Annotated in this window: 55 protein-coding genes (1 of these 55 only partly in view); 40 read left to right on the plus strand and 15 right to left on the minus strand. The window is 71.7% G+C overall.

The window, feature by feature from the left end; genetic code table 11:
- Positions 1–157: 157 nt before the first annotated feature.
- From rpsM to glmM, 10 genes are all read left to right on the plus strand, one after another.
- Complete coding sequence (gene rpsM, locus ACIPUC_RS26855) at positions 158–538, plus strand: 30S ribosomal protein S13 (RefSeq protein WP_007265919.1); 381 nt, start codon at positions 158–160, stop codon at positions 536–538.
- Between the two features lie 54 nt (positions 539–592).
- Positions 593–997 (plus strand): 30S ribosomal protein S11, encoded by a 405-nt coding sequence (gene rpsK / locus ACIPUC_RS26860; protein WP_003956432.1) that lies wholly within the window; start codon positions 593–595, stop codon positions 995–997.
- 150 nt (positions 998–1,147) lie between these two features.
- Entirely contained in the window at positions 1,148–2,170 is a 1,023-nt protein-coding gene (locus ACIPUC_RS26865) for a DNA-directed RNA polymerase subunit alpha (protein WP_008739666.1), read from the plus strand.
- Positions 2,171–2,262: 92 nt separating this feature from the next.
- Positions 2,263–2,736, plus strand: coding sequence for a 50S ribosomal protein L17 (gene rplQ / locus ACIPUC_RS26870; RefSeq protein ID WP_319733898.1), 474 nt, complete (start codon positions 2,263–2,265; stop codon positions 2,734–2,736).
- 112 nt (positions 2,737–2,848) lie between these two features.
- Positions 2,849–3,700, plus strand: a complete 852-nt coding sequence (gene truA, locus ACIPUC_RS26875) for a tRNA pseudouridine(38-40) synthase TruA (RefSeq protein WP_446592729.1) — start codon at positions 2,849–2,851, stop codon at positions 3,698–3,700.
- 55 nt (positions 3,701–3,755) lie between these two features.
- Positions 3,756–5,375, plus strand: coding sequence for an ATP-binding cassette domain-containing protein (locus tag ACIPUC_RS26880; RefSeq protein ID WP_446592731.1), 1,620 nt, complete (start codon positions 3,756–3,758; stop codon positions 5,373–5,375).
- A gap of 212 nt (positions 5,376–5,587) precedes the next feature.
- Positions 5,588–6,868: a glycosyltransferase family 87 protein gene (locus ACIPUC_RS26885; RefSeq protein ID WP_446592732.1), complete on the plus strand. Its 1,281-nt coding sequence runs from the start codon at positions 5,588–5,590 to the stop codon at positions 6,866–6,868.
- Positions 6,869–7,098: 230 nt separating this feature from the next.
- Positions 7,099–7,542, plus strand: a complete 444-nt coding sequence (rplM, locus tag ACIPUC_RS26890) for a 50S ribosomal protein L13 (RefSeq protein WP_069921533.1) — start codon at positions 7,099–7,101, stop codon at positions 7,540–7,542.
- Positions 7,543–7,584: 42 nt separating this feature from the next.
- A complete protein-coding gene (rpsI, locus tag ACIPUC_RS26895) occupies positions 7,585–8,106 on the plus strand; it encodes a 30S ribosomal protein S9 (protein ID WP_215143970.1) in 522 nt (173 codons plus the stop codon).
- Positions 8,107–8,242: 136 nt separating this feature from the next.
- Positions 8,243–9,601 (plus strand): phosphoglucosamine mutase, encoded by a 1,359-nt coding sequence (gene glmM / locus ACIPUC_RS26900; protein ID WP_446592733.1) that lies wholly within the window; start codon positions 8,243–8,245, stop codon positions 9,599–9,601.
- Here the strand turns inward: glmM and ACIPUC_RS26905 are convergent.
- Both ACIPUC_RS26905 and coaA read right to left on the minus strand, forming a co-directional pair.
- Positions 9,598–10,560 (minus strand): DUF389 domain-containing protein, encoded by a 963-nt coding sequence (locus ACIPUC_RS26905; protein WP_446592735.1) that lies wholly within the window; start codon positions 10,558–10,560, stop codon positions 9,598–9,600. The two genes, glmM and ACIPUC_RS26905, sit on opposite strands and share 4 nt — an antisense overlap.
- Positions 10,561–10,598: 38 nt before the next feature.
- Positions 10,599–11,648 carry a type I pantothenate kinase gene (gene coaA, locus ACIPUC_RS26910; protein WP_446592737.1) on the minus strand — a complete coding sequence of 350 codons (1,050 nt, stop codon included), beginning with the start codon at positions 11,646–11,648 and terminating at the stop codon, positions 10,599–10,601.
- Between the two features lie 213 nt (positions 11,649–11,861).
- Here coaA and ACIPUC_RS26915 point away from each other — a divergent pair, with 213 nt between their 5' ends.
- From ACIPUC_RS26915 to ACIPUC_RS26950, 8 genes are all read left to right on the plus strand, one after another.
- Positions 11,862–12,632 (plus strand): hypothetical protein, encoded by a 771-nt coding sequence (locus tag ACIPUC_RS26915; protein ID WP_446592738.1) that lies wholly within the window; start codon positions 11,862–11,864, stop codon positions 12,630–12,632.
- Positions 12,633–12,743: 111 nt separating this feature from the next.
- A complete protein-coding gene (gene glmS / locus ACIPUC_RS26920) occupies positions 12,744–14,591 on the plus strand; it encodes a glutamine--fructose-6-phosphate transaminase (isomerizing) (RefSeq protein WP_446592739.1) in 1,848 nt (615 codons plus the stop codon).
- 28 nt (positions 14,592–14,619) lie between these two features.
- On the plus strand, positions 14,620–15,030 hold the full coding sequence (locus tag ACIPUC_RS26925) for a holo-ACP synthase (RefSeq protein ID WP_446592740.1): 411 nt from the start codon (positions 14,620–14,622) through the stop codon (positions 15,028–15,030).
- Positions 15,031–15,066: 36 nt separating this feature from the next.
- The gene (locus tag ACIPUC_RS26930) at positions 15,067–16,461 is read left to right on the plus strand and encodes an NAD(P)H-hydrate epimerase (protein ID WP_446592741.1); all 1,395 of its coding nucleotides are present in this window, start codon (positions 15,067–15,069) and stop codon (positions 16,459–16,461) included.
- A gap of 75 nt (positions 16,462–16,536) precedes the next feature.
- The gene (gene alr / locus ACIPUC_RS26935) at positions 16,537–17,673 is read left to right on the plus strand and encodes an alanine racemase (protein ID WP_446592742.1); all 1,137 of its coding nucleotides are present in this window, start codon (positions 16,537–16,539) and stop codon (positions 17,671–17,673) included.
- A 19-nt stretch (positions 17,674–17,692) separates the two neighbouring features.
- A complete protein-coding gene (locus ACIPUC_RS26940; RefSeq protein WP_446592743.1) occupies positions 17,693–18,883 on the plus strand; it encodes an alpha/beta fold hydrolase in 1,191 nt (396 codons plus the stop codon).
- Positions 18,834–19,400, plus strand: a complete 567-nt coding sequence (tsaE, locus tag ACIPUC_RS26945; RefSeq protein WP_446592744.1) for a tRNA (adenosine(37)-N6)-threonylcarbamoyltransferase complex ATPase subunit type 1 TsaE — start codon at positions 18,834–18,836, stop codon at positions 19,398–19,400. Before ACIPUC_RS26940 ends, tsaE begins: the two co-directional genes overlap by 50 nt.
- Positions 19,401–19,540: 140 nt before the next feature.
- Positions 19,541–19,726, plus strand: coding sequence for a hypothetical protein (locus ACIPUC_RS26950; protein WP_446592745.1), 186 nt, complete (start codon positions 19,541–19,543; stop codon positions 19,724–19,726).
- Between the two features lie 63 nt (positions 19,727–19,789).
- Here the strand turns inward: ACIPUC_RS26950 and ACIPUC_RS26955 are convergent, their stop codons facing one another.
- Complete coding sequence (locus ACIPUC_RS26955; RefSeq protein WP_446592746.1) at positions 19,790–20,347, minus strand: hypothetical protein; 558 nt, start codon at positions 20,345–20,347, stop codon at positions 19,790–19,792.
- 107 nt (positions 20,348–20,454) lie between these two features.
- Between ACIPUC_RS26955 and tsaB the strand changes: the two genes are divergently transcribed.
- The 5 genes from tsaB to ACIPUC_RS26980 are packed head-to-tail and all read left to right on the plus strand — an operon-like array spanning position 20,455 to position 23,721.
- The gene (gene tsaB, locus ACIPUC_RS26960; RefSeq protein ID WP_446592748.1) at positions 20,455–21,132 is read left to right on the plus strand and encodes a tRNA (adenosine(37)-N6)-threonylcarbamoyltransferase complex dimerization subunit type 1 TsaB; all 678 of its coding nucleotides are present in this window, start codon (positions 20,455–20,457) and stop codon (positions 21,130–21,132) included.
- Between the two features lie 20 nt (positions 21,133–21,152).
- Positions 21,153–21,632 (plus strand): ribosomal protein S18-alanine N-acetyltransferase, encoded by a 480-nt coding sequence (gene rimI, locus ACIPUC_RS26965; RefSeq protein WP_384228701.1) that lies wholly within the window; start codon positions 21,153–21,155, stop codon positions 21,630–21,632.
- Positions 21,625–22,770: a tRNA (adenosine(37)-N6)-threonylcarbamoyltransferase complex transferase subunit TsaD gene (gene tsaD, locus ACIPUC_RS26970; RefSeq protein ID WP_446592749.1), complete on the plus strand. Its 1,146-nt coding sequence runs from the start codon at positions 21,625–21,627 to the stop codon at positions 22,768–22,770. The genes rimI and tsaD overlap by 8 nt, the downstream gene beginning before the upstream one ends.
- Entirely contained in the window at positions 22,767–23,033 is a 267-nt protein-coding gene (locus tag ACIPUC_RS26975; protein ID WP_446592750.1) for a hypothetical protein, read from the plus strand. Before tsaD ends, ACIPUC_RS26975 begins: the two co-directional genes overlap by 4 nt.
- Before the next feature lie 43 nt (positions 23,034–23,076).
- Positions 23,077–23,721, plus strand: coding sequence for a hypothetical protein (locus ACIPUC_RS26980; protein WP_446592751.1), 645 nt, complete (start codon positions 23,077–23,079; stop codon positions 23,719–23,721).
- A gap of 38 nt (positions 23,722–23,759) precedes the next feature.
- Here ACIPUC_RS26980 and ACIPUC_RS26985 read toward each other — a convergent pair whose 3' ends face one another.
- A complete protein-coding gene (locus tag ACIPUC_RS26985) occupies positions 23,760–24,956 on the minus strand; it encodes a class I SAM-dependent methyltransferase (protein WP_446592752.1) in 1,197 nt (398 codons plus the stop codon).
- 120 nt (positions 24,957–25,076) lie between these two features.
- Here ACIPUC_RS26985 and ACIPUC_RS26990 point away from each other — a divergent pair, with 120 nt between their 5' ends.
- Positions 25,077–26,027, plus strand: a complete 951-nt coding sequence (locus tag ACIPUC_RS26990; protein ID WP_446592753.1) for a polysaccharide deacetylase family protein — start codon at positions 25,077–25,079, stop codon at positions 26,025–26,027.
- Complete coding sequence (locus ACIPUC_RS26995) at positions 26,024–26,887, plus strand: polysaccharide deacetylase family protein (protein WP_446592755.1); 864 nt, start codon at positions 26,024–26,026, stop codon at positions 26,885–26,887. The genes ACIPUC_RS26990 and ACIPUC_RS26995 overlap by 4 nt, the downstream gene beginning before the upstream one ends.
- Before the next feature lie 6 nt (positions 26,888–26,893).
- On the opposite strand, the gene ACIPUC_RS27000 is transcribed toward ACIPUC_RS26995, so the two are convergent.
- Positions 26,894–27,454 carry a TetR/AcrR family transcriptional regulator gene (locus ACIPUC_RS27000; protein ID WP_446592757.1) on the minus strand — a complete coding sequence of 187 codons (561 nt, stop codon included), beginning with the start codon at positions 27,452–27,454 and terminating at the stop codon, positions 26,894–26,896.
- 97 nt (positions 27,455–27,551) lie between these two features.
- Between ACIPUC_RS27000 and ACIPUC_RS27005 the strand changes: the two genes are divergently transcribed.
- The gene (locus ACIPUC_RS27005; RefSeq protein ID WP_446593048.1) at positions 27,552–28,148 is read left to right on the plus strand and encodes a DUF2867 domain-containing protein; all 597 of its coding nucleotides are present in this window, start codon (positions 27,552–27,554) and stop codon (positions 28,146–28,148) included.
- 1 nt (position 28,149) lies between these two features.
- Here ACIPUC_RS27005 and ACIPUC_RS27010 read toward each other — a convergent pair whose 3' ends face one another.
- Together ACIPUC_RS27010 and ACIPUC_RS27015 are read right to left on the minus strand one after the other, a co-directional pair.
- The gene (locus tag ACIPUC_RS27010) at positions 28,150–28,386 is read right to left on the minus strand and encodes a hypothetical protein (RefSeq protein WP_446592758.1); all 237 of its coding nucleotides are present in this window, start codon (positions 28,384–28,386) and stop codon (positions 28,150–28,152) included.
- Positions 28,379–28,543 (minus strand): hypothetical protein, encoded by a 165-nt coding sequence (locus tag ACIPUC_RS27015; RefSeq protein WP_446592760.1) that lies wholly within the window; start codon positions 28,541–28,543, stop codon positions 28,379–28,381. Before ACIPUC_RS27015 ends, ACIPUC_RS27010 begins: the two co-directional genes overlap by 8 nt.
- Before the next feature lie 201 nt (positions 28,544–28,744).
- Between ACIPUC_RS27015 and ACIPUC_RS27020 the strand changes: the two genes are divergently transcribed.
- Positions 28,745–29,503, plus strand: a complete 759-nt coding sequence (locus ACIPUC_RS27020) for a GntR family transcriptional regulator (protein WP_446592761.1) — start codon at positions 28,745–28,747, stop codon at positions 29,501–29,503.
- Positions 29,504–29,889: 386 nt separating this feature from the next.
- Here ACIPUC_RS27020 and ACIPUC_RS27025 read toward each other — a convergent pair whose 3' ends face one another.
- Both ACIPUC_RS27025 and ACIPUC_RS27030 read right to left on the minus strand, forming a co-directional pair.
- Entirely contained in the window at positions 29,890–31,302 is a 1,413-nt protein-coding gene (locus tag ACIPUC_RS27025; RefSeq protein ID WP_446592762.1) for an FtsW/RodA/SpoVE family cell cycle protein, read from the minus strand.
- Positions 31,290–31,913 carry a hypothetical protein gene (locus ACIPUC_RS27030; protein WP_446592763.1) on the minus strand — a complete coding sequence of 208 codons (624 nt, stop codon included), beginning with the start codon at positions 31,911–31,913 and terminating at the stop codon, positions 31,290–31,292. Before ACIPUC_RS27030 ends, ACIPUC_RS27025 begins: the two co-directional genes overlap by 13 nt.
- Before the next feature lie 257 nt (positions 31,914–32,170).
- On the opposite strand from ACIPUC_RS27030, the gene groES reads away from it, so the two are divergent.
- Positions 32,171–32,479, plus strand: coding sequence for a co-chaperone GroES (groES, locus tag ACIPUC_RS27035; RefSeq protein ID WP_007265952.1), 309 nt, complete (start codon positions 32,171–32,173; stop codon positions 32,477–32,479).
- Positions 32,480–32,615: 136 nt separating this feature from the next.
- Positions 32,616–34,244 carry a chaperonin GroEL gene (groL, locus tag ACIPUC_RS27040; RefSeq protein ID WP_446592764.1) on the plus strand — a complete coding sequence of 543 codons (1,629 nt, stop codon included), beginning with the start codon at positions 32,616–32,618 and terminating at the stop codon, positions 34,242–34,244.
- A gap of 78 nt (positions 34,245–34,322) precedes the next feature.
- Here groL and ACIPUC_RS27045 read toward each other — a convergent pair whose 3' ends face one another.
- The 3 genes from ACIPUC_RS27045 to ACIPUC_RS27055 form a co-directional block, all read right to left on the minus strand.
- On the minus strand, positions 34,323–35,030 hold the full coding sequence (locus tag ACIPUC_RS27045) for an ester cyclase (RefSeq protein WP_446592765.1): 708 nt from the start codon (positions 35,028–35,030) through the stop codon (positions 34,323–34,325).
- Between the two features lie 72 nt (positions 35,031–35,102).
- Positions 35,103–35,876 (minus strand): SDR family NAD(P)-dependent oxidoreductase, encoded by a 774-nt coding sequence (locus ACIPUC_RS27050; RefSeq protein WP_446592766.1) that lies wholly within the window; start codon positions 35,874–35,876, stop codon positions 35,103–35,105.
- Positions 35,877–35,907: 31 nt separating this feature from the next.
- Positions 35,908–36,594, minus strand: a complete 687-nt coding sequence (locus ACIPUC_RS27055) for an MOSC domain-containing protein (protein ID WP_446593049.1) — start codon at positions 36,592–36,594, stop codon at positions 35,908–35,910.
- A 90-nt stretch (positions 36,595–36,684) separates the two neighbouring features.
- Between ACIPUC_RS27055 and ACIPUC_RS27060 the strand changes: the two genes are divergently transcribed.
- Positions 36,685–37,584, plus strand: a complete 900-nt coding sequence (locus ACIPUC_RS27060; protein ID WP_446592767.1) for a LysR family transcriptional regulator — start codon at positions 36,685–36,687, stop codon at positions 37,582–37,584.
- A gap of 136 nt (positions 37,585–37,720) precedes the next feature.
- Here ACIPUC_RS27060 and ACIPUC_RS27065 read toward each other — a convergent pair whose 3' ends face one another.
- A complete protein-coding gene (locus ACIPUC_RS27065; protein ID WP_446592769.1) occupies positions 37,721–38,047 on the minus strand; it encodes a WhiB family transcriptional regulator in 327 nt (108 codons plus the stop codon).
- Between the two features lie 379 nt (positions 38,048–38,426).
- Between ACIPUC_RS27065 and ACIPUC_RS27070 the strand changes: the two genes are divergently transcribed.
- From ACIPUC_RS27070 to ACIPUC_RS27085, 4 genes are all read left to right on the plus strand, one after another.
- Entirely contained in the window at positions 38,427–39,038 is a 612-nt protein-coding gene (locus ACIPUC_RS27070) for a response regulator transcription factor (protein ID WP_003948568.1), read from the plus strand.
- 287 nt (positions 39,039–39,325) lie between these two features.
- Positions 39,326–39,955 (plus strand): sigma-70 family RNA polymerase sigma factor, encoded by a 630-nt coding sequence (locus ACIPUC_RS27075; RefSeq protein WP_030389108.1) that lies wholly within the window; start codon positions 39,326–39,328, stop codon positions 39,953–39,955.
- Positions 39,956–40,082: 127 nt separating this feature from the next.
- On the plus strand, positions 40,083–41,591 hold the full coding sequence (guaB, locus tag ACIPUC_RS27080; protein ID WP_446592771.1) for an IMP dehydrogenase: 1,509 nt from the start codon (positions 40,083–40,085) through the stop codon (positions 41,589–41,591).
- 154 nt (positions 41,592–41,745) lie between these two features.
- Positions 41,746–42,870, plus strand: coding sequence for a GuaB3 family IMP dehydrogenase-related protein (locus ACIPUC_RS27085; protein WP_446592773.1), 1,125 nt, complete (start codon positions 41,746–41,748; stop codon positions 42,868–42,870).
- A gap of 88 nt (positions 42,871–42,958) precedes the next feature.
- On the opposite strand, the gene ACIPUC_RS27090 is transcribed toward ACIPUC_RS27085, so the two are convergent.
- Together ACIPUC_RS27090 and ACIPUC_RS27095 are read right to left on the minus strand one after the other, a co-directional pair.
- On the minus strand, positions 42,959–43,435 hold the full coding sequence (locus ACIPUC_RS27090; protein ID WP_446592774.1) for a hypothetical protein: 477 nt from the start codon (positions 43,433–43,435) through the stop codon (positions 42,959–42,961).
- A 116-nt stretch (positions 43,436–43,551) separates the two neighbouring features.
- Positions 43,552–44,781, minus strand: a complete 1,230-nt coding sequence (locus ACIPUC_RS27095; protein WP_446592775.1) for a nucleotide sugar dehydrogenase — start codon at positions 44,779–44,781, stop codon at positions 43,552–43,554.
- 256 nt (positions 44,782–45,037) lie between these two features.
- Between ACIPUC_RS27095 and ACIPUC_RS27100 the strand changes: the two genes are divergently transcribed.
- From ACIPUC_RS27100 to ACIPUC_RS27125, 6 genes are all read left to right on the plus strand, one after another.
- Positions 45,038–46,744 carry a glycerol-3-phosphate dehydrogenase/oxidase gene (locus ACIPUC_RS27100; protein ID WP_446592776.1) on the plus strand — a complete coding sequence of 569 codons (1,707 nt, stop codon included), beginning with the start codon at positions 45,038–45,040 and terminating at the stop codon, positions 46,742–46,744.
- Between the two features lie 176 nt (positions 46,745–46,920).
- Entirely contained in the window at positions 46,921–49,254 is a 2,334-nt protein-coding gene (locus ACIPUC_RS27105; RefSeq protein WP_446592777.1) for a serine/threonine-protein kinase, read from the plus strand.
- A gap of 79 nt (positions 49,255–49,333) precedes the next feature.
- On the plus strand, positions 49,334–51,829 hold the full coding sequence (locus tag ACIPUC_RS27110) for a serine/threonine protein kinase (RefSeq protein WP_446592779.1): 2,496 nt from the start codon (positions 49,334–49,336) through the stop codon (positions 51,827–51,829).
- A gap of 125 nt (positions 51,830–51,954) precedes the next feature.
- Entirely contained in the window at positions 51,955–53,574 is a 1,620-nt protein-coding gene (locus ACIPUC_RS27115; protein WP_446592780.1) for a serine/threonine-protein kinase, read from the plus strand.
- Between the two features lie 93 nt (positions 53,575–53,667).
- On the plus strand, positions 53,668–55,296 hold the full coding sequence (locus ACIPUC_RS27120) for a succinic semialdehyde dehydrogenase (RefSeq protein ID WP_446592781.1): 1,629 nt from the start codon (positions 53,668–53,670) through the stop codon (positions 55,294–55,296).
- Between the two features lie 10 nt (positions 55,297–55,306).
- Positions 55,307–56,124, plus strand: partial view of a GMC oxidoreductase gene (locus ACIPUC_RS27125; RefSeq protein ID WP_446592783.1) — the start only. The gene runs 997 nt beyond the window's last position; the window shows 818 of its 1,815 coding nt (coding positions 1–818); it begins with the start codon at positions 55,307–55,309; the stop codon falls past the right edge of the window.

The following is a 56,124-nucleotide window of genomic DNA, read 5'->3' on the forward strand; positions in this document are numbered from 1 at the left end:
GTAAGAAAACGTACATACGCAGAACCCGCCCAGCCCTGAGAGGGGCCGGCGGTACCTCCGGCGGGGGCCGGGGACCCGGACGTACCATCACCCACTTCGGGTGGTCGGCGGTCGGGAGTGGTTCTGCGGAAGACCCCCGAACACACAGGAGCCATTTGTGGCACGCGTTTCCGGTGTTGACATCCCGCGCGAAAAGCGTGTGGAGATCGCACTCACCTACGTCTTCGGTATCGGGCGCACCCGGTCCAAGGAGATCCTCGCCTCCACCGGCGTGAACCCGAACACCCGCGTTCGTGACCTGGCCGAAGAGGACCTCGTCAAGATCCGCGAGTACGTGGACGCCAACCTCCGTACCGAGGGTGACCTCCGCCGCGAGATCCAGGGCGACATTCGCCGCAAGATCGAGATCCAGTGCTACCAGGGCATCCGCCACCGTCGTGGCCTGCCGGTGCACGGTCAGCGCACCAGCACGAACGCGCGTACCCGCAAGGGCCCGCGTCGCGCGATCGCCGGTAAGAAGAAGCCGGGCAAGAAGTAGTCCTGTTCAGCGGTCTTGCGCTGTAGGACCGACCACCTCCCGTAGGAGATTTAGATGCCCCCCAAGGGTCGTCAGGGCGCTGCCAAGAAGGTGCGCCGCAAGGAAAAGAAGAACGTCGCTCACGGGCACGCCCACATCAAGAGCACGTTCAACAACACCATCGTTTCGATCACGGACCCCTCGGGCAACGTGATCTCCTGGGCCTCCGCCGGCCACGTCGGCTTCAAGGGCTCGCGCAAGTCCACCCCCTTCGCCGCGCAGATGGCCGCCGAGTCGGCCGCCCGCCGCGCGCAGGAGCACGGCATGCGCAAGGTTGACGTCTTCGTCAAGGGTCCGGGCTCCGGCCGCGAGACCGCGATCCGCTCCCTCCAGGCCACCGGCCTCGAGGTCGGCTCGATCCAGGACGTCACCCCCACCCCGCACAACGGCTGCCGCCCGCCGAAGCGCCGCCGCGTCTGACGCAGCGGACGCACCTGTGCGTTCTTGAGTGTCCGGGCGGTACGACCCCTTCGGGGGCCGTACCGCCCGTACCCTTGCAGTAGCCGTACTCCGGTACGGCGTCCCGTCGGGCGTCAAATAGTGGGCGTCCACGAATGAAGGAACACAGACATGCTTATCGCTCAGCGTCCTTCGCTGACCGAAGAGGTCGTCGACGAGTACCGCTCGCGGTTCGTGATCGAGCCGCTGGAGCCGGGCTTCGGCTACACCCTCGGTAACTCCCTGCGCCGTACGCTCCTGTCCTCGATCCCGGGTGCCGCTGTCACCAGCATCCGCGTGGACGGCGTCCTGCACGAGTTCACCACCGTGCCGGGTGTCAAGGAAGACGTCACCGACATCATCCTCAACATCAAGCAGCTGGTCGTCTCCTCGGAGCACGACGAGCCGGTCGTGATGTACCTGCGCAAGCAGGGTCCCGGCCTGGTCACCGCTGCCGACATCGCGCCTCCGGCCGGTGTCGAGGTGCACAACCCGGACCTGGTCCTCGCCACGCTCAACGGCAAGGGCAAGCTGGAGATGGAGCTGACCGTCGAGCGCGGTCGCGGCTACGTCTCCGCCGTCCAGAACAAGCAGCTGGGCCAGGAGATCGGTCGCATCCCGATCGACTCCATCTACAGCCCGGTCCTCAAGGTCACCTACAAGGTCGAGGCGACCCGAGTCGAGCAGCGCACCGACTTCGACAAGCTGATCGTCGACGTCGAGACCAAGCAGGCCATGCGCCCGCGCGACGCCATGGCGTCCGCCGGCAAGACCCTGGTCGAGCTGTTCGGCCTGGCGCGCGAGCTCAACATCGACGCCGAGGGCATCGACATGGGCCCGTCCCCGACGGACGCCGCCCTGGCCGCCGACCTGGCGCTGCCGATCGAGGAGCTCGAGCTCACCGTTCGGTCGTACAACTGCCTCAAGCGCGAGGGCATCCACTCCGTGGGTGAGCTCGTCGCCCGCTCCGAGGCCGACCTGCTCGACATCCGCAACTTCGGTGCGAAGTCGATCGACGAGGTCAAGGCGAAGCTGGCCGGCATGGGCCTGGCCCTCAAGGACAGCCCGCCCGGATTCGACCCGACCGCCGCCGCCGACGCCTTCGGCGCCGACGACGACGCGGACGCCGGTTTCGTCGAGACCGAGCAGTACTAAGCAGCACCCGTAGATCTTTCCCGCGGCATCCGCCTCGGGGGAACTGACACCGGTACCTGACACGGCCGGTGCAGATATGAAGGAGTAACACCATGCCGCGTCCCGCAAAGGGTGCCCGTCTGGGCGGTTCCGCCGCGCACGAGAAGCACCTCCTCGCGAACCTCGCGAAGGCGCTCTTCGAGCACGGCCGCATCACCACCACCGAGGCCAAGGCCCGTCGCCTGCGTCCCTACGCCGAGCGTCTGGTCACCAAGGCCAAGAAGGGCGACATCCACAACCGTCGCCTGGTGCTGCAGACGATCACGGACAAGAGCATCGTGCACACGCTGTTCACCGAGATCGCCCCGCGCTACGAGAACCGCCCCGGTGGTTACACGCGCATCACCAAGATCGGCAACCGTCGTGGCGACAACGCCCCGATGGCGGTCATCGAGCTGGTCGAGGCCCTGACGGTCGCCCAGCAGGCCACTGGTGAGGCCGAGGCCGCCACCAAGCGCGCGGTGAAGGAGGCGGAGGCCAAGGCCGAGGCCACCGAGACCCCCGCCGAGGAGACCAAGGAGGCCTGATCCCGCTCCGGGATCGAGCTTGCTTGATCGGCTTTGAACGGGCCCGCCCCTTCCGGGGGCGGGCCCGTTCTGTGTTTTCCGACGTTGTGCAGCTTCTGAGAGGATCGGTCACGTGAGTGACGAGGTGGAGCCCGGGCACGTCCGGGTGCGGCTGGACCTGAGCTACGACGGCAAGGACTTCTCCGGCTGGGCGAAGCAGCGCGTGCTGCGGACCGTGCAGGGCGAGCTGGAATCCGCCCTGCGGACCGTGATGCGGCTGAAGGAGCCCGTCGAGCTGACCGTCGCCGGGCGTACCGACGCGGGCGTGCACGCCCGCGGCCAGGTCGCGCAGTTCGACCTGGCCGAAGAGGTGTGGGCCGAGCACCACGACAAGCTCCTGCGCCGCCTCGCGGGCCGGCTGCCGCACGACGTGCGGGTGTGGAAGGTCGCCGAGGCCCCCGCGGGCTTCAACGCGCGCTTCTCGGCCATCTGGCGCCGCTACGCCTACCGCGTGGGCGACCACCAGGGCGGGGTCGACCCGCTGCGCCGCGGCCACGTCCTGTGGCACCAGTGGCCCCTCGACGTCGACGCCATGAACGAGGCCTCCGCCCCGCTGCTCGGCGAGCACGACTTCGCCGCCTACTGCAGGAAGCGCGAGGGGGCCACGACCATCCGCACCCTCCAGCAGCTCGGCTGGGAGCGCGGCGAGGACGGGGTCATCACCGCGACGGTGCGGGCCGACGCCTTCTGCCACAACATGGTCCGCTCGCTGGTCGGCGCGCTGCTGCACGTCGGCGACGGGCACCGGCCCACCGACTGGCCCGGCAAGGTGCTGGCGGCGGCCGTCCGGGACTCCTCGGTGCACGTGGTCAAGCCGCACGGGCTCACCCTGGAGGAGGTCGGCTACCCGGCCGACGAGCTGCTGGCCGCCCGCAGCAAGGAAGCGCGGAACCTGCGGACCCTCCCGGGCGCCGGCTGCTGCTGAAGCCGGGGCGTAACTCGTTTGGGCGGATCGCGCCCGGACCGGGACAATGCGCGGCATGGGACATCTCGAAGCCAGCCACCTGGAGTACTACCTTCCCGACGGGCGGGTCCTGCTCCCCGACGTCTCCTTCCGCGTGGGGGAGGGCTCGGTGGTCGCCCTGGTCGGGGCGAACGGGGCCGGCAAGACCACCCTGCTGAAGCTGGTCTCCGGCGAGCTCCAGCCGCACGGCGGCGGGGTCACCGTGAGCGGCGGGCTCGGCGTGATGTCGCAGTTCGTGGGCTCCGTACGGGACGAAACGACCGTACGGGACCTGCTGGTCTCGGTCTCCCAGCCGCGGATCCGGGAGGCCGCCAAGGCCGTGGACCGGGCCGAGCAGCTGATCCTGACCGTGGACGACGAGGCCGCCCAGATGGCCTACGCGCAGGCGCTCAGCGACTGGGCGGACGTCCAGGGCTACGAGGCGGAGACGCTGTGGGACGTCTGCACCATGGCCGCGCTGGCCATCCCGTACGACAGCGCGCAGTTCCGCGAGGTGCGCACGCTCTCGGGCGGTGAGCAGAAGCGACTCGTGCTGGAGGCGCTGCTGCGCGGTCCGGACGAGGTCCTGCTGCTCGACGAGCCGGACAACTACCTGGACGTCCCGGGCAAGCGGTGGCTGGAGGAGCAGCTGAAGGCCACCCGCAAGACGGTGCTGTTCGTCTCCCACGACCGGGAGCTGCTCACCCAGGCCGCTGAGAAGATCATCAGCCTGGAGGCGAGCCCGATGGGCAGCGACGTGTGGGTGCACGGCGGGGGCTTCGGCACGTACCACGACGCCCGCAAGGAGCGCTTCGCGCGCTTCGAGGAGCTCAAGCGGCGCTGGGACGAGGAGCACGCCCGCCTGAGGGCCCTGGTGCTGCGGCTGCGCAACCAGGCCGCGAGCAGCCCCGACATGGCCTCGCGCTACCGGGCGATGCAGACCCGCTTCCAGAAGTTCGAGGAGGCCGGCCCGCCGCCGGAGCCGCCGCGGGAGCAGGACATCCGGATGCGGCTCAAGGGCGGGCGTACGGGAGTACGCGCGCTGACCGTGGAGAACCTGGAGCTCACGGGGCTGATGAAGCCCTTCTCGCTGGAGGTCTTCTACGGCGAGCGGGTCGCGGTGCTGGGTTCCAACGGCTCCGGAAAGTCGCACTTCCTGCGGCTGCTGGCGGGCGAGGACGTCAAGCACACGGGCGCGTGGAAGCTGGGCGCCCGGGTGGTTCCCGGCCATTTCGCGCAGACCCACGCCCACCCGGAGCTCTTCGGCCGCACCCTCGTCGACATCCTGTGGACGGAGGCCGCCAAGCCCCTGGGCGCGGCGATGGGCGTGCTGCGCCGCTACGAGCTGGAGCGCCAGGGCGACCAGGCCTTCGAGAAGCTCTCGGGCGGCCAGCAGGCGCGCTTCCAGATCCTGCTGCTGGAGCTGGCCGGGACGACGGCCCTGCTCCTGGACGAGCCGACGGACAACCTGGACCTGGAGTCCGCGGAGGCCCTGCAGGACGGCCTGGAGTCGTACGACGGCACTGTGCTGTGCGTCACGCACGACCGCTGGTTCGCCCGCACGTTTGACCGCTACCTGGTCTTCGGTTCGGACGGTGTGGTGCGGGAGACTCGGGAGCCCGTGTGGGACGAACGTCGCGTGGAGCGCCGGCGCTGAGGTCTGGCCGCCGCGTTCGACGGACGGAGTCCGGCGCAGCCGGCCGAAGCCCCTGAGGCCCCCTGGGGCCGAAGGGTGCGAGGGCGGCGGTGGGGACGGTGTCTCGGGAGCCCGTGTGGGACGAACGTAGAGTCGAACGCAAGCGCTAGGGGGAGACCCCCCGGCCGGAGTGGGGGAGGGGCGTAGTGGGCCTGCGGCCTAGCATCTGGCTCATGAAGTGGGAGAACCACAGCTCCGGAAACCGGCTGATCGACTGGCTGCTGCGGCCGGCCTCCAGGCCCTGGCAGCTCGTCTCCCTCGCGGTGGTCCTGGGGATCTGCGTCTCCACGAGCCTGCGGGAGAACTGGGGCTCCGACAACGCCTTCGTGGTCAAGGCGGCCGAGACGCTGCTGGCGGGCGGGTCCCCGTACGAGGACAAGCGCTTCCTGTACCTGCCGAGCGCCGTGCTCATGGCGGTTCCGGAGGCGCTGCTGCCGACGACGGTGCTGCGCTGGTGCCTGCCCGTCGCGATGTCCGGGCTGCTGGGCATCGGCTGGCTGGCCGCGCTGCGGATGTTCTCGGTGCCGCTGCGCTCGCGCTTCGCGGTCGTCGGGTTCCCGGTGCTGGCCCTGGCCTACAAGCCGTACGTGAACCTCGTGCTGATCGGCAACTGGACGGCGATCTCGGCCGCCGCGCTGCCGGTGGCGCTGCTGCTCGCGCACCGGCGGCACTGGGGGGCGGCCGGACTGGTGATCGGGCTGGCCATCGCCTGCAAGCCGATGCTGGTGCCGGTCGGGCTGCTCTTCGTGTTCGCCCGGCGGTGGCGGGGGCTGGCCGCGGCCGTGCTCGTGCCGCTGGGGCTCTCGCTGGCGGGCGCGCTGCTGATGCCGAGCCCGTCGCTGTTCTTCACCAAGACCCTGCCGTTCCTGCTCCAGGGGCAGGACGCGTACGCGCTGCCGTGGGACGCCTCGCCGATCGCGGTGCTGCCGCGGCTGGGGGTGCCGGAGCCGCTGGCGGTGGCGGTGGCCTTCGCGGGGGCCGGGGCGGGGCTGTGGGCGGCCTGGACGCGGTGGCGCCGGCCCGAGTCCGCCGGAGGCGGCGGGGGGCGCGACGAGACGGACGGGGAAGAGTTGCGGCTCGCGGAGACGGCCTGCATGGTGATGCTCGCCGCGTTCCTGGTCTCGCGGCCCTCCTTCGACCACTACCTGCTGGTGGTGCTGCCGCTGCTGCTGGCCTCGGGGGTGCGGCCCGGCTCGATGCCCCGCTCGCCCTGGTTCTGGCTGGCCCTGACGCCCCAGGTGGCCCTGGTCCCGTGGCCCTCGGAGCTGGCCCACAAGCGGCGCGCCTTCAAGGACTGCGCCACCCTGTGCGGGCTCGCGATTCTGCTGGCGCGTCGTGCACTGCGCTCGGGTCGGGTTACTCTAGAGCCCGTAACAACTGCGGGGTCCCCACCCAGGACCGAACCGGAGTGCGCCGCGACGCCAGCAGAATCGGCATCGCGGACCGCGTTTTGACCCGTACGGGTCTGCTTGGGTATCCTGCTGGTTTGTTATGCGTATTGGCTTTCTCATTCTCACGTGAAAGGCCTTGCGCCGGTCCACCGGACCGATGACCAGCAGTTCACGCGGGTTGCGTCCCCGATGTGAACGAGGGCTGTCGTGATCGTCCGTGGTGACCCTGTCAGGACCTTCCCGTGGGGCTTGCGCCCTTGGGATACCACCACTGAAGAAGCGAAGGCATACGCGTGCGTACGTTCAGCCCCAAGCCCGGCGACATCTCGCGCCAGTGGCTCGTCATCGACGCCCAGGACGTTGTCCTCGGCCGTCTGGCGACCCAGGCCGCTGCCCTCCTGCGGGGCAAGCACAAGCCGACTTACGCCCCCCACATGGACATGGGCGACTTCGTCATCATCGTCAACGCCGACAAGGTTCACCTGTCCGGCAACAAGGCGACCCAGAAGATGGCGTACCGCCACTCCGGCTTCCCGGGTGGTCTGCGCTCCGTGCGTTACGACGACCTCCTGGCGAACAACCCGGAGAAGGCCGTCGAGAAGGCCGTCAAGGGCATGCTCCCCAAGAACACCCTGGGCCGTCAGATGCTCTCGAAGCTGAAGGTCTACTCGGGCGACCAGCACCCCCACGCTGCCCAGCAGCCGGTGCCGTTCGAGATCACCCAGGTCGCGCAGTAGTTCCGGCCACCCCCTAAGACGTAGAAAATTCTGAGGAGCATCGTGGCCGAGACCACCGCCGAGACGACCCCCGTCGACGAGTTCGAGGGCAACGTCGAGGAGTACACCAGCGAGTCCGAGGTCGTCGTCGAGGGCGACTACACCTCCGAGTCCCTTGCCGGTCGCTTCGGCGACCCCCAGCCGGCCGCCGGCCTGGGCCGTCGCAAGAACGCCATCGCCCGCGTCCGGATCGTTCCGGGCACCGGCAAGTGGAAGATCAACGGTCGCACCCTTGAGGACTACTTCCCCAACAAGGTGCACCAGCAGGAAGTCAACGAGCCGTTCAAGCTCCTCGAGCTGGACAACCGCTACGACATCATCGCCCGCATCGCGGGTGGCGGCGTCTCCGGCCAGGCCGGCGCCCTGCGCCTCGGTGTGGCCCGTGCGCTGAACGAGGCGGACGTGGACAACAACCGCCCGGCGCTGAAGAAGGCCGGCTTCCTCTCCCGCGACGACCGTGCGGTCGAGCGCAAGAAGGCCGGTCTCAAGAAGGCCCGTAAGGCTCCGCAGTACAGCAAGCGTTAATCTGCGCCTGCTGTTCTGCAACGAAACCGCCCCGGCAGCACTCTCCGTGCTGTCGGGGCGGTTCGTTTACCGCCACAAGCGGCAAATACCTGTCACATGCGGTCACAAAGCGATGCAGAAACTCGGGAGGACAACAGTGGGACGACTCTTCGGGACGGACGGTGTACGCGGCGTTGCCAACGCGGATCTGACGGCGGAGCTCGCGCTCGGCCTCTCCGTGGCGGCTGCCCACGTACTGGGCGAGGCGGGTACCTTCGCGGGCCACCGGCCGACGGCCGTGGTCGGCCGGGACCCCCGGGCCTCCGGCGAATTCCTCGAGGCGGCGGTCGTGGCCGGCCTCGCGAGCGCGGGCGTGGACGTCCTGCGCGTCGGTGTGCTGCCCACCCCGGCGGTGGCGTATCTCACCGGTGCGCTGGGTGCCGACCTCGGCGTGATGCTCTCGGCCAGCCACAACGCCATGCCCGACAACGGCATCAAGTTCTTCGCGCGCGGCGGCCACAAGCTCGCCGACGAGCTGGAGGACCGCATCGAGTCCGTCTACGAGGAGCACCGCACGGGCGCCCCCTGGGACCGGCCGACCGGCTCCGGCGTCGGCCGCATCTCCGACTACACCGAGGGCTTCGAGAAGTACGTCGCCCACCTGATCGGTGTCCTCCCCAACCGCCTCGACGGCCTGAAGGTCGTCCTGGACGAGGCGCACGGCGCGGCCGCGTACGTGTCGCCCGAGGCCTTCGCCCGGGCCGGCGCCGAGATCGTCACGATCGGCGCCGAGCCCGACGGCCTGAACATCAACGACGGCTGCGGCTCCACCCACCTCGGCCTGCTCAAGGCGGCCGTCATCGAGCACGGCGCCGACTTCGGCATCGCGCACGACGGTGACGCCGACCGCTGCCTGGCCGTGGACGGCACCGGCGCGGAGGTCGACGGCGACCAGATCCTCGCCGTGCTGGCGCTGGCCATGCGCGAGGCGGGGCAGCTGCGCGGCGACACCGTGGTCGGCACCGTGATGTCCAACCTGGGCTTCAAGCTGGCCATGGAGGGCGAGGGCATCCAGGTCGTGCAGACCGGGGTCGGCGACCGGTACGTCCTGGAGTCGATGAAGGAGCACGGCTACGCGCTGGGCGGCGAGCAGTCCGGCCACGTGATCATCCTCGACCACGCGACGACCGGCGACGGCACGCTGACCGGCCTGCTGCTGGCGGCGCGGGTCGCGGCCACCGGCAGGTCCCTGGCGGAACTGGCCGGCGTCATGCAGCGGCTGCCGCAGGTGCTGATCAACGTCCCCGACGTGGACAGGTCCCGCGTCGCGACCTCCGGCGAGCTGGCCGCGGCCGTGTCCGACGCCGAGCGCGAGCTGGGCTCCACCGGCCGGGTGCTGCTGCGTCCGTCCGGCACGGAGCCGCTCGTACGGGTGATGGTGGAGGCCGCCGACATCGAGCAGGCCCGCTCGGTCGCCGGCCGGCTCGCGGACGCCGTGAAGTCGGCGCTCGGCTAGTACGCCCGAGGTGGCGTACCCGGCTTCCGGATCATCCGGCCCTGCTGGGTGCGCCACAGCAGCTTCCAGGCGACGAGGGTGAGCGTGCCGGCCAGGATGATGCCGAGCAGGTTCAGCAGCAGCTGCTCCGCCGAACCCCACATCTGGGCGAACTCCCCGTAGCTGAGGGCCACGGCGGCGTTGGCGGCCGCCGGAACGGTGGTGACGGAGATCGCCACGCCGACCAGCGCACCGGCCTTCGCCGAGGTCAGCGAGAGCATCCCGGCCACGCCGGCGAGCAGCGCCACGACGAACGAGAACGGGTCGGGCTGCCAGATGAAGCTGGTGTTCGGCCGGGGGTTGTCGAGCATCCCCTGGTGGAACTGGCCGAGCGCGTCCATCACCAGGCTGAAGACCGTCGTCGCCACGATCGCCGCCACGAAGCCGACCAGCAGCGCGAACAGCGAACGCCCGGCGAGCTTCGGCTCCCGCTGCACCACGCCCGTGCAGATGCCGGCGAGCGGGCCGAACTCCGGGCCGACCGCCATGGCGCCCACGATCAGGATCGCGTTGTCCAGGGCCACACCGCAGGCCGCGATCATCGTCGCCACCATCAGGAAGACGGCGTACGTGATCGTGAGGGTGGACTCCTCGTGCGTCGACTCGGCGAGCTGCTCCCAGATCACCGCGTCGGCGGCCTCGCCCGGCGCCTCCTCCTCCGCGTCGTCGGCGCGTTTGGAGATCGACAGGTCGATGTTCTCGACGGCGATCGACCCGGTCTGGTCGATGCCGAGCGAGCGCATCTCCTGCAGCAGCTCGTCGGCCGACTCGCGCGCGACGTCGCACAGCACCAGATCGCCCTGGGGGTCGCGGGCGGCGCCGTTCAGCACGACCAGATGGGTGGTACCGACCGTCTGGCCGATCAGCTCCACCACGTGGTCCGTCAGGTGAGGCGGGATGATCATCCGCAGATGCAGCATGCCCGCACCCTAATGCGGACCTGACGCCCCGTCCGTGTTCAGAGCTTGCGGAGGCTCAACTTCTGCACCTTGTGGTCCGGTCCCTTGCGGATGACGAGGTTGGCCCGGCCGCGGGTGGGCGCCACGTTCTCCAGCAGATTGGGCTTGTTGATGGTCCGCCACATCGTCTGCGCGTACTCCATGGCCTCCTCCTCGGAGACCTGGGTGTACTTGCGGAAGTAGGAGAAAGGATTCTGGAAGGCGGTCTCGCGCAGCTTCCGGAAGCGGCCCAGGTACCAGCGCTCGATGTCCTCGGGGCGCGCGTCCACGTACACGCTGAAGTCGAAGTAGTCGGCGAGGGCGACGCGGGTGCGGCCGTCCGTCCCGGGGAGGGCCGGCTGGAGCACGTTGAGGCCCTCGACGATGAGGATGTCCGGGCGGCGGACGACGAGCTCCTCGCCCGGCACGATGTCGTAGATCAGGTGCGAGTAGACCGGGGCCCGGACCTCGTCCTTGCCGGCCTTGATGTCGGCCACGAACCGGGTGAGCGCGCGGCGGTCGTACGACTCCGGGAAGCCCTTGCGGGAGGTGAGCCCGCGCCGCTGGAGCTCCTTCATCGGGTAGAGGAACCCGTCGGTGGTGACCAGCTCCACGCGCGGGTGCTCGGGCCAGCGCGCCAGCAGGGCCTGGAGCAGGCGGGCCACGGTGGACTTGCCGACGGCGACCGAGCCGGCGACCCCTATGACGAAGGGGGTGCCCTGCTGGGCGCCGTGGCCGTTGCCCGCGTCGCCGAGGAAGGTGTTGAGGGTGCCCCGGAGATTGCTGGTGGCGCCGACGTACAGGTTCAGGAGGCGGGAGAGCGGCAGGTAGACGTCGCGGACCTCGTCGAGGTCGATGACGTCGCCCAGGCCGCGCAGCCGCTCGACCTCGTCGGCGGTGAGCGGCAGCGGGGTCCGCTCGCGCAGGGCGCTCCACTCGGCGCGGGTGAGGTCGACGTACGGCGAGGCGTCGGGGCCCCGGCGGTGGGAGGGACGGGAGGGGGGCCCGTCCGGGCCGGTGCGCTCCGTCGCGCTGTCCGGCGTGCTGCTTCGTGGCGGCGAAGTGATCACACCGCCATTGTCGGCGCTCCGGCTCGGTTATGGGTGGTGTGGTCGGTCACGTGGCCTGGGGCTCGCGGCACGGTTGCGCCGGGGCCGTACCGATTCGAGGATCTTGGGGTCTCATGCCGGTCACGATCGGTCACCGGGGGCGCAAAATCCCGATCGGGTGATCGTTCTTGCCAGTACATTGCTGGTTCTTATCGTCTTTGGGGGAGATCCTTCGTGCGTACCGCTCTTGTCCGTCGTACCGTCCTGACCGCGTCCGCGGTGTCCCTGTCCCTGCTGGTCACCGCGTGTGGTTCCGACAAGGGCGGGAACACGGACGCCAAGCCGTCCACCGGTGCTCCGGCGACCTCCGCCGCGCCCGCCGCGAAGGCGAAGACGGACGCCGAGCTGGCCGGCCTGCTCGTGGCCCAGGCCGACCTGCCCGAGCACGTGATCAAGCCGGCCACCCCGGCCGAGACCGCGGCCGCGGGCACTGCCACCAGTGACAAGCCCGAGTGCCAGCCGCTGGTCAAGGCGCAGTCCATGGCCCCGGTCGGCACCGCTGCCGGCAAGGCCGGCACCAAGGCCGTCGCCAAGCCCAAGGAGCCCGCGGCGAACGCCAGCGCCGAAGAGAAGGCGAAGGCCGCATTGGCGGCCCTGGGCAGCACCGCCACCTCCGTCAGCCTGGCCTCGTACGAGGGCAAGGGCGCCGAAGAGGCCTTCGCCACCCTCAAGACCGCCGGTACGGCCTGCGCCGGCGGCTACACCGGCAGCCAGGACGGCGAGTCGCTCAAGATCGAGAAGGTGGCCCCGGGTGCCCCCGTCACCGCCGGCGACGCGGCCCTCGCCTACACGGTGGTGGGCGACTCGGACGGTACCAAGATCACGATGGAGCTCGTGGTCGTGCGCAAGGGCAACACCCTCGCGACCTTCTCCGCGCTGAGCCTGGCCGGCGTCGCCGAGCAGCCGAAGGCCGTTGTGGACGCGCAGGTCAAGAAGCTCGGCTGACCCCCCGCCCGAGGATCGGGCGTCAACCCCGCTCCGGCACATTCGCCGGGGCGGGGTTCTTCTCGTCCGGGTACGGGGCAGGAGCTCGACTTCGGCGTACGCTGCGGCCCTATGTGCGGAATCGTGGGTTACGTGGGAGCGCAGTCGGCGCTCGATGTGGTCATCGCCGGACTCAAGCGACTGGAGTACCGCGGCTACGACTCGGCGGGCGTCGCCGTGCTCTCCGACGGGGAACTGGCCGCCGCCAAGAAGGCCGGCAAGCTCGTCAATCTGGAGAAGGAGCTCGTCGGCAACCCGCTGCCGGCCGGCTCCACCGGGCTGGGGCACACCCGGTGGGCCACCCACGGCGGGCCGACCGACGTCAACGCCCATCCCCACCTGGACAACTCCGGGCGGGTGGCGGTCGTGCACAACGGCATCATCGAGAACTTCGCCGTGCTGCGCGCCGAACTCGCCGAGCGCGGGCACCGGCTGGAGTCCGAGACGGACACCGAAGTGGTGGCGCACCTGCTCGCCGAGGAGTACGCGGCCGGCGGAGACCTGGCGGCCGCGATGCGGCAGGTGTGCCGGCGGCTGGAGGGCGCCTTCACGCTCGTCGCGGTGCACGCCGACGCGCCGGACGTGGTGGTCGGCGCGCGCCGGAACTCGCCCCTGGTGGTGGGCGTTGGGGAGGGGGAGAACTTCCTCGCCTCGGACGTGGCCGCGTTCATCGCCCACACCCGGGCCGCGATCGAGCTGGGGCAGGACCAGGTCGTCGAGCTCCGCCGCGACGGGGTGACGGTGACCAACTTCGACGGGTCGATCGCCACCGTGCGGGCGTACCACGTGGACTGGGACGCCTCGGCGGCCGAGAAGGGGGGTTATGACTACTTCATGCTCAAGGAGATCGCCGAGCAGCCGAAGGCTGTCGCCGACACCCTCCTGGGCAGGATCGACGCGAGCGGTTCGCTGACCCTGGACGAGGTGCGCATCCCCGCCTCGGTGCTCAGGGAGGTCGACAAGGTCGTGATCGTGGCGTGCGGTACGGCGTACCACGCGGGCATGATCGCGAAGCTGGCCATCGAGCACTGGACCCGCATCCCGTGCGAGACGGAGCTGGCCAGCGAATTCCGCTACCGCGACCCGATCCTGGACCAGCGGACGCTGGTGGTCGCGATCTCGCAGTCCGGCGAGACCATGGACACCCTGATGGCGCTGCGGCACGCGCGCGAGCAGGGCGCCAAGGTGCTGGCCATCTGCAATACGAACGGGTCGACCATTCCGCGGGAGTCGGATGCGGTGCTCTACACGCATGCGGGCCCGGAGGTGGCGGTGGCCTCCACGAAGGCGTTCCTGACGCAGCTCGTGGCCTGCTACCTCGTGGCGCTGTACCTCGGGCAGGTACGGGGCACCAAGTGGGGCGACGAGATCCAGGCGGTGATCCGGGAGCTGTCGGACATCGCGGCGGCGGTGGACACCGTACTGGAGACGATGGAGCCGGTACGGGAGCTCGCGCGGTCCCTCGCCGACAAGAACACCGTCCTGTTCCTGGGCCGGCACGTCGGGTACCCGGTGGCGCTGGAGGGCGCGCTCAAGCTCAAGGAGCTGGCGTACATGCACGCCGAGGGCTTCGCGGCGGGCGAGCTCAAGCACGGGCCGATCGCGCTGATCGAGCAGGACCTGCCGGTGGTGGTGGTCGTCCCGTCGCCGCGCGGGCGGTCGGTGCTCCACGACAAGATCGTGTCGAACATCCAGGAGATCCGGGCGCGCGGGGCACGGACCATCGTCATCGCGGAGGAGGGCGACGAGGCGGTCGTCCCGTACGCCGACCACCTGATCCGGATCCCGGCCACGCCGACGCTGCTCCAGCCGCTGGTGGCGGCGGTGCCGTTGCAGGTCTTCGCGTGCGAGCTGGCGACGGCGCGCGGGAACGAGGTGGACCAGCCGCGTAACCTCGCGAAGTCGGTGACTGTGGAGTGAGCGAAGCGAGCGGAACAGGTCGCCGACCATGGGGCGCAGTGGTGACGGTGGAGTAGATGAGGTTGTCGTTGTGATTATCGGCGTGGGGATCGACGTCGCGGAGATCGAGCGGTTCGGCGCGGCGCTGGAGCGGACGCCGAACATGGCGCAGCGGCTCTTCCTCGACACCGAGTTGACGCTGCCGAGCGGTGAGCGGCGCGGGATCGCCTCGCTCGCCGCCCGGTTCGCGGCCAAGGAAGCCCTGGCCAAGGCGCTCGGCGCGCCCGGCGGGCTGCTGTGGACCGACGCCGAGGTGTACGTGGAGGACTCCGGGCAGCCCCGCCTGCGGGTGTCCGGCACGGTCGAGGACCGGGCGCGGGTGCTGGGCGTGAAGTCCTGGCACATCTCGCTGAGCCACGACGCCGGTGTCGCGTCGGCCGTGGTGATCGCCGAGGGATAGCCGTCTCGGCGGGGTCTCCTGGGGCAGGGTGGTGCCATGCGTACTGCTTACAGCGTGGAGACCGTACGGGCCGCCGAGCGGGAGCTGATGGCACGGCTGCCCGAAGGCGCCCTGATGCAGCGGGCGGCGGCCGGGCTGGCCGCCGTCTGCGCGGGGCTGCCGGGACGGGTGTACGGGTCCCGGATCGTGCTGCTGGTCGGGCCCGGCGACAACGGCGGCGACGCGCTCTACGCCGGAGCGCGGCTCGCCCGGCGCGGGGCCGGGGTGACGGCGGTGCCGATGGACCCCGGCCGGATGCACGCGGGCGGGCTCGCCGCGCTGCGGGCCGCCGGGGGGCGGGTGGAGGCGGCCGTTCCGCAGCGGGCGGACCTCGTGGTGGACGGGCTGCTGGGGATCGGCGGCCGCGGCGGGCTGCGGCCGGCCGCGGCAGCGCTGGCGGAGCGGATTCCGCCGGGCGTCCCGGTGGTCGCCGTGGACCTGCCGAGCGGGGTGGACGCGGACACCGGGGAGGTGTCGGGGCCGGCGGTCAGCGCCGATGTGACGGTCACCTTCGGGGCGTACAAGCCGGGCCTGCTCATCGATCCGGGGGCCTCGCGGGCCGGAGTGGTGCACCGGGTGGACATCGGCCTGGAGCTGCCCGGCCGCCCCGCCGCGGAAGCCCTGCAGCACTCCGACGTCGCGGCGCTGCTGCCGGTGCCGACGGCGTCGAGCGACAAGTACCGGCGGGGCGTCGTCGGGATCGCCGCAGGGTCCCTGCAGTACCCGGGAGCGGCCGTACTGGCAGTGGCGGGGGCGCTGCGGGGCGGCGCGGGCGCGGTGCGGTACGTGGGGCCGGCGGCGGAGGCCGTGCTCGCGCGGTACCCCGAGACGCTGATCGGTCCCGGCCGGGTGCAGGCGTGGGTGGTCGGGCCGGGGCTGGGCGAGGGGCGCGGCGGCGAGGTCGCGGGGCTGCTGGCGCAGGACGTGCCGGTGCTGGTGGACGCGGACGGGCTGCGCGGGCTGGACACCGGTGTGCTGCGGGTGCGGACGGCCCCGACCCTGCTGACCCCGCACGCGGGGGAGGCCGCGGCGCTGCTGGGGGTTCCGCGGGAGTCGGTGGAGGCCGGGCGGCTGGGGGCCGTACGGAAGCTGGCGGAGCGGTACGGGGCGGCGGTGCTGCTGAAGGGCTCGACGACCCTGGTCGCCTCCGGCGGGGGATCGCCGGTACGGGTGAACCCGACGGGCACGCCGTGGCTGGCCACGGCGGGGAGCGGTGACGTGCTGTCGGGTCTGGCCGGGTCCCTGCTGGCGGCCGGGCTGTCCTGCCGCGATGCCGGTTCCGTGGCGGCGTACCTCCACGGCCTGGCGGCCAGGCGCACCGGCGGGCCGCTGCTGGCCCACGACGTGGCCGCCGCCTTGCCGGATGCGTGGCGCGAGGCCCGCCGCCCGTAATCGGGTGCGGCTCCGCCGCCGGGGGCTCCGCCCAGCAGCGGAGCCGGACCGGGGCCGTCTGAGAGACTGTGCGGGATGAACGAGACACCGACGCGCGTGTACGCCGAGATCGATCTGGACGCCGTACGGGCGAACGTGCGCGCGTTGCGCGAGCGGGCGCCCCGGGCCGGGCTGATGGCCGTCGTCAAGGCGGACGCCTACGGGCACGGAGCCCTGGCCTGCGCCAAGGCCGCCCAGGAGGCCGGTGCCACCTGGATCGGGACCGCCACGCCCGAGGAGGCGCTCGCGCTGCGCGCCGCCGGCGTCGAAGGCCGGGTCATGTGCTGGCTGTGGACCCCCGGCGGGCCCTGGCGGGAGGCCGTCGAGGCCGGCATCGACGTGTCCGTCAGCGGGATGTGGGCCCTGGACGAGGTACGGGCCGCCGCCCGCGCCGCCGGCCGCACCGCCCGCATCCAGCTCAAGGCCGACACCGGCCTCGGCCGCAACGGCTGCCAGCCCGCCGACTGGGCGGAGCTGGTCGGGGCCGCCGTCGCCGCCGAGGCCGAGGGAAGCGTCAAGGTCACCGGCCTCTGGTCGCACTTCGCCTGCGCCGACGAGCCCGGTCACCCGTCCATCCAGCTCCAGCTCAGCGCCTTCCGCGACATGCTCGCGTACGCCGAGAAGGAGGGCGTGGAGCCCGAGGTCCGGCACATCGCCAACTCGCCCGCGACGCTCACCCTGCCCGAGTCCCACTTCGACCTGGTGCGCTGCGGGCTGGCCGTCTACGGGGTCTCGCCCGCGCCCGAACTCGGCACCCCGGCCCAGCTCGGCCTGCGGCCCGCCATGGCCCTCAAAGCCTCCCTCGCGCTGGTCAAGACGGTCCCGGCCGGGCACGGCGTGAGCTACGGGCACCACTACCTCACCGAGACCGAGACCACCCTCGCGCTGGTCCCGGCCGGTTACGCCGACGGCATCCCGCGGCACGCCTCCGGGCGCGGCCCGGTGCTGGTCGGCGGCAAGATCCGCCGCGTCGCCGGGCGTGTCGCGATGGACCAGTTCGTGGTCGACCTGGACGGCGACCGCGCGGAAGCCGGCGACGAGGCCGTCATCTTCGGGGACGCGGAGCGCGGCGAGCCGACCGCCGAGGACTGGGCTCAAGCGGCGCACACCATCGCGTATGAGATCGTCACCCGTATCGGAGGGCGCGTGCCCCGGGTGTACCTGGGCGCCTGAGCGGAGTGAGGGCGGCGGCGTGAGCGAGAACTGGCGCAAGGCCGGCTGGGCCGGCGCTGCCATCGGCGTGATAGCGGCGGGCGCGGCGGCCGGTGTCGCCGTCGAACGGATCACCGTCGGGCGCGGCATGCGCCGCGAGGCGCGCCTGGCCCTCGACGTCGCCGGCGACTACGGCTCGCTGCGCGGCACGCAGGGCACCTGCCGGGCCGAGGACGCCACCGAGCTGTACTACGAGGTCGACGAGCTCCCCGAGGAGACCAAGCGGCCGCGGTCCCGGCTGCGCCGCAAGCCCGCGCCCGGGGCGACCGTCGTCTTCTGCCACGGCTACTGCCTCGGCCAGGACTCCTGGCACTTCCAGCGCGCCGCGCTGCGCGGAGTGGTCCGTACCGTCTACTGGGACCAGCGCAGCCACGGCCGCAGCGCCCGCGGCCTGGCCCAGGCGGACGGCGAGCCGGTCACCATCGATCAGCTCGGCCGCGACCTGAAGGCCGTCATCGACGCCGCCGCCCCCGAGGGCCCGCTGATCCTGGTGGGTCACTCGATGGGCGGAATGACCATCATGGGATTCGCGGAGCAGTTCCCCGACCTCGTGCGCGACCGCGTCGTCGGCGTCGCCCTGGTCGGCACCTCCAGCGGCCGCCTCGACGAGGTGACGTACGGGCTGCCGTCCGTCGGACTGGGCGCCGTACGCCGGCTCCTGCCGGGCGTGCTCAAGGCGCTCGGCTCGCAGGTGGAACTGGTCGAGAAGGGCCGCCGGGCCACCGCCGACCTCTTCGCGGGCATGATCAAGATGTACTCGTTCGGCTCCCGCGACGTGGACCCGGGCGTCGCGCGCTTCGCGGAGCGGCTCATCGAGGCCACCCCGATCGACGTGGTCGCCGAGTTCTACCCGGCCTTCCAGACCCACGACAAGACCGCGGCCCTCGAGCGGTTCGCGGACATCCCCGTCACCGTCGTCGCCGGGGACAGCGACATGATCACCCCGCCCGGACACAGCATGGCCGTCAAGGAGGCCCTGCCGGACGCCGAGCTGGTGATCCTGGAGTCCACCGGGCACCTGATGATGCTGGAACGCCCGGAGACGGTGACGCGGCTGGTGACCGAGCTGCTGGCGCGCACCGGGGCGGTCCCCGCCCTCGCAGCGACTAACGTTGGCGGGCATGGAAGAAGTACCGCTGGAAGCACAGCGCAGCCAGGCACCGGCACCTGAGGCCGGCGCCGGATCCGAGACCCGGCTCACCATCGACTCCCCCGACGCCATGCGGGAGCTGGGCCGCAGGCTCGCCGGCCTGCTGCGCCCGGGCGACCTCGTCCTGCTGACCGGCGAGCTCGGCGCGGGCAAGACCACGCTGACCCGCGGGCTCGGCGAGGGGCTGGGCGTGCGCGGGGCCGTGACCTCGCCGACCTTCGTGATCGCCCGCGTACACCCCTCGCTGACCGGCGGGCCGGCGCTGGTGCACGTGGACGCGTACCGGCTGGGCGGCGGGCTGGACGAGATGGAGGACCTGGACCTCGACGTCTCGCTGCCCGAGTCCGTGGTCGTCGTGGAATGGGGCGACGGCAAGGTGGAGGAGCTCTCCGACGACCGGCTGCACGTGGTGATCGGCCGGGCGGTCGGCCACGAGGAGGTCCTGGACGACGTACGGGAGGTGTCGGTGCGCGGGATCGGGGCGCGCTGGGCCGAGGGGGCCGGGCTGGACGCCCTGGCCGGGGCGCTCTCGGAGTAGCGCGCGAGGACGTAGGAACCCACGAGGTACCGACAACTCGTCGGCAAGATATTGCGCCCGCGGCGGGGCGCGTGGTGACATGGTACCGAGAGTTTCTTAGGCATGCCTAAGTTCGGCGTCCCGGGGTTCAGGAGGCAGCCATGTCGGCACCAGCAGGAGTGCAGCGCGAGCCCCGGCCGTCCGCCGTGTCCATGGGGGCGCTGCTCGCCGCGGGCGCGGCCGCCAGCGCCGTCTCGACGCCGCCCGCCCTCGTGCGCGTGCCGGCCGAGGGGGGAGCGGAGGACGGCGTACGCGAACAGGCCGCTCCGGAGTCCGAAGCGGCCTAGGGTCTACCCGGGGGCGCGGCCCCCGTCGCACGTACGGGTGGTCTGCGCCGGGGCGTCAGGGCGTCAGGGAACGACGACGACCTTCGAGTTGATCGTCGCGAAAGCCCACATCGCGTCGCCGTCGGCCTTCGTCATGCGGATGCCGCCGGTCTTCCGGTTCGGGTCGGGCTCCGGCGTCGCGCCGTCCGCGCGGGCGCTGAAGCCGATCACCACGCCGTCCACGCTCGTGAACCGCACGACGTGCTCGATCGGCACCTCGTCCGAGCCGGTGACCGCGCCCGAGCGCGAGCTCACCAGGTAGCTGCCCGCCTTGGGGTGCACCGTGCTCGGCATCACCGAGAACGACTTGGGCTCCTGACCGGCGTCGCCCACCAGCCACACCCGCTTCTGGCCCACCGAGTACACGACGCGCACCCCGGTGCCCGAGCCCTCCGGCACCGGGACCGGCTTCGACGGGTCCTGCTTGCCCGCGGCCGGGCTGGGGACCGGAGCCGGCTCCTGCGCGGCGGCCTTCGGAGGCCGCTCGGGAGCGGTGGCGGACGCCTGGTAGCCGAGGAAGCCGATCGCGGCGAGTGCCGCGGCGGTGAGCCCGGCCACGATTCCCGAGCTGCTGCGTGCCACCTTGCTCCACCTCTCCGCGCTGCCTGATGCCTGATCGAAAGGTAGCAGCAGGCCCGCTCCGCAACCGGCCGCAAAGGCCGGGGGCCGGGGAGTCGTAGGCTGTTCGCGTGCTCTTGCTCGCTGTAGATACCGCCACGCCCGCCGTCACCGTCGCCCTGCACGACGGCGAGTCCGTCCTCGCCGAGTCGAACCAGGTCGACGCCCGCCGCCACGGGGAGCTGCTGCTGCCCTCCGTGGACCAGGTGCTCGCAGAGGCGGGGCTGAAGCTCGACGCCGTCACCGGCATCGTCGTCGGGGTCGGCCCCGGCCCCTACACCGGGCTGCGCGTCGGCCTCGTCACGGCCTCCACCTTCGCCTCCGTGCTGGGCGTGCCCGTGTACGGCCTGTGCACCCTCGACGGGCTCGCCTACGCCGCCGGGGCCGCCGGGATCGAGGGCCCCTTCGTCGTCGCCACCGACGCGCGGCGCAAGGAGGTCTACTGGGCGCGCTACGAGGACCCCCGCACGCGGGTCGGCGAGCCCGCCGTGGACCGCCCGGCCGACATCGCCGAGCAGGTCGCGGGGCTCCCGGCGGTGGGCCAGGGCGCGCTGCTGTACCCCGAGGTCTTCCCCGACGCGCGCGGGCCCGAGCACCAGTCGGCCGCCGCACTGGTCTCGCTGGCGGCGGAGCGCCTGGCGGCGGGCCTGGCGTTCGAAAACAGCGAGGGCCTGCCCCCGACCCCGCTCTACCTGCGCCGGCCCGACGCGCAGGTGCCCAAGAACTACAAGGTGGTCACCCCGCAGTGACCTCCCACACGCTGCGCGAAATGCGCTGGTGGGACATCGAGCCCGTGCTGGAGCTGGAGCACGAGCTGTTCCCCGACGACGCCTGGTCCGCCGCGATGTTCTGGTCCGAGCTGGCCCACGCGCGCGGCCCGCAGGCCACGCGGCGCTACGTCGTCGCCGAGGACGGTTCGGGCCGGCTGGTGGGCTACGCCGGGCTGGCCGCCGCCGGCGACCTGGCCGACGTACAGACCATCGCGGCCGCCCGCGACCAGTGGGGGACCGGGCTCGGCGCCCGGCTCCTGACCGACCTGCTGCGCGCCGCCACCGCGTTCGAATGCGCCGAGGTGCTGCTGGAGGTACGGGTGGACAACACCCGCGCCCAGAAGCTCTACGAGCGCTTCGGCTTCGAGCCCATCGGCTTCCGGCGGGGCTACTACCAGCCCGGCAACGTCGACGCGCTCGTCATGCGACTGACCGACCCCGCACAAGCACGAACTGAGAGCAGTGAGAGCAATGGCTGACGAACCTCTCGTCCTCGGCATCGAGACCTCCTGCGACGAGACCGGCGTCGGCATCGTCCGCGGCACGACCCTGCTCGCGGACGCGGTCGCGTCGAGCGTCGACGAGCACGCGCGCTTCGGCGGGGTCGTGCCCGAGGTGGCCTCCCGCGCCCACCTGGAGGCGATGGTCCCCACCATCGAACGCGCCCTGAAGGAGGCCGGGGTCAGCGCCCGCGACCTCGACGGCATCGCGGTCACGGCCGGGCCGGGCCTCGCGGGGGCGCTGCTGGTGGGCACCTCGGCGGCCAAGGCGTACGCGTACGCGCTGGGCAAGCCGCTCTACGGCGTGAACCACCTGGCCTCGCACATCTGCGTGGACCAGCTGGAGCACGGGCCGCTGCCGGAGCCGACCATGGCGCTGCTGGTGTCGGGCGGGCACTCCTCGCTGCTGCTGGCCCCCGACATCACCTCCGACGTCCGGCCGCTCGGCGCGACCATCGACGACGCGGCCGGCGAGGCCTTCGACAAGATCGCGCGCGTGCTGCAGCTGGGCTTCCCCGGCGGCCCGGTCATCGACCGGCTCGCGCGCGAGGGCGACCCGAAGGCGATCGCGTTCCCGCGCGGGCTGACGGGGCCGCGCGACCCGGCGTACGACTTCTCGTTCTCCGGTCTGAAGACGTCCGTCGCCCGCTGGATCGAGGCGAAGCGGAACGCGGGCGAGGAGGTGCCGGTGCGCGATGTGGCGGCGTCCTTCCAGGAGGCCGTGGTGGACGTGCTGACGCGCAAGGCGATCCGGGCGTGCAAGGACGAGGGCGTCGACCACCTGATGATCGGCGGCGGGGTGGCGGCCAACTCGCGGCTGCGCTCGCTGGCGCAGGAGCGGTGCGACGACGCGGGGATCATCCTGCGGGTGCCGCGGCCGAAGCTGTGCACGGACAACGGCGCGATGGTGGCCGCGCTGGGCGCGGAGATGGTCAAGCGGAACCGGGCGGCCTCGGACTGGGACCTGTCGGCGGACTCCTCGCTGCCGGTGACGGACCCGCACGTGCCGGGGACGTCCCACGGACACTCCCACGACGACGACCACGGACACGGACACGGACACTCCCACGACCACGACCACGTGCACGAGCTGAGCAAGGACAACCTCTACTCATGACCACCGTCGCGCTGATGTGGGAAGCCCGGGCCGCCGACGGCCGGGGCAACGAACTGCTGGAGTGGGCCCGCGCCCAGATCCTCGCCCGAGAGCCGGTGCGCCGCGAGGTGTTCAGGGCCCCGCAGGACCGGGTGCTGGTGATCACCTGGTGGGAGGCGCCCGAGGGGGTTTCGGCGGAGCTGCCCGAACTGCCCGAACCCGCAGCCGACTTGATCACGCGGGCGGTGCACCGCTGGCGTTTCGAGTCGGTCGAAGTCGGCTAGGACCGACCGGCCCGGGCGGGTCCCGGCGGCTATCGTCATGTGCATGCCTCGCCGCGACCTGCCGCCTCCGCCGCCGCCCGCGCACCTGCGCGCCTGGCTGGACGAGGCCGCCGTACGGGCCGACCGCGCACGGTTCCTGAGCGATCTGGGCCGGCGCAGCCTGGGCGTGGGGCGGTTGCTGCTCCTGTGGGCCGTGGCGGCCGTCTTCGTGCTCGGCTGGGCCTTCGTCGGCATGGCCTGGATGGCCTTCGAGCAGCACGACCCGTTCTCGTACCTCTACGGCGTCATCCTCGCCGTGCTCGGCGCGGGCGTGCTGATCCCGGCCGGGTTCTGGTTCGCCCGGGGCGCTCGGCGGGACCGGCAGGTGCGCCAACTGCTGCAGGCCTGGGCGGAGTCGGACCGGGATCCGGTCGCCGACGCCCGCGTCCGGGCGCCAGGGCGGAGCCTGACCTGGCTGGTGACCTCGTCCGTACTGGGCGCGTTCGGGCTGTGGGTGGCCCTCGCCGCCGCGGTCTCGGCCCGCCCGGGAGACACGACGTACGGGGAGATCGCGTACACCATGGGCATCGGCCAGATCCTGTGGATCACGGGGCTGCTGGGCCTCGCCAAGGCGGCCGCCCACTACCGCTGGGCCGTACGCGCGTTCCGCTCGCCCCCTTCCTCGCCCTCGCCCTCGCCCTCGCCTTAGCCCGGCAGCGGCGCCACCGGGTCAGGCCGCACGGCACCTCACTGCTCGGGCGTCGCCGCAGGCGGTACGGCCGGTGCGCCGATCAGCATGGACGGGGCGCCCGCGACGCGGGTCAGGAAGACGGTCGCCGAGTTCGGGCCCTGCGGCTTCACCTTCTTGCGGAGCTCCTCCGGCTCGATGGCCGAGCCGCGCTTCTTCACGGTCAGGACGCCCACCCCGCGCTCGCGCAGCAGGGCCTTGAGCTTCTTCAGCCCGAAGGGCAGTACGTCGGTGATCTCGTACGCCGTCGCGTACGGCGTCGCGCGCAGCTCGTCGGCGGTGATGTACGCGATGGTCGGGTCGATCAGCCGGCCGTCGAGCTGTTCGGCGACCTCGGCCACGAGGTGCGCGCGGATCACGGCGCCGTCGGGCTCGTAGAGCCAGCGGCCGACCGGACCCGGCTGCGGGTCGGGCAGCGGATCGGCGGTCCGCAGGGCGCGCGGCCCGGGCAGCAGGGTGGCGCGCACGGTCCCCGGCGAGGTCCCGAACCAGAGCACCGCCTCCTTGACGTCCCCCTGGTCGGAGATCCATTCGGCCTCGGCTTCGGCCGGGACCGCCTCGTGCGGGATCCCGGGGGCGATCTTGATGGCGGCGTACTTCGCGCTGCGGGCCGTCTCGACGGCCCACGAGAGCGGCGGCGAGTAGGACTCCGGGTCGAAGATCCGGCCGCGTCCCCCGCGCCGGGCCGGGTCGATGAAGACGGCGTCGTAGCCCGAGGTGTCCACCTCCGTCACATCCGCCTCCCGGACCTCGATCACGTCCGCCAGCCCCAGCACCTCGGCGTTGGCGCGGGCGACGGCGGCGGTCAGCGGGTCGTGGTCGACCGCCAGCACCCGGATGCCGAGCCGGGCCAGGGCCAGGGCGTCCCCGCCGATGCCGCAGCACAGGTCGGCGAGGCTGCGTACGCCCAGGCCGGCGAGCCGCTCGGCGCGGTACGAGGCCACGGACGCCCGGGTGGCCATCTCGCCGCCGCCGGGCGTGAAGTACATGCGGAAGGCGTCCTCGGCGCCGAACTTCGCGACCGCGCGCTGCCGGAGCCGGGCCTGCCCGAGCGCGGCGGAGACCAGTCCGGCGGGGTGCTCGCGGCGCAGCCGGGTGGCGACGGCCAGCTCCTGGGCGGGGTCGTAGTCGCGGAGCGAGTCCAGGAGGGCGCGCCCCTCGGGGGTGAGGAGGGCGGCGAAGTCTTCGGGGGTCACGGGTCCATTGTCGGCGACGCGCGGGGGCGCGCGGCGGGTGTGGGCCAGCCGGTGGAAGGTGGGACTCCGCTCGCGGTGTCTTCCCGGGAGCCCGCGTGTCGGGTGCCAGGATGCGCAGCTATGCAGCTAGTCCGACAAAAGGAAGATAAGACGCAACAGGGTCACCGGTACGCGGCGGGTCCGCGCGGCCGGTTCGGGGTGGCCGCGGCCGCCCTGCTGGTAGCCGCGCTCGGCACGGCGTGCGGCTCCGGGGAGTCCGGCCCGCCGGACAGGGCCGAGAAGGCGAAGGCGGCCAAGGGCGCCGAGGCGGGCGCGGCGGGCGCGCTCAGCGCCGCCGAGAAGGCCAAGGCCGCCCAGCAGGCGCGCATCGCGGCGGCGAAGAAGTGGGGCCTGGTCAAGACCCCGCTCACCGCTCCGGCGGCGCCGAAGGAGAAGCCCGAGCTCACCACGCGCGACGGCTTCGAGGTGGAGGACCAGGAGGAGTACCCGCCGGTCTTCACCACCATCGACACGGAGGACAAGGTCGTCTTCCTGACGGTCGACGACGGCGCGGAGAAGGACCCCGAGTTCCTGAAGATGATGCAGGAGCTGAAGATCCCGTACACGGCGTTCCTCAGCGACTACATCGTCAAGGACAACTACCCCTACTTCAAGGAGATGCAGGCCGCCGGCGTCACCCTGAACAACCACACGCTCAACCACCGCTACATGCCCGGCCTCTCGTACGAGAAGCAGCGCGAGGAGATCTGCGGCCAGCAGGACACGATCCAGAAGCAGTTCGGCAAGCGCCCGACCCTCTTCCGGCCGCCGTACGGCAACTACAACCAGGACACGCTGCGCGCGGCGAAGTCCTGCGGGATCAAGGCGGTGCCGCTGTGGAACGCGGAGGCCTTCCCGAACCGCCTGGAGTACCGCGAATGGGACCGCGATCTGCACCCCGGTGACATCATCCTCACGCATTTCCGGGGCAAGGAGGACTGGAAGGGCACGATGCCTGACATGATCCGTCATGTCATGAAGACCGTCACGGACAAGGGGTACGCCGTGGCTCGCCTGGAGGACTATCTGTGAAGCACGCGCGCCGGTTGGTAGCCGGATCGCTGGCGGCCGGCGCGCTCGCGCTGTCCCTGACGGGGTGCGGGGACGGCGCGGACCACACGGAGCGGCTGGGGCCCAAGCCGAAGGCGACGCAGGGGACTCCGCAGGCCCCTGCCCCGCCCTCCGCATCCGCTCCCTCGGACGAGGCGTACCGCAAGTGGGGGCTGACGGGCCCCGTCCAGTACGCGCCGAAGCCCGCCCAGAAGCCGCAGATCCCGAAGGCGGCCCCGGGCAAGGTCCCGGTGATAGACCGAATACCCGTCGCGGCGGACGACAAGGTCGTCTTCCTGACCTTCGACGACGGCGCGGAAAAGGACCCCGAGTTCCTGAAGATGGCGGCCGACCTGAAGCTGCCGATCAGCATGTTCCTGACGGACAGCGTGGCTTCGTCGGACTACGGCCACTTCGAGCAGCTGCGCGACAACGGCTCGCGGAGCACGATAAACAACCACACCCTGACGCACCCGAACCTGCGGACGCTCTCCTACGAGGCGCAGAAGCACCAGATATGCGGCCAGCAGGAACGCCTGGAGAAGCGCTTCGGCCAGCGCCCGCCGCTCTTCCGCCCGCCCTTCGGCAACTACAACGACGACACCCTCCGGGCCGCCTCGGAGTGCGGAGTCTCGTCCCTGGTGATGTGGCGGGTCTCGATGCAGATCAGCAACTTCCAGTACGCCGAGGGATCCGCCCTCAAACCGGGCGACATCATCCTGGCCCACTTCCGCGGCCCCGCAGAGCTCAAGGGCTCGACGGAGACCCAGATGACGACGCGCATGCTCCAGCGCATCCAGGACCAGGGCTACCGCATAGGCCGCCTGGAGGACTACCTGTAGTCCCGGCTACCGCAGCAGCCAGCTCTTGGTCAGCTCCATCATTTCCGCCCGGCTGCGACCGCTGTGCTCGGCGGCGATGAAGTACTCGCCGATCCGCACGGAGAAGGTGAGCATGCAGCGGACCTCGACCTCGTCCGCGTCCGTGCAGATCGCGCCGAACAGCGAGCGCAGGTAGTCCATGCGCCGGTTGTCGACGCGCCGCAGGCGCTGCGCGACGGCCTCGTCGCGCCGGGCCCAGTCGCGGATCGCGAGCTCGGCCGCGACGCCCGTCGCCGGCCCGTCCGCGCCGGACGAGGCGATCGCGAACAATCGCTCCAGCTTCGCCCTGGCGTCCCCGCCTGCGCCCTCGACCTGCTCGATCACCGCCTCGGTGACGTCGCGCTCCCAGGTGTCGAGCATTTCGGTGAGGAGGGCGCCACGGTTGCCGAAGTACCCGTAGAAGCCGCCCTTGCTGACGCCGAGTGCTTGCGCCAGCGACTCGATCCGGACGGCCTCCGGGCCGCCCGAGGCGAGCGCGCGCAACCCCTCCTCGATCCACGTGCCGCGCGGCGTGCGGGTCGTGCCCATGCTGTGTCTCCGCTCACGTCCGCCGTGATCTATACGGCGCCGTATATCTGGGTGCTAGCCTTCTTCTATACGGCATCGTATAGACGGGGGCTTGACGATGAGACTGCCCAAGACCGCGCACACCGGCCGTCCCTGGCGGATCCACGAGATCGCCGGCGACTTCCAGCTCGAGGACGTGTGGGCGCTCCCGACGCCGGGCGGCCCCGACGACCTCGAGCGGCTCGTGCACCAGTTCGCGCACGGCAAGGGGGACCCCGCCCCGTCACGGGTGGGGCGCATGCTCTTCGCGATCCGCTGGAAGCTCGGGGCACTGCTCGGCCTGGACGAGCCCACCGACGGCATCGGCGGCCGGGTGCCGACGCTGCGCGACCGCCTGCCGGCGGACCTCCGCGAGGGCCCGCGCGGGCCGGACCTCGACTCGGTCCCGTTCACGTCCGTCTACCAGACGCACGACGAGTGGGTGGCGGAGATGGCCAACAAGACCGTGCACGGCGTGATGCACATCGGCTGGGTCCCGGACGGCTCCGGCGGCTACCGCGGCCAGATGGCCGTCCTGGTCAAGCCGAACGGCTTCCTGGGCGCCGCGTACATGGCGGCCATCAAGCCCTTCCGCTACCTGGGGGTGTACCCGGCCCTGATGCGGGGCATCGGCCGCGAATGGCGGGCCGCCTCCGACTCCCGCACCGGCGGCTAGGTCACGCCCCGGGCGGGCGGGGCGGTGTGCCGACGGACTCGATGTTGCCGACAGCGGTGGTGAATTCACGACCGGAGGCGCCGCGGATGTAGGCCAGCTCCATCCAGTGCTCGCGCACGGCGGAGTCCGAGACGTTCTCGTTGATCACGGCCATCAGCTCGCCCTCGGCGCCGGATGCGACATCGCGGACACGGCGGCGCAAGAGCCGATGCGGCACGTACCCGTGGCGCTCACTCATCGGTCACACCCTCGAACGAAACGAGGAACCGCTCCCAGCCGGCCAGCGCCCGGTCGAGCAGATCCGAGCCGTGTCCCAGCACCGCAATCACCCCCGCCGGGGTGGCGTCGTCGGGGTCGATGACGAGTACGTCGCGGGCGCAGTGAATCCGACCCATCGGTATCACTCCTCAGTCGTGAGACCACTTCAAGCAGCCTCTCTAGAGAGGACTTCATTGCAGCGGATTCGACTCGATTCGTCAATGCATCTCTAGAGATGTGAGGTCCTTGGTCCCTGCTGGATAGGCCCCCACGTTGGTACGTGCGGGGGCACACCTCGGGCTCTAGGGTGTCTAGAGAGGAGAAGGAGTGATCGGTTCATGACCAGCCAGGGCAGCGCCCGTCAGCCGAAGTACCAGCGGATCGCGGATGCGCTGAGGACGGCTATCCAAGCGGGCGAGTACGGCCCGGGCGACCGCCTGCCGGGCGAGAACGACCTCATGGCCACCTACGACGTCGCCCGGATGACCGCACGTCAGGCCCTCGCCGTACTCCAGAACGAAGGCCTCACGGAGGCGCGGAAGGGTGCCGGGGTCTTCGTCCGGGCCTTCAGGCCCTTGCGGCGGCGCGGCGTCCAGCGGTTGGCGCAGGAGCAGTGGGGCTCGGGCCGGTCCATCTGGTCCGCCGACACCGAAGACCGCGAACTCGTCGTCGATCAGATCGAGGTACGCGAAGAGACGGCGAGCGATCGCGTCGCCGACGCCCTCGGCGTCCCGCCCGGTACCCCGGTCTGGGTGCGCGGCCGCCGCTTCGTGCTCGACGGCAAGCCGGTGTTGTTCGCGACGTCCCATCTGCCCGCCGACGTCGTCTCCGAATCCGCGATCACCCAGGTCGACTCCGGCCCTGGCGGGACGTACGCGCGTCTGGCCGAACTGGGCCACAAGCCAGTCCACTTCCGCGAGGAGATCCGCTCCCGCATGCCGTCGACGGCCGAGGCCGAGCGCCTCGCGCTCGCGATGGGCACCCCGGTCATCCAGATCGTCCGCACCGCGTTCGCCGAAGGCGGCCGGGCTGTCGAGGTCAACGAAATGACGCTTGACTCCGCTTCCTACGTCCTGGAGTACGACTTCGACGCTTGATGCCGACCTGGGCGCTGATCCATCAAGTCACCGTCCCCAGACAGCCGCGGACGCCGGCATCCAAAAGCGCGCAGCGATCTGTGGCGGCTTATGACCAGCCCCAGACGGCCGCCGGACGCGGTCACCGAGAAGCGCGTAGCGATCTGTTGCGTCCACCGGAAACCGGGCGGCCCATCCCTGATCTCCCCGCGTGCCCATCCGTCCCCCCCGCGCCGTTCTTTTGGGGGCTTCCCGGCAGTCTTCGTATGTCCGGTTCGGGACGGTCGGTCAAGGATGGCTGGAGGCCATCGCGGAGCGACGCGACGGAGGAGCGCCCTTGAGGGACCGGCCCGAACCGGGGAGACGATGAGACTGCCGGGAAGCCCCCAAACCCTCCCTGATGCCGCTCAGGGGGCTCCCGCCCGAACCCCCGACACGACCGGCGTGATCGTCGTTTCCACCGGGCCCCTCGCGTCCGCCTGGCGTTGGCGTTCCGCGCTGTCGCTGATGCGGAGCAGCAGGGCGATCATGATCCAGTTGGCCAGGAGGGACGAGCCGCCCTTGGCCAGGAACGGCAGGGCCTTGCCCGTCAGGGGGATCAGGCCCGTGACGCCGCCGGCGACCACGAAGACCTGGAGGGCCAGCGCCGAGGCCAGGCCCACCGCCAGCAGTTTGCCGAAGGGGTCGCGGGCGCCGAGGGCCATCCGGAGCCCCCGCTGCACGAGGAGCGCGTACAGGATCAGCACCGCCATGACCCCGGCCAGGCCGAGTTCCTCGCCGACCGTCGTCAGGATGAAGTCGCTGCGGCCCGCGAACTTGATCAGCTCCGGGTGGCCCATGCCGAGGCCGGTGCCGGACATGCCGCCCGTGCCGAAGCTGAACAGCGCCTGCGCCGACTGGTCCGAGGTGACGCCCGGCGGCGGGGTCGCCCAGTAGTACGACAGCGGGTCGAGCCACGCCGCCACGCGCGCCTTGACGTGCGGCTCCGTCGAGCCCACCGCGAAGGCGCCCGCCGCCGCCATGAACAGGCCGCACACGATCCAGCTGGTGCGCTCGGTGGCCACGTACAGCATCACCACGAAGACGCCGAAGAAGATCAGCGACGTACCCAGGTCGCGCTCGAAGACCAGCACCAGCATCGACACGATCCACACCGTGATGATCGGCCCCAGCTGGCGCATCGGGGGCATCCGCATGCCGAGGAACTTGCGGCCCGTCAGGGCCAGCGAGTCCCGGTGGATCACCAGATAGCCCGCGAAGAAGATCGCGATCATGATCTTCACGAACTCGCCGGGCTGCAGCGAGAACCCGAACAGGATGATCCACCGCTTCGCGCCGTACGTGTCCGCGCCGAAGAACGCCGGCGCGATCAGCAGCACCAGCGCGACGGCCATCGTGAGGTAGATGAACCGCTGCAGCAGCCGGTGGTCGCGCAGCAGCGCCACCACCAGGAGGCACGCGGCGACGCCGACCACCGTCCACATCAGCTGGCCCGGAGCGTTCGCGTCCGAGTTGTACCGCTCGATGTACCCCTGGTCGAGCCGGTGGATCAGCACCAGCCCCAGCCCCGTCAGCAGCATGGCCAGCGGGAAGATCAGCGGGTCCGCGTACGCCGCGAACCGGCGGATGCCCAGGTGCCCGACCAGCGAGAGCAGCGTCATGCTGATCGTGAAGCCGGTGAGGTTGGGCGGCAGCTCGCCGTTCATGGCGAGGCCGGCGTTGGCGTGGCCGAAGACGGCGATGCCGACGACGAGGACGAGCAGCAGCGCCTCGGTGCGGCGGCGCGAACCCGCCGGCGTCAGGGGTTTCAGTCCGCGCACGGGATGCCGCCACCGTCCGTGGGGGCGGGGGACACGGGAGGCGCGGACTGCGCCCCCACTGAGGGTGAGGGCGAGGGCGAGGGGGAAGCGGCGCCTGGTGCGCTCGGGCTCGGAGGGGCCTTCGGCCCGATCTGCTCGGCAATGAGGCGCTTTATCTTCATATCATCTACGACGTTGATGCCCTCCCCATGGTTCCTTCGCTTCACGACCCGGCAGGCCGCCCACACGGGAAAGGCGAGGGAGAGCACCCCCACCGCCCCGGGCCCCAGCCACACCAGGACGCCGGGCCGCACGGCCGTGCCGGCGGACGGGCCGAGGACGAAGGCGGGCTGCGGTCCGTCCGGACGGGTGTCGAACGCGGTGTCGACCTCGACCCGGGGGATCGTGAACGAGCCGTTGCCCGCCGCGAAGGAGCCTTCGCACATCCAGTGCAGGTCCCCGTCCGAGTCCCGCTCCTCCGCACACCGCGCGGCGTGGAAGGCGCCCTCCACCCCGGCCGCCTGGGCGGCGAGCCGCGGCACGGCGTTCGACAGCATGTAGATCCCGGCCGCGAGGCCGACCGCGATCGGGATGCCGTACCGCCGGCGCATGCCGGAGTTTGTCCTGGTCATGACCGGAGAGTAATGAGATCGAACGCCCGTGCGCCGGGGTTTCGGGGGTTTCGGGGGGCCGCTCCGCGCAACGCCAACCGTCGGGAATTGGCACTCCGCTTGACCGAGTGCTAATCGCCGGAATAGTCTCGCACCTGGCACTCGCCACTGGTGAGTGCCAACACAGCGACAGGCAGATCCGGCACCCGCGACGACGGATCGACCTGGTCGCCACCTCAGACAGTTAACCCCGGATCTCCGAAGGGGGAGGTCGGATCGTGACGACCGCCAGCTCCAAGGTTGCCATCAAGCCGCTCGAGGACCGCATTGTGGTCCAGCCGCTCGACGCCGAGCAGACCACGGCCTCTGGCCTGGTCATCCCGGACACCGCGAAGGAGAAGCCCCAGGAGGGCGTCGTCCTCGCCGTGGGCCCGGGTCGCTTCGAGGACGGCCAGCGTCTCCCGCTGGACGTCAACGTCGGCGACATCGTGCTGTACAGCAAGTACGGCGGCACCGAAGTGAAGTACAGCGGCGAGGAGTACCTCGTCCTCTCGGCTCGCGACGTGCTCGCGATCGTCGAGAAGTAATTCGCTTCCAGTTTTGATTTGAGCTGCGCCCCTGGTCACCCTGCTGATGCCGGGCGGCGAGGGGCGTAGTTCGTTCTAGGCGGTGGAGGTCGCGGTGAGCGGCCGAGGATCGCAACGAGAGGACTGAACCGCTCCCATGCCGAAGATCCTGAAGTTCGACGAGGACGCCCGTCGCGCCCTCGAGCGCGGCGTCAACAAGCTTGCCGACACGGTGAAGGTGACGATCGGCCCCAAGGGCCGCAACGTCGTCATCGACAAGAAGTTCGGCGCCCCCACCATCACCAACGACGGTGTCACCATCGCCCGCGAGGTCGAGCTGGATGACCCGTACGAGAACCTGGGCGCGCAGCTCGTGAAGGAGGTGGCGACCAAGACCAACGACATCGCGGGTGACGGCACCACCACCGCCACCGTGCTGGCCCAGGCGCTGGTCCGCGAGGGTCTGCGCAACGTCGCCGCGGGTGCGTCCCCGGCCGCGCTGAAGAAGGGCATCGACGCCGCGGTCAAGGCCGTGTCCGAGGAGCTCCTCGCGACCGCCCGCCCGATCGAGGACAAGTCCGACATCGCCGCCGTGGCCGCGCTCTCCGCGCAGGACCAGCAGGTCGGCGAGCTCATCGCCGAGGCGATGGACAAGGTCGGCAAGGACGGTGTCATCACCGTCGAGGAGTCCAACGCCTTCGGCCTGGAGCTCGAGTTCACCGAGGGCATGGCCTTCGACAAGGGCTACCTCTCGCCGTACATGGTCTCCGACCAGGAGCGCATGGAGGCCGTCCTCGACGACCCGTACATCCTGATCAACCAGGGCAAGATCTCCTCCATCCAGGACCTCCTGCCGCTGCTCGAGAAGGTCATCCAGGCCGGCGCCTCGAAGCCGCTGCTGATCATCGCCGAGGACGTCGAGGGCGAGGCGCTCTCCACCCTCGTCGTCAACAAGATCCGCGGCACCTTCAACGCGGTCGCCGTCAAGGCCCCGGGCTTCGGTGACCGTCGCAAGGCGATGCTGCAGGACATGGCCACCCTCACCGGTGCCACCGTCATCGCCGAGGAGGTCGGCCTCAAGCTCGACCAGGCCGGTCTGGACGTACTGGGCTCCGCCCGCCGCGTCACGATCTCCAAGGACGACACGACCATCGTCGACGGTGGCGGCAGCCACGAGGAAGTCGTCGGTCGCGTCAACCAGATCAAGGCCGAGATCGAGTCCACCGACTCGGACTGGGACCGCGAAAAGCTGCAGGAGCGCCTGGCGAAGCTCGCCGGCGGCGTCTGCGTCATCAAGGTCGGCGCCGCCACCGAGGTGGAGCTCAAGGAGAAGAAGCACCGCCTCGAGGACGCCATCTCGGCGACCCGCGCCGCGGTCGAGGAGGGCATCGTCTCCGGCGGTGGCTCCGCGCTCGTCCACGCCGTCAAGGTCCTCGAGGGCAACCTCGGCCTGTCGGGCGACGAGGCCACCGGTGTCGCGGTCGTGCGCCGCGCCGCCGTCGAGCCGCTGCGCTGGATCGCCGAGAACGCCGGTCTCGAGGGTTACGTCATCACCTCGAAGGTCGCCGAGCTCGACAAGGGCCAGGGCTTCAACGCCGCCACCGGCGAGTACGGCGACCTGGTCAAGGCCGGCGTCATCGACCCGGTGAAGGTCACCCGCTCCGCGCTGGAGAACGCCGCCTCCATCGCCTCCCTGCTGCTCACGACCGAGACCCTGGTCGTCGAGAAGCCGGCCGAGGAAGAGGGCGACGCGGGCCACGGCCACGGTCACGGCCACAGCCACTGATCGCACCACGGCACAGCGAAGGCCCCGTTCCGCATCTGCGGAACGGGGCCTTCCCCGTATCTGCGGCCGTACCCGTGCTCAGGACCCGGGCATCCCGGACACGCCCATCTCGCGCATGAGCCGTCCGATGTCGTAGTGCCACCAGCCTTCGGTGATCTCGCCGTCCGCACAGCGGAAGGTGGTGGTCCCGGGGATCTCGTAGGTCTTCCCGGTCGGTGCGACCCCCATGAACTCGCCCTTGTGGGTGCCGCGCCAGGTCCACACGGTGGTGACGAAGTCGCCCTCGGCCAGCTGGGCCACCGTCTCGAACGTCATGTCGAAGGCCGCGCGCCACATCCGCATGTCCTCGTGCATGACGTTGCGTCCGGTGATGGTGGTCTCGTCGTGGCCGACGTCGTGGTCGATGTAATCGGAGGCGAACAGCTCGTCGAGAAGGTTCAGCTTGCCCTCCATCGCGATGTCCTGGAACACCTTGTCCACGAGCATCTTGTTGAGGTTCTCGTCGCGGACGACGTCCAGGTTGGTGAAGGTCGGCATCCCCTCGCAGAGGGCCACCATCTCCCGGAACATCGTGTCCGTCTCCGGGAGCTGAGAGTTCTTCATGGCGTCTTCGTACGAGGGGAATTCGACCACGTCCACGTAGTGGTTCTCGGCCTCGCGGTCCTTGCCCACGACGGAGTGGGTCACCGTGCGCTTGCCCTGGCTCTGCGAGACGTACCGGTCGAGCAGCTGGTTGAGGTCGTCCTGCCGACTGGTCTTGTAATCGATTATCTGTACGAATGTCATGGCGTCTCCCGGGCTGGATGGGACACGTCCAGTTTAGGTAGGTATAACCCATTTGGCTGGTCTACTGCCGAGTTACTGCGGCCCGTACTTGCGGCCGGTACGGGAGGAGACCCCGCCCAGCAGCCCGCGCGGCGTCAGCTTCACCACGCCCATCAGCGCCTTGTACCGCGGATCGGGGATCGACACCGTCTTGCCCCGCGCCAGGTCCGCCAGGGCCGCGGCCACCAGCTTGTCGGCGTCGAGCCACATCCAGCCGGGGATGTTGTCCGTGCCCATGCCGGCGCGCTGGTGGAACTCGGTCCGTACGAAGCCGGGGCACAGCGCCATCAGCCGTACCCCGGATCCCGCCAGGTCCCGCGCCGCGCCCTGCGTGAACTGCACGACCCAGGCCTTGCTCGCCCCGTAGGTGCCGCGCGGCACGAACGCCGCCACCGAGGCCACGTTGATCACGCCGCCGCGGCCGCGCGAGCGCATCGACTCGGTGGCCGCCGAGGTCAGCCGCAGGACCGCCTCGATGTGCACCTTCAGCATGGTGAGCTCGTCGGCCATGGAGACCTCGAGGTAGCGGCCCTTGTTGCCGAAGCCCGCGTTGTTGACCAGCAGGTCCACGGGGTGGGTGCGGTCGCCGAGACGCCGCTCGACCGCCGCGATGCCCTCCTCGGCGGAGAGATCGGCGGCCAGCACCTCGGCCTCGATGCCGTGCCGGTCGTGCAGCTCGGTGGCCTGCTCGCCGAGCCGCTTGGCGTCACGCGCCACCAGCACCAGGTTGTGGCCCTGGGCGGCGAGCCGCCGGGCGAAGGCGGCGCCGATGCCCGCCGTGGATCCCGTAATCAACGCAGTCGTCATAGGCGCAACCTAGCCGCCCCGGATGACGGTGTTACCTCGGCCCGTCCCCGGCCCCGTACTTCTCCACGTACTGGCGCACCCGCTCGTGGGCCTCCGGCTCCATCGCCGTGCCCGCCGCCAGGGTGCGCGGCAGCAGGGAGCGCTCGGTGGTGAAGGCGCGGAACCACAACCGCACCGTCACGTCGTGGTCCGGACGGTGGATGACCTCGACGGTGTCGCCGGGGGAGACCGAGCCCTCCTCGATCACCCGCAGGTACGCGCCCGGCCGTGCCTCCTGGGTGAACCGCTTGACCCAGGCGCTCTCGCCGACGGCTCCCTGGAAGGTCCGGCACGGGATGCGGGCCGAGGCCACCTCGAGGACCAGGTCCGCGCCGACCCGCCAGCGGTCGCCCAGGCGCGCGGTGTTCAGGTCGATGCCGGAGGTCGTGAGGTTCTCGCCGAAGGTCCCGGCGGGCAGTTCTCGGCCCAGCTCGGCCTCCCACCAGTCCAGGTCCTCGCGCGCGTACGCGTAGACGGCCTGGTGGTCGCCGCCGTGGTGGCGGCGGTCGCAGACGGCGTCGCCCTCGAGGCCGCTGCCGAGGCCGGCGGCCCTGGAGCCGGGGGCGAGGACGCGCACCGGTCCGGGGACCGGGCGCTTGTCGTGACCGGTCGCCCCGCCTTCGGCGTCGGTGTACTCGACGACCGTGGCGCGGCCGAGGTTCACGGAGATCAGATGCATGGGGCCCATGAGAAGCCAACCTAGCCGACCATCCCCAAAGCGTCACGGCGGTATTCGCGCGACAGTCAAAGCAGGGCTTATGCTCGAGCGGTGATCGAGGCACGTCATCTCCGAGTTCTGCGCGCTGTCGCCGGAACCGGGTCCTTCTCCGCCGCCGCCCGCGAGCTCGGCTGCACGCAGCCGGCCGTCTCCCAGCAGATGAAGGCGCTGGAGCAGTCGGCCGGCACCCCGCTGCTCATCCGCACCGGCCGCGAGATGCGGCTGACCCAGGCCGGCGCGGCCCTGGTCCGGCACGCCGCGGGGATCCTGGCCGGGCTGACCGCCGCCGAGGAGGAGGTCGCGGCCATCGCCGGGCTGCGCGCGGGCCGGGTCCGCCTCGTGTCCTTCCCCAGCGGCAGCTCCACCCTGGTGCCGACCGCGCTCGCGGCGATGCGCGCCGAGCACCCGGGGACGCGGATCTCCCTGGTCGAGGCCGAACCGCCGCGCTCGGTGGAGATGCTGCGCGAGGGGGACTGCGACCTGGCGCTGGCCTTCCGGTACGGCGGGGCGGCCGGATCCGCGGCGGAGTGGGACGACCTGGTGGTGCGCCCGCTGCTGACCGACCGGCTCGTCGGGCTGGTCCCCGAAGGCCACCGGCTGGCCGGGGCCGAGCGCGTGGGCATGGCGGAGCTGGCCGACGAGCCGTGGATCGCGGGCTGTCCGCGCTGCCGCCGCCATCTGGTGGAGGTGTGCGAGGCCGCCGGCTTCACCCCGCGGATCGACTTCGCGACCGACGACTATCCGGCGGTCGTCGGCCTGGTGGGGGCGGGGCTGGGCGTCGCGGTGCTGCCGGAGCTCGCGGTGGAGTCCGTACGGGCCAAGGGCGTCAGCACGGTGGCCGTGGAGCCGGCCGTGGAACGGGAGGTCGTGGCGCTGACCCTGCCCGACCTGGCCCGGGTGCCGGCCGTGGCCGCGACCCTGGCCGAGCTGGAGCGGGCCGCCACGCGCTGACCGTACGTCTCTGGCGGGTACGTACGGCCGAACGCGTGACGTTTCGCCCTTGGCTGCGACACGCCCGGCGGCCGCGACGGATCGGACGAACCCGCGGACATCGCAGGAACGTTCCTTCGGTCGTTTGTTCTCCGGATCAGTGTGGTGGGATCGGTCCGAGCACGGTGGACGCGGGGATCAGGCGGTGGCGCGCGCGGCCCATCAGTTCCTCTCGCTCGTCCTCCGTGAGGCCTCCCCACACTCCGTAGGGCTCGCGGACGGCGAGCGCGTGCGCGGCACATTCCGCGCGGACCGGGCATCGCATGCAGACCTCTTTAGCCGAGGCCTCGCGCGCGCTCCTGGCCGCGCCCCGCTCGCCTTCCGGGTGGAAGAAGAGGGAGCTGTCGACCCCGCGGCAGGCAGCCAGCAGCTGCCAGTCCCAGAGGTCGGCGTTCGGTCCGGGGAGGCGGGAGAAATCTGCCATTGGTAGTCCTCTTGGTGCCGGTACTGAGGCGGATACGGTCCATGTCTCCACACCTACTGTCCTAGTAGATGTAAATATGACTCATTGGGAATCTAGCCTCAGACACGTGCCAAACGGAAGGAAAGCCGCCAAATAGGGCATAGCTCCAGATGGAGGACACTTGCCTTGTGGCGTCCGTGTCGTGTTCGCTTCCTCACGTAGAGTGCCGAAGGTGTCCGTCCGACCCGTAACTCTTTCGAGTGACCATCGTTGAGAGTGCGAAGGCGGTTGAACCAATAAGTTCTCGGACAGGTGTCCGGGGGCATCGACCGCACAGGTGACGATACGTACCAGCCTGGAGGCTCAAGGTGACGCGCATCAGCAGCTGCGGAGGGCGGTCATGACATCCGTCCTCGTCTGCGACGACTCCCCGCTTGCCCGAGAGGCGCTCCGCCGCGCGGTTGCCACCGTGCCCGGCGTCGAGCGTGTGACGACGGCTGCCAACGGCGAGGAAGTCCTCCGCCGCTGGGGTGCCGACCGCTCCGACCTGATTCTGATGGATGTCCGGATGCCCGGGCTCGGCGGTGTGGAGACGGTCCGCCGTCTGCTCTCTGCCGACCCCGGCGCCCGCATCATCATGCTGACGGTCGCCGAGGACCTGGACGGCGTGGCCCTCGCGGTCGCCGCCGGCGCCCGGGGCTACCTGCACAAGGACGCCTCGCGCGCCGAACTGCGGGCCACGGTCACCCAGGCCCTCGCCGACCCGACCTGGCGACTGGCCCCGCGCAGGCTCCGCTCGGCCGAGATGGGCGCCGCGCCCACGCTCACCGCGCGCGAGATCCAGGTGCTGGAGGGCATGAGCCACGGCCGGTCCAACGCGGAGATCGGGCGCGAGCTCTTCCTCTCCGAGGACACGGTCAAGACGCACGCCCGCAGGCTGTTCAAGAAGCTCGGCGCCTCGGACCGGGCGCACGCCGTCGCGCTCGGCTTCCGCTGGGGCCTCGTCCGCTGACCCGAGGGTCACGGTCCGGTCCGACGACCGATAGCCCCGTCGTACCCGGTGCGCACCCGGGGATTGGCGGGGCACAATCCGGGGGACGTGTCGCTTCGTGCGCGATGCCGCATCCTTGAGGGTGTGCCGCATTCTTGGAAATGTGGGGCCCCGTCCTTGGGGATCATTCGGCCGAGCGGGAGGGGAGGGTGCAGACCATGAGTTCCGGCGCCCCCGCTCATAACGCTTCGACGCACGAAACCGGCCGTGGTGCCGCGGAACCTCCGGCGCCAAGGCACCATGGATTGATGCGCGACGACGAGGCCCTGGGGTCCCCCGCGGCCACAGGCCCGACCGGAGCCGCCAAAGGCGGCAGTGCCGGGGGCGTCAGCGCGCTCGTACGCCGGGCGGTGGAGGGCGACGAGCAGGCCACGCACGACCTGCTCGCCTTCGTTCACCCGCTCGCGATCCGCTACTGCCGCACCCGGCTCTCGCGGCTCCCGGGTGATGCCCGCCACTTCGTGGAGGACCTCGCGCAGGAGGTCTGCGTCGCCGTCCTGATGGCCCTGCCGCGCTACCGGGACACCGGGCGGCCCTTCGAGGCCTTCGTCTTCGCCATCGCCGCGCACAAGGTCGCCGACCTGCAGCGGGCCGCCATGAGGCACCCGGGCAGCACGGCCGTCCCGTCCGACGAGATGCCGGAGCGCCCCGACGACTCGCTGGGTCCGGAGGAGCGGGCACTGCTCAGCAGCGACGCGGCCTGGGCGAAGAAGCTGCTGGCCAATCTGCCGGAGAACCAGCGCGAGCTGCTCGTCCTGCGGGTGGCCGTCGGCCTGACCGCCGAGGAGACCGGGCAGATGCTCGGCATGTCGCCGGGGGCGGTGCGGGTGGCCCAGCACCGGGCCCTGAGCCGGCTCCGCGCGCTCGCCGAGCAGTAGGAACCGCCCCGACGGATCGTCGTAGGAAGCGACGAAAATTCCGATCGGCCTTGCTCGTGGAATGAGACGCTTCGGGATCCCGTTAGCATGGACATCCGAGCTGAGCAAGACCATTTGGGAAGGTGTCATGACTGACAGCGGTTCGACTGGAGTGCCCGACAAATTCGCCACGCTCGGACTGACCTACGACGACGTGCTGCTGCTGCCGGGCGCGTCGGACATGTCGCCTGACGCGATCGACACCTCCTCCCTCATCTCGCGCAACGTCCGCGTGAACGTTCCGCTGCTGTCCGCCGCCATGGACAAGGTCACCGAGGCCCGCATGGCCATCGCGATGGCCCGCCAGGGCGGCGTCGGCGTACTGCACCGCAACCTCTCCATCGCCGACCAGGCCAACCAGGTCGACCTGGTCAAGCGCTCCGAGTCCGGCATGGTCACCGACCCGATCACGGTGCATCCGGACGCGACCCTCGGCGAGGCCGACCAGCTCTGCGCGAAGTTCCGCATCTCCGGCGTCCCGGTCACCGACGCCGCGGGCAAGCTCCTCGGCATCGTCACCAACCGCGACATGGCCTTCGAGTCGGACCGCAGCCGCCAGGTGCGCGAGGTCATGACCCCGATGCCGCTGGTCACGGGCAAGGTCGGCATCTCCGGCGTCGACGCCATGGAGCTGCTGCGCCGCCACAAGATCGAGAAGCTTCCGCTGGTCGACGAGGCGGGCATCCTCAAGGGCCTCATCACCGTCAAGGATTTCGTCAAGGCCGAGAAGTACCCGAACGCCGCCAAGGACAAGGACGGCCGCCTGCTGGTCGGCGCGGCCGTCGGCGTCGCCGGTGACGCGTACGACCGCGCCCAGGCGCTGGTCGAGGCGGGCGCCGACTTCATCGTCGTCGACACCGCGCACGGCCACTCCCGCCTGGTGGGGGACATGGTCGCCAAGATCAAGTCGAACTCCTCCGTCGACGTCATCGGCGGCAACGTCGCCACCCGCGACGGCGCCCAGGCGCTGATCGATGCCGGCTGCGACGGCATCAAGGTCGGTGTCGGCCCCGGCTCCATCTGCACCACCCGCGTCGTCGCCGGCATCGGCGTCCCGCAGGTCACCGCGATCTACGAGGCCTCGCTGGCCGCCAAGGCCGCGGGCGTCCCGGTCATCGGCGACGGCGGCCTGCAGTACTCCGGCGACATCGCCAAGGCCCTGGTCGCGGGCGCCGACACGGTGATGCTCGGCTCGCTGCTCGCGGGCTGCGAGGAGTCCCCGGGCGAGCTGCTGTTCATCAACGGCAAGCAGTTCAAGTCGTACCGCGGCATGGGCTCGCTCGGCGCGATGCAGTCGCGCGGCGACCGCAAGTCCTTCTCGAAGGACCGCTACTTCCAGGAGGGCGTGGGCGGCGACGACAAGCTAATCCCCGAGGGCATCGAGGGCCAGGTGCCCTACCGCGGTCCGCTCTCCGCGGTCGTGCACCAGCTCGTCGGCGGCCTGCGCCAGTCGATGTTCTACGTCGGCGGCCGTACGGTCCCCGAGCTGCAGGAGCGGGGCCGCTTCGTCCGGATCACCTCGGCGGGCCTCAAGGAGAGCCACCCGCACGACATCCAGATGACGGTGGAAGCACCCAACTACTCCCGCAAGGGCTGAACGGCGTGAGGTGAGGGGGCGGGTCCATCCGGGCCCGCCCCCTCGCCGTGCCCCTCGTGAAGGGTCGCGGTCGTCCGTACAGCGGTCACCGGAACGCGGGCCCCCGGCGTTCGGGGATACTGGACGGGCAGACCCAGAGGAAAGGCCACCACACGTGACTGAGATCGAGATCGGGCGCGGCAAGCGCGGCCGCAGGGCGTACGCGTTCGACGACATCGCCATCGTCCCGAGCCGGCGTACCCGGGACCCGAAGGAGGTCTCGATCGCCTGGCAGATCGACGCGTACCGCTTCGAGCTCCCCTTCCTGGCCGCCCCCATGGACTCGGTCGTCTCCCCGCAGACCGCGATCCGCATCGGCGAGCTCGGCGGCCTCGGCGTGCTGAACCTCGAAGGCCTGTGGACCCGGTACGAGGACCCGCAGCCGCTGCTCGACGAGATCACGGAGCTGGACGAGGAGGCTGCCACCCGCCGCCTCCAGGAGATCTACTCCGCGCCGATCCAGGCGGACCTGATCCGGCAGCGGATCAAGGAGGTGCGCGACTCGGGCGTCGTCACCGCCGCCGCGCTGTCCCCGCAGCGCACCGCCGAGTTCTCCAAGGCCGTCGTGGACGCGGGCGTGGACATCTTCGTGATCCGCGGCACCACCGTGTCCGCGGAGCACGTCTCCGGCGCCGCCGAGCCGCTGAACCTCAAGCAGTTCATCTACGAGCTCGACGTCCCGGTCATCGTCGGCGGCTGCGCCACGTACACCGCGGCCCTGCACCTGATGCGCACCGGTGCCGCGGGCGTCCTGGTCGGCTTCGGCGGCGGCGCCGCGCACACCACGCGCAACGTGCTCGGCATCCAGGTCCCGATGGCGACCGCCGTCGCGGACGTGGCCGCGGCCCGACGCGACTACATGGACGAGTCCGGCGGCCGCTACGTGCACGTCATCGCCGACGGCGGCGTGGGCTGGTCGGGCGACATCCCGAAGGCCGTCGCCTGCGGCGCCGACGCCGTGATGATGGGCTCCCCGCTGGCCCGCGCCACCGACGCGCCCGGCAAGGGCAACCACTGGGGCATGGAGGCCGTCCACGAGGACGTGCCGCGCGGCAAGAAGGTGAACCTCGGCACGGTCGGCACCACCGAGGAGATCCTCACCGGCCCGTCGCACACCCCGGACGGCTCGATGAACATCTTCGGCGCCCTGCGCCGCTCGATGGCCACCACCGGCTACAGCGAGCTCAAGGAGTTCCAGCGGGTCGAGGTCACGGTCGCGGACTCGCAGCACAGCCGCTGACGCCCGCTGGTCGCCCCAGCGCACGTACGCCGGAGGGCCGGCACCCCGAGTGGGGTGCCGGCCCTCCGGCGTGCGCGGTGGTGGCGGGTCAGTCGCTGACCTTCTTGGCCGAGCCGAAGGCGACGAAGCCGCCGATCGCGAGGAAGAGGAAGGACATGGCGTCCATGCTCTCCTTCCAGACGTCGTTCAGGCCGCTGACGCCCGCCTCGCTGAGGACCTCGCCGATGCCGACGTTGCCGTAGTCGGCCAGCACGAGCGCGATGAAGAAGAGCTGGCCGAGGTAGACGGCGCCGAGCGAGAGGACGGCGGCGACCACCGGCAGGACCGGGTTGCGGCCGCCGATCTTGCCGGCGGCGAGGCCGACGAGCAGGCCGACACCGGCCGCGGCGTAGCCGACCTCGCGGTCGATGGCGTTCATGATGCCGCCGTAGGCGCCGGCCGCGACCAGGGCGGCGACGACGGCGGCGACGATGCCCAGACCGAGGTTGCCGGTGCGGGCCGGGGCCGGGGCGGCCGGGGCCTCGGTGAAGGAGTCGGGCGCCGGCGGCTGGAAGTTCTGGCTCATGGGAAATCCCCCCCAGGGATTCGGGCATGCGAACGCCCGGAGGGCGTAAGTGCGAGATAAGTGACGCCGCAGGCTAGCAGGCCGGAACGACATCCGTGAGGGGAAAATTTCCCGGGTCAGAGCCGGTGGGCGGCGCCCACCGGGCTGGCCCCCCGGGTGTCCAGGAGCAACTGGGCCTTCACCGCGAGGCCTTGCAGGTCGTAGGTGCGGTGGTGCTGGAGCAGGATCGTCAGGTCCGCGTTCGCGGCGGCCTCGTACAGCGACTCGGCCCGGGGGACCGGCTGGTCCCTGACCCGCCAGCCCGTGATGTACGGGTCGTGGTAGCTGACGAGCGCCCCCAGGTCGAGCAGGCGGCTGGCGATCTCGCGCGCCGGGGAGCCCTCCTGGTCGGCGAGGTCGGGCTTGTAGGTGACGCCGAGGAGCAGGACGCGGGCGCCGCGCGCGGATTTGCCGTGCTCGTTCAGCAGGGTGGCGGAGCGCTGGATGACGTACTGCGGCATCCGGTTGTTGATCTCCTGGGCCAGGCCGACCATGCGCAGCGGGTGGCCGGGGGTGCGGGTGGTGTGGGGGAGGTAGTTGGGGTCGAGGGGGACCCCGTGGCCGCCGACCCCCGGGCCGGGGCGGAACGCCTGGAAACCGTACGGCTTGGTCTCGGCGCAGCGGATGACGTCCCACAGGTCGACGCCGAGGTCGTGGCAGAGCACCGCCATCTCGTTCATGAGGGCGATGTTGACGTGCCGGTAGTTGGTCTCCAGGAGCTGCACGGTCTCGGCCTCGCGCAGGCCGCGGGCGCGGACCACCTTCTCGGTGAGGCGGGCGTAGAAGGCGTGCGCGGACTCCGTGCAGGCGGGGGTGAGGCCGCCGATGACCTTGGGGGTGTTGGAGATGCCGTGCGTGCGGTTGCCCGGGTCGAGGCGGCTGGGGGAGTAGGCCAGGTGGAAGTCCCGGCCGGCCCGGAGCCCGGAGCCCGCTTCGAGGACCGGGCGCAGGTAGTCCTCGGTGACGCCCGGGTGGACGGCGGATTCGAGGATGACGGTGGTGTGCGGGCGCAGCCGGGCGGCGAGCGCGCGGCCGGCCTCGCCGATGGCGGACAGGTCCAGTGCGCGGTCGGCGCCGAGCTGGGTGGGGGCGCAGATGACGGCCGTACGGACCCGGCCGAGCTCGGCGGGGTTGGTGGTGACCCGGAAGCCGGCCGCCGACATGCGGCGGATCTCGGCGGCGGTGAGGGTGGAGTCCGTGACCGGACCGCTGTCGTAGCCGACCGTCTCGATCCCGGCGGCGACGGCCGCCTGGGCGAGGGGGAGGCCGAGATGGCCGAGTCCGATGACGGCGAGGTCTGCGGGCATGGGGGTGCCGTCCCTTCCCTGACATGAGGGGGATGCGCGCGCAAGCCCTGTGGACGGGGAAACCCCGGAAGAAGCTGGCGCAATGTCAGACTAGGCGTATATATGACAGATATGTCGCATTCTGGGGTGGTGGTCGCCGTTGTGTTGTCCACAGGCGGTGGCTGATGTGGGTGCGGGCGGTCAGAATCGTGAAACGGGGATGTGAGCGGGATCACCCGCACGACGCGGGGAACACCCGCACCAACGGGAGGCAGCCGTGAGGACAGCGACACTGGGACCGGCGCAGCGCGCCGAGGCCCTCGCCCGGATGGCCGAGCGGGAGCTGGACGTACTGGTCGTGGGCGCGGGCGTGGTCGGCGCCGGCACCGCGCTCGACGCGGCGACCAGAGGACTGTCCACGGGCCTGGTGGAGGCGCGTGACTGGGCGTCGGGCACCTCCAGCAGGTCGAGCAAGCTCATCCACGGCGGTCTGCGGTACCTGGAGATGCTCGACTTCGCCCTGGTGCGGGAGGCGCTGAAGGAGCGCGGCCTGCTGCTGGGGCGCCTCGCGCCGCATCTGGTGAAGCCGGTGCCGTTCCTCTACCCCTTGCAGCACAAGGGCTGGGAGCGGTGGTACGCGGGATCGGGCGTGGCGCTGTACGACGCGATGTCGGTCTCCAGCGGGCACGGCCGGGGTCTGCCGGTGCACCGGCACCTCTCGCGCAAGCGCGCGCTGCGAGTGGCCCCGGCGCTGCGCAAGGACGCGCTGGTGGGCGCCCTGCAGTACTACGACGCCCAGATGGACGACGCGCGGTACGTGGCCACGCTGGTGCGGACGGCCTCGGCGTACGGCGCGCACTGCGCCAACCGGGCGAGGGTGGTCGGGTTCCTGCGCGAGGGCGAACGGGTGGTCGGCGCGCGGGTCCAGGACGTGGAGGGCGGCGGGCAGTACGAGATCCGCTCGAAGCAGGTCGTGAACGCGACCGGGGTGTGGACGGACGACACCCAGGCGCTGATCGGGGAGCGCGGGCAGTTCCACGTACGGGCGTCGAAGGGCATCCACCTGGTCGTGCCGAAGGACCGGATCCATTCGAGCACCGGGCTGATCCTGCGGACCGAGAAGTCGGTGCTGTTCGTCATCCCGTGGGGGCGGCACTGGATCGTGGGGACCACGGACACCGACTGGGACCTGGACAAGGCGCACCCGGCGGCCTCGAGCGCCGACATCGACTACCTGCTGGAGCACGTGAACTCGGTGCTGGCGGTGCCGCTCACCCGGGACGACGTCCAGGGCGTGTACGCGGGCCTGCGGCCGCTGCTGGCCGGGGAGTCGGACGCGACGAGCAAGCTGTCGCGCGAGCACACGGTGGCGCATCCGGTGCCGGGGCTGGTGGTGGTGGCGGGCGGCAAGTACACGACGTACCGGGTCATGGCCAAGGACGCGGTCGACGAGGCGGTGCACGGGCTGGACCTGCGGGTGGCGGAGTGCGTGACGGAGGACGTGCCGCTGGTGGGCGCGGAGGGGTACCGGGCGCTGTGGAACGGGCGGGCCAGGATGGCGGCCCGGACGGGGCTTCACGTGGTGCGGGTGGAGCACCTGTTGAACCGGTACGGGTCGCTGACGGAGGAGCTGCTGGACCTGATCGCCGCCGATCCGGGGCTGGGTGAGCCGGTGTCGGGCGCGGACGACTACCTGCGGGCGGAGATCGTGTACGCCGCCTCGCACGAGGGGGCCCGGCACCTGGACGACGTGCTGACGCGGCGGACGCGGATCTCGATCGAGACGTTCGACCGGGGGACGCGGTCGGCGCGGGAGTGCGCGGAGTTGATGGCGCCGGTTCTGGGGTGGGACAAGCAGCAGATCGAGAAAGAAGTGGAGCACTACGAGAAGCGGGTCCAGGCGGAGCGGGAGTCGCAGCGCCAGCCGGACGACCAGACGGCGGACGCGGCGCGGCTGGGGGCGCCCGACATCGTTCCGTTGTAACTCCGGGATGCGGAGGGGGGAACCGCGGACCCGGGGCTCCCGTCCGTTGCGGAGTGAGGAACAATGAGGGTTCTGCCGGGGCGGGTTACGCGGACCCCGGCCGCCGGGTCGCTCGGCCGCCGGGTTGGCCGGTCGCCGGGGCAGGCGGAGCAGCGGCACGATCGCAGAGGGGACGCATGTCGAAGCCGGAGCACGGGGCCGGGACGCCTGCGGCGAAGCCCGAAGAGGTGGGGGCTGTGGCTCCGGCTGCGCCAGCCGAGGCCGCGCCCGCGGACGCGGATGCGCCTGCGGCGGAGCCCGAGGACGCGAAGCCGGGGTTGGCGAAGGCCGATCCGGAGGACGCCAAGCCTGCGGCGGAGCCTGCGCCCGCGAAGGCGGGGCTGAGCAAGGCCCGGCCTGCGGCGGAGCCCGAGGACGCGAAGCCTGCGGCTGCGAAGCCCGGGTTGGGCAAGGCTCGGTCTGCGGCGGAGCCTGTGGCTGCCAAGGCGGGGGGCGCGGTCGATCCTGTCGAGAAGGCCGATGCCGTGGCCGCCGAGGTCAAGGCCAGGGCCGAGGCGGCCAAGTCGGCCGGAGACGGCCAGGACAAGGGCCGGCTGCTCGCGGGCAGGTACCGGCTGGGGGCCGTGCTCGGCAAGGGCGGAATGGGTACCGTCTGGCGGGCCCAGGACGAGACCCTGGGCCGGACGGTCGCCGTCAAGGAGCTCCGGTTCGGCAGCGGCGTCGACGAGGACGAGAAGCGACGCCTCATCACGCGTACCCTCCGCGAGGCCAAGGCCATCGCCCGGATCCGCAGCGGCGGAGCGGTCACCGTCTACGACGTCGTCGACGAGGACGCCCGGCCGTGGATCGTCATGGAGCTCATCGAGGGCGCGTCCCTCGCGGAGTTCATCCGGGAGAACGGCCCCCTCACCCCGCGCCGCGCCGCCGAGGTCGGCCTCGCGGTGCTCGACGTGCTGCGCGCCGCGCACGGGCAGGGCATCCTGCACCGCGACGTCAAGCCGTCCAACGTGCTCATCGCCGCCAGCGGCCGCGTCGTCCTCACCGACTTCGGCATCGCGCAGGTCGAGGGAGACCCCTCCGTCACCTCCACCGGCATGCTCGTCGGCGCCCCCTCCTACATCTCGCCCGAGCGCGCCCGCGGCTACAAGCCCGGCCCGCCCGCCGACATGTGGTCGCTCGGCGGCCTGCTGTACGCCGCCGTCGAGGGCGTGCCCCCGTACGACAAGGGCTCCGCCCTCGCCACCCTCACCGCCGTGATGACCGAGCCGGTGGACCCGCCCAAGAACGCCGGCCCGCTGACCGACGTCATCTACGGTCTGCTCGCCAAGGACCCGGCACAGCGCCTGGACGACGTCCGCGCCCGGGCGATGCTGGGCGCCGTCATCAACGCGCCCGAGCCGGAACCGGCTCCGGTGGCGGTCCCGCCCGCCGACGAGACCCGCCAGATATCGCTCGCGGACGCCAAGGAGGCCGCCGAGAAGGCCGCCGCGGAGAAGGCGGCCGAGAAGGCGGCGAAGAAGGAACGCGAGCGCAAGGAACGCGAGCAGCGCGAACGCGCCCGCGCCGCACTGAAGTCGGCCCGCAAGGCGGCGGCGGCAGCGGCGGCCACGACGGCCGCCACGGCCGCGGAGGCGCCGGCGGACAAGCCCGGGTCCGCACCCGAGCCCCGGTCCAAGAAGGCCGCCCCGGTGGCGGCCCCGCTCACCGACGTCATGCCGCGCCGCACCATCGCGCTCGCCATAGCCGCCGTGGTCGTGGTGCTCGCGGCGGTCGGTTCGCTCATCGCCTACGCCGTCGGCGGCGACGACACCGACGGCCGCAAGAACGAGGGCAAGGGCGGCAAGGGCAACCCCTCGGCGTCCGCGAGCCCTTCGCCGGGCGGCGCCGCGCAGAGCCCCCAGACCCCGCCCAAGTCCGGTGAGCCGGGCGCCGGTACGGGGGGCGGCAACGCCACCCCCGGCGGCGGCCAGGGCCAGCAGACCCCGGGCGCCGGACAGGGCCAGGGCCAGGGTCAGGGCCAGGGCGCACAGCCGGGCGGCGGGGGCGGTGGACTCCCGGCGGGATACGTGATGGTGACGGAGCCCGGGTTCCACTTCTCCATGGCGATGCCCCAGGGCTTCCACCAGACGGCCACGGCGGGTGACAACTCCGGCGGCATATACAGCCGCGACGGCGGCTTCCCGCGGATCCAGGTCGACTACACCTCCAGCCCCGGCGACGACGCCCGCGCCGCCTGGGCCCAGCTGGCCCCCGCCGTGGCCGGCAGCAGCAAGGGGTACCGGCTGATCGGGATCAACCCGACGAGCTACCGGAATTACCCCACGGTCGCGGACTGGGAGTTCGAGCGGGAGCAGAGCGGCATCCGGGTCCGGGTGCTCAACCGCGGCTTCAAGGTGGACGGGACGCACGGCTACGCCATCATGATCAGCTGCGCCGCGGACCAGTGGGACGGCCCCGAGTGCACGCAGATGCGCGCCACCGCCTTCGAGACCTTCCAGCCGCTCGGCTGACCTCGGGACGCGGGCGGCCCCGGAGACGTATCGTGTCAGCGGGGCCACGGGGGTGCCCCCAGCACTCGGGGGAGGCGATGTGGAGGACTACGCGGGCCGGATCCTGGCTCACCGCTACCGTCTGCCGCTGCCGCCGACGGACGAGTTCGAGCTGGTGGAGACCCGGGCCTTCGACACCCGCAGCGGGCAGGAAGTCCTGGTCCGGCAGGTGCCGTTGCCGGAGGTCGTGGACGCCGAGCTGCTGGACGGGCACCGTGCCGTCCCGGCGGCCGAGCACCGCGCTCCGGGCGACCTGCCGGCCGTGCGGCGCGCGATCGAGGCGGCGCAGGCCGCGGCCGCCGTACCCGACCACCCGCGGCTGGACCAGGTCTTCGACGTGTTCGCCGAGGGCGGGTCGCTCTGGATAGTGAGCGAACTGGTCCCGGCCAGGCCGCTGGCGGCGCTGATCGCCGATGAGCCGCTGAGCCCCTACCGGGCGGCGGAAGTGGCCTCGGACGTGCTGACCGCGCTGCGGGCGCTGCACGCGCACGGCTGGACCCACCGCAACATCACCGTACGGACGGTGCTGGTCTGCGATGACGGGCGGGTCGTGCTGACCGGCCTCGCGGCCGGCGCGGCGGAGGAGGCCTTGTGCGGCTACGACCCCGTCCCGGTCCCGGACGCGTCCGGACCTGACGCGGGATGGGGCCCGGCCCCGACCGGCGGGGCTTCGGAGACGCGCCCCGCGGACCAAAGGCCCGGGGCGGAGTACGAGTTCGGCCGCGGGCCGGATTCCGAGGGCCAGGGGCCGGTCTCCCGTACGCAGTCCCCCCGGCCGGAGCCGCGGAACGAGCCCCGCACCCCCGATGCCGGGTACGCGCCGCTCGTGGCTCCGGGCTACGACACGGGGCCGCGGTACTCCGACCACATCACCCCCGGGCGCCCGGAGGACCGGCCCGAGCTCAAGGCCGCCGCGCGGGCCGGGGCCATCGCCGCGTACCGGGCCGGGGCGCGGGCCGCCGCCGCCAAGGTCGGCGAGCAGCGCCAGGCCGATCCCATCGTCGTACCGGAGCCGAGGCCGCAGGGATCGACCGTCCCGCAGGGGTACTCGTACCCGTACGGCGGCCCGGAGACCGCCGGCGCGCCCTGGCACGGAGCGACCCCCCGCCGCCCGGCGCTCACGCCGCCCGAGCCGGAGTCCGACCGGGCCCCCGAGCCGCAGGCAGCGCAGGCGCCGCAGCCGGCACCGGCGCCGGCACAAGTGCCGCAGCCGCCCGTGCTGCCCGCCCAGCTCGCGCTGCCCCAGGGCTACCGCCAGGCCGACGCCCCGGACCGGGCCGCGTCGACCCCGCCGACAGGCACAGGCACAGGCACAGGCACAGGAACAGACACAGGCACCGGCACCGGCTGGGCCGGCCCGCGCAGCGGCCTGGACGCCGAGCGCGCGCGCCAGACGCGGATGGCGGTCGTCGGCGCGGTCACCGAGCGGTGGTCCCCCGAGCAGGCCCGCCCCGTGACCGGGCCCTGGCAGCTGGCGGCCCCCGTCGGCCCCGCCACCGACCTCTGGGCGCTCGGCGCGCTGCTGTACCGGGCCGTCCAGGGGCACGCCCCGTACCCCGAGGACAGCGTCGCCGAGCTCGTCGAGATGGTCTGCGCCGAGCCCCCGGCCTTCGCCGAGGAGTGCGGCGCGCTCCGCCCGGTCGTCGAGTCGCTGCTGCGTCAGGACCCGACCGAGCGCCCGGACTTCGAGGAGCTCCGCGGCTGGCTGCGCTCGCTCGTACGGTCCGCCCCCGAGCCCGACGCGGGCCTCGCCATGCTCCCGATGCCCGATCCCGACCCCGCGCGGCTGCCCGTCGTACGCCGTCGCGGCGAGCTCCACGGCCGCCACCGCAACCCCGCGGCCCCCCGCAAGCCCCGCGCCCTCGGGCGGAGCCTGCTCGTCGGCATCCTGGTCCTGCTCGCCGGGGCCGTGGCGTACGCGATGCTGTTCATGCCGCGGTCCGGCGCCCCGGCGGGCCAGGGCAGCGCCGTGCAGCCCCCGCCGAAGCAGAGCCCGTCCCAGGTCCCCACCGGAACCCCCGAGTCCAAGCCCGCGCCCCAGACGACAGCGCCGCCCCCGGCGGCCGCGACTCCGGCCGCGCCCGCCCCGGCCGGGTACACCGCCCAGCAGGACCCGGAGCACTTCGAGATCGTGGTCCCCGACGGCTGGGAGCGCCGCGGCATCAACGAGGCCGGCCAGGTGCGCTACACCAGCGGGCAGTTCACGCTGACCGTGGTCCCCGGCCGGGACAGGGTCGAGGGCAACCCGGACCCGGCGGCGTACCAGAAGGACAAGGAGCAGGAGCTGACGCCGTACCGCACCTCCACCTGGTCCACCGTCGGCGACGTCAAAACCACCAAGGTCGGGCAGCAACTGCGCGCCACGGGCCGCTACACGTGGATCGACGGCACCGGCCGCAACGTCTTCGCCCGCAATTTCGTCGTCGCGCTCGGCGGCAGCTACCACGTCGTCATGGTCACCGGGCCGGAGGACGAGCAGGGGAAGGTCACCGAGGTCTTCGAAAAGGCCACGGCGAGTTACAAGTCGGGCGGATGACGGGGGCCTGACGGGCGGTCAGTACGGCGATTGCGTCACAGTGCGGGCTTTACCCGCCCGGTCGGTTCCGACAGCGCCCGTGGGCTCCGTAATCTGGCCTGAAGTGCAGAGAGCGGCGGGGTTTCGTGGAACAGCAGACAGGTGGGGGCGCCGTGCTGGCGGGCCGGTACCGGCTCATCGAGCCGATCGGCCGCGGCGGCATGGGCAAGGTGTGGCGCGCGCATGACGAGCTGCTCCACAGGACCGTCGCCGTCAAGGAACTGACGGCCGGTCTGTACGTCGCCCAGGCCGACCGGGACGTCATGCACGCCCGGACGCAGAAGGAGGCCCGGGCCGCGGCCCGCATCCAGCATCCGGCGGTCGTCACCGTCCACGACGTGCTGGAGCACGACGACCGGCCGTGGATCGTCATGGAGTACATCGACGGCCCCTCCCTCGCGGAGGCGGCCAAGGCCGCCGGGCGCATCGAGCCCCGCGAGGCGGCCAGGATCGGGCTGCACGTGCTGGGCGCGCTGCGTGCCGCGCACGCGGTCGGCGTACTCCACCGGGACGTGAAGCCGGGCAACGTGCTGCTGGCCAAGGACGGCCGCGTGCTGCTCACGGACTTCGGGATCGCGGCGATCGAGGGGGACTCCTCCATCACGCGCACCGGCGAGATCGTCGGCTCCATCGACTACCTGGCCCCCGAGCGGGTCACCGGCGGGACCCCGGGCACGGCCTCCGACCTGTGGTCGCTGGGCGCCACCCTGTACACGGCGGTGGAGGCCCGCTCGCCGTTCCGCCGCACCTCGCCCATCTCCAGCCTGCAGGCGGTGGTGAACGAGGAGCCGCCGGCCCTGAGGCAGTCCGGCGCGCTGGGGCCGGTCATCACGGCCCTGCTGCAGAAGGATCCGGCGGAGCGGCCCTCGGCGGTGGAGGCCGAGCGGATGCTGCTGGAGGCGATGGAGGGCCGGGAGCCCAAGGCGGCGCAGGCGTACGTGCCCACGCGCTCGGTGACCTCGGACGAACTCGCCCCGGCACAGGAGCAGCCGCAGGAGCCGGCCGCGCCGAGGGACATCGCGCAGACGGCCTCGCTGCCGGAGCCGCCGGCGCCCGCGCCGGCGCCCCCCTCCGACGGACCGGCCAAGGGCCGGCTCAAGCGCGCCGCGGCCGTGGCCCTGGTGGCCGCGCTGCTCGGCGGCGGCGGTGTGTTCGGGGTGCTCAAGTACACCAGTGACTCCGAGAACGGCGGCGGCTCGGACAAGCCGGACAAGAATGCGAGCGCCCCCGACCAGGCCCAGGCCGGCCCGCCGGCCGGCTGGACCGAGGTCACCGACCCGGAGGGGTTCACCCTCTTCGTGCCGGACGGCTGGCGGCGGGAGGCGAACGGGACCCAGATCGACTACACCCCCGACAACGGCAACCACTTCATCCGGATCGCCGTCGACCCGACCCCTGACTACGAGAACCCGTACATGCACCTGCTCGACCTGGAGAAGCAGGTGCGCAGGCGGGCGGAGTACAAGCGGCTGCGGCTGGAGCAGAACAGCTTCCGGGACACCACCCGGGGGGCTCTGTGGGACTTCACCTGGACCGAGAAGGGGACGCTGGCCGGGCCCCGGCGGGCCAAGGAGCAGATGTACGTCGCCCCGGACGGCACCGAGTACGCGGTGTACATGTCGAGCCCGGCCGCCGACTGGGACACGACGCGGCAGCAGTTCGACATCGTGCTCAGCGGCTGGAAGCCGCCTGCCGCGAAGCCCTGATCCCGTCATCCTGCCAGCGATCACTGGCGGACTTGGCAAAATCCGGTTACCCACGGGTACCCAAAGCCTGCCGGGCGCAATACGCTCACCGCCATGACGGACTCGCAGGCCCCGGCCCCCCTCCGCACCGCACCGGCCCCCACCAACCCGGTCGCCCCGGCCCCGGCCGGCGCCCGCACCGCCGGCGACGTGGTGACCCCCGATCTGGTCGTCCGCCTCACCCGCGGGGTGATCGGCTCCGGCCGCACCGCCAACCACACCCCCTTCACCGGGGACCGGCTGGCGGAACTGCCCGAGGCCACCCCCGAGGACGTGGCCGAGGCCTTCGCCCGGGCCCGCGCCGCCCAGCCCGCCTGGGCCGCCGTCCCCGTGCGCAAGCGGGCCGCCGTCCTGCTGCGCTTCCACGACCTGGTGCTCGCCCGGCAGGCCGAGGTCCTCGACCTCATCCAGCTGGAGACCGGCAAGGCCCGCCTGCACGCCCACGAAGAGGTCCAGGCGGTCGCCGTCGCCGCCCGCCACTACGGCCGCAAGGCCCCGGCGTACCTGCGCCCCAAGGGCCACACGGGCGCCATGCCCACCCTCACCAAGGTCACCGAACTTCGCCAGCCGCGCGGGGTCGTCGGCCAGATCGCCCCCTGGAACTACCCGCTCGAACTCTCCGTCGGCGACGCCCTTCCCGCCTTCGTCGCGGGCAACGCGCTGGTCATGAAGCCCGACACGGAGACCGCGCTGACCGCCCTGTGGGCCCGCGACCTGCTCATCGAGGCCGGACTGCCCGCCGAGGTCTTCCAGATCGTCCTCGGCGAGGGCCCCGTCGTCGGCCCCGAGGTGGTCCGGCACGCCGACTACGTCTCCTTCACCGGCTCCACCCGCACCGGCCGCGAAGTCGCCCGGGGCGCGGCCGACCGCCTCGTCGGGGTCTCCCTCGAACTCGGCGGCAAGAACGCCATGCTCGTCCTGCACGACGCCGACATCGAGAAGGCCGCCGCGGGCGCCGTCCGCGCCTGCTTCTCCTCCGCCGGCCAGCTGTGCATCTCCATCGAGCGGCTCTACGTCCACGCCTCGATCGCCGACGCGTTCGTCGAGCGGTTCGCCGCCCGCACCAAGGCCATGCGCCTGGGCAGCTCCCTCGCGTACGGCGCCGACATGGGCTCGCTGGTCGGCGAGCGCCAGCTGGAGACCGTACAGCGGCACGTGGACGAGGCCGTCGCCAAGGGCGCCACCCTCGTCGCGGGCGGCACCGCCCGCCCCGACATCGGCCCGCTCTTCTACGAGCCCACCATCCTCGACGGCGTCGAGGCGCCCATGGCGGTGTGCGGCGAGGAGACCTTCGGCCCGGTCGTCTCGATCTACCGCTTCACCGACGAGGACCAGGCGGTCGCCGAGGCCAACGGCACCGCCTACGGCCTCAACTCCAGCGTCTGGACCAAGGACGCCCGCCGCGGCCACGCCGTCGCCGCCCGCCTGCGCACCGGCACCGTCAACATCAACGAGGGCTACGCCCCGGCCTACGGCAGCGCCCAGGCGCCCATGGGCGGCATGAAGGACTCCGGCCTCGGCCGCCGCCACGGCTCCGAGGGCATCCTCAAGTACACCGAGGCCCAGACCGTCGCCCACCAGCGGCTGCTCCCGATGGCGCCCTCGCTGGGCATGGACGACGAGAAGTACGCGGCGTTCATGACCCGCAGCCTCCAGGTCATGAAGGCCCTCCGACTCCGCTAAGGGGCAGCACGTGTCTGAGTCTGAGTCTGCGTCCGAGTCGTACGACTACGACGCCATCGTCATCGGATCGGGTTTCGGCGGGTCGGTCTCCGCCCTGCGCCTCACCGAGAAGGGCTACCGCGTCGGCGTCCTGGAGGCCGGGCGCCGCTTCACCCGCGAGAGCCTGCCCAAGAACAGCTGGGACCTGCGGAACTACCTGTGGGCCCCGGCCCTCGGGCTGTACGGGATCCAGCGGATCCACCTGCTCGGCAACGTGATGGTGCTCGCGGGCGCCGGCGTGGGCGGCGGCTCGCTCAACTACGCCAACACCCTGTACGTGCCGCCCACCGCCTTCTTCGAGGACCGGCAGTGGGCGTCCATCACCGACTGGCGGGCCGAACTGGCCCCGTACTACGACCAGGCCAAGCGGATGCTCGGCGTGCGCCTCAACCCGACCATGACCCCCTCCGACGTCCACCTCAAGGCGGCCGCCGAGAAGATGGGCGTCGCGGACTCCTTCCACATGGCCCCGGTCGGCGTCTTCTTCGGCGACGGGGACGATGCCGACGGTCAGCCGAAGGCCCGGCCCGGGGAGGAGGTCGCCGACCCGTACTTCGGCGGCGCCGGCCCCGCCCGCAAGGCCTGCACCGAATGCGGCGAGTGCATGACCGGCTGCCGGCACGGCGCGAAGAACACCCTGAACGAGAACTACCTGCACCTCGCCGAGCGCGCCGGGGCCGTCATCCACCCCATGACCACGGTCACCGCGCTCTCCGAACACCCCGAGGGCGGCTACCGGGTCCGTACGGTCCCCACCGACGCCCGCCGCAAGGGAAAGGCGAAGGTGCT

This window comes from Streptomyces sp. LARHCF249, assembly GCF_052871255.1.

Bases quoted from the DNA above. Each gene is read 5' to 3' on its own strand.
- ACIPUC_RS27050 (WP_446592766.1), bottom strand. From the start codon at position 35,876: ATGACGACTGCGTTGATTACGGGATCCACGGCGGGCATCGGCGCCGCC.
- guaB (WP_446592771.1), top strand. From the start codon at position 40,083: ATGACTGACAGCGGTTCGACTGGAGTGCCCGACAAATTCGCCACGCTC.
- ACIPUC_RS26930 (WP_446592741.1), top strand. From the start codon at position 15,067: ATGCGTACTGCTTACAGCGTGGAGACCGTACGGGCCGCCGAGCGGGAG.
- rimI (WP_384228701.1), top strand. From the start codon at position 21,153: ATGCGCTGGTGGGACATCGAGCCCGTGCTGGAGCTGGAGCACGAGCTG.
- ACIPUC_RS26990 (WP_446592753.1), top strand. From the start codon at position 25,077: ATGCAGCTAGTCCGACAAAAGGAAGATAAGACGCAACAGGGTCACCGG.
- ACIPUC_RS27055 (WP_446593049.1), bottom strand. From the start codon at position 36,594: ATGCATCTGATCTCCGTGAACCTCGGCCGCGCCACGGTCGTCGAGTAC.
- ACIPUC_RS26975 (WP_446592750.1), top strand. From the start codon at position 22,767: ATGACCACCGTCGCGCTGATGTGGGAAGCCCGGGCCGCCGACGGCCGG.
- ACIPUC_RS27020 (WP_446592761.1), top strand. From the start codon at position 28,745: ATGACCAGCCAGGGCAGCGCCCGTCAGCCGAAGTACCAGCGGATCGCG.
- ACIPUC_RS26880 (WP_446592731.1), top strand. From the start codon at position 3,756: ATGGGACATCTCGAAGCCAGCCACCTGGAGTACTACCTTCCCGACGGG.
- ACIPUC_RS27090 (WP_446592774.1), bottom strand. From the start codon at position 43,435: ATGAGCCAGAACTTCCAGCCGCCGGCGCCCGACTCCTTCACCGAGGCC.
- ACIPUC_RS27045 (WP_446592765.1), bottom strand. From the start codon at position 35,030: ATGACATTCGTACAGATAATCGATTACAAGACCAGTCGGCAGGACGAC.
- tsaD (WP_446592749.1), top strand. From the start codon at position 21,625: ATGGCTGACGAACCTCTCGTCCTCGGCATCGAGACCTCCTGCGACGAG.
- ACIPUC_RS26925 (WP_446592740.1), top strand. From the start codon at position 14,620: ATGGGGCGCAGTGGTGACGGTGGAGTAGATGAGGTTGTCGTTGTGATT.
- tsaE (WP_446592744.1), top strand. From the start codon at position 18,834: ATGGAAGAAGTACCGCTGGAAGCACAGCGCAGCCAGGCACCGGCACCT.
- ACIPUC_RS27075 (WP_030389108.1), top strand. From the start codon at position 39,326: ATGCGCGACGACGAGGCCCTGGGGTCCCCCGCGGCCACAGGCCCGACC.
- ACIPUC_RS26865 (WP_008739666.1), top strand. From the start codon at position 1,148: ATGCTTATCGCTCAGCGTCCTTCGCTGACCGAAGAGGTCGTCGACGAG.
- ACIPUC_RS27095 (WP_446592775.1), bottom strand. From the start codon at position 44,781: ATGCCCGCAGACCTCGCCGTCATCGGACTCGGCCATCTCGGCCTCCCC.
- ACIPUC_RS27070 (WP_003948568.1), top strand. From the start codon at position 38,427: ATGACATCCGTCCTCGTCTGCGACGACTCCCCGCTTGCCCGAGAGGCG.
- ACIPUC_RS26905 (WP_446592735.1), bottom strand. From the start codon at position 10,560: ATGCTGCATCTGCGGATGATCATCCCGCCTCACCTGACGGACCACGTG.
- ACIPUC_RS26885 (WP_446592732.1), top strand. From the start codon at position 5,588: ATGAAGTGGGAGAACCACAGCTCCGGAAACCGGCTGATCGACTGGCTG.
- ACIPUC_RS27005 (WP_446593048.1), top strand. From the start codon at position 27,552: ATGAGACTGCCCAAGACCGCGCACACCGGCCGTCCCTGGCGGATCCAC.
- glmS (WP_446592739.1), top strand. From the start codon at position 12,744: ATGTGCGGAATCGTGGGTTACGTGGGAGCGCAGTCGGCGCTCGATGTG.
- rplQ (WP_319733898.1), top strand. From the start codon at position 2,263: ATGCCGCGTCCCGCAAAGGGTGCCCGTCTGGGCGGTTCCGCCGCGCAC.
- ACIPUC_RS27010 (WP_446592758.1), bottom strand. From the start codon at position 28,386: ATGAGTGAGCGCCACGGGTACGTGCCGCATCGGCTCTTGCGCCGCCGT.
- ACIPUC_RS27065 (WP_446592769.1), bottom strand. From the start codon at position 38,047: ATGGCAGATTTCTCCCGCCTCCCCGGACCGAACGCCGACCTCTGGGAC.
- ACIPUC_RS27015 (WP_446592760.1), bottom strand. From the start codon at position 28,543: ATGGGTCGGATTCACTGCGCCCGCGACGTACTCGTCATCGACCCCGAC.
- ACIPUC_RS26950 (WP_446592745.1), top strand. From the start codon at position 19,541: ATGTCGGCACCAGCAGGAGTGCAGCGCGAGCCCCGGCCGTCCGCCGTG.
- ACIPUC_RS27120 (WP_446592781.1), top strand. From the start codon at position 53,668: ATGACGGACTCGCAGGCCCCGGCCCCCCTCCGCACCGCACCGGCCCCC.
- rpsK (WP_003956432.1), top strand. From the start codon at position 593: ATGCCCCCCAAGGGTCGTCAGGGCGCTGCCAAGAAGGTGCGCCGCAAG.
- ACIPUC_RS26980 (WP_446592751.1), top strand. From the start codon at position 23,077: ATGCCTCGCCGCGACCTGCCGCCTCCGCCGCCGCCCGCGCACCTGCGC.
- alr (WP_446592742.1), top strand. From the start codon at position 16,537: ATGAACGAGACACCGACGCGCGTGTACGCCGAGATCGATCTGGACGCC.
- ACIPUC_RS27000 (WP_446592757.1), bottom strand. From the start codon at position 27,454: ATGGGCACGACCCGCACGCCGCGCGGCACGTGGATCGAGGAGGGGTTG.
- groL (WP_446592764.1), top strand. From the start codon at position 32,616: ATGCCGAAGATCCTGAAGTTCGACGAGGACGCCCGTCGCGCCCTCGAG.
- ACIPUC_RS27030 (WP_446592763.1), bottom strand. From the start codon at position 31,913: ATGACCAGGACAAACTCCGGCATGCGCCGGCGGTACGGCATCCCGATC.
- ACIPUC_RS27105 (WP_446592777.1), top strand. From the start codon at position 46,921: ATGTCGAAGCCGGAGCACGGGGCCGGGACGCCTGCGGCGAAGCCCGAA.